The following is a 57,052-nucleotide window of genomic DNA, read 5'->3' on the forward strand; positions in this document are numbered from 1 at the left end:
AGGACCCGTTTTTGTCTTTTTTTCCTTTCCCCCCCCTTCCCCCCCCCCGGCGCCCTTGAAGACCTGCCCGTCGAGGACCTTGTGAAAGCGCGGCGCGCCGCCCATGCCAAGGGCCTTGACTGCGATCGCCGCGCTGTAGCCGCCGCCCGCTGCCGGGACCATTGCCGATACCGCTTCGTGGTGGGGGAATTCTCTACGTGCCATGTTGCTTTCCGAGACAGGAGCGAAGGGCGGCATTCTAACCGTGATCAATCGAAGGTATGCAAGTCGAGACTGCTGACGACCCTGGCCTGGACCAGCTCGCCGAATACCTCCAGCGTCGGCGAGGCGAAATAACCACGCATCGCCTGCTGGTCCTGCCAGCTGCCGCTGAGCAGCCACAGGTCGGCGTCAGCCTGGGAGCGTTGGACGGTGAAGCCCAGGCACCCGGGGGTGCGCAACGAGGGTTCCAGCAGATCCCGCAGGCGTGCCCCGAGTTCCGCCGAGCAGTATTCGACTAGCGCCGCGCATTGCCCAAACCTATGCTGCGTCGGTCAGCAGAGGAAAGCCATCATGACCACCGCCCCGTCCATCGATCCGACCCTGGAGCAGCAGCGCCTGGAGCTTGCCGAGTTGATTGCCCGGCACGCCGGCGAGCCGCATGGCCCGGCCTCGGCCATCGCGGATCTGTACTTGGTGCGCTACACCGAAAACGTGCGTTCGGTGCCGACACTGGCGCAACCGGCGCTGTGCATCCTGGCCCAGGGCAGCAAGAGTCTGTTTCTGGGTGACGAGCAATATGCCTACGATCCTCTGCACTATATGGTGGTGTCGGTGACCCTGCCGCTGAGCGGCGTGCGCCTGGATGCCAGCCCGCAGAATCCCAGTCTTGGCCTGCGCATGGACCTCGACCCTGCCGAGATCAGCCAGTTGATCGCCGAGAGCGGGCCGATGCTGGTACCCAATCGGCCATCGGGTCGTGGCCTGTATGTCGACCGGACCGATGCGGCGTTGCTCGACGCCCTGTTGCGCTTGCTGCGCCTGCTGGACACCCCGCGCGACATCGCCATGCTTGCGCCGTTGTTTCGCCGTGAAATCCTCTACCGTATGCTGCGCGGGCCACAGGGCCATCGGCTGTACGAGATCGCCCTGGCCAATAGTCAGACCCATCGCGTCTGCCAGGCCATCACTTGGCTTAACACCCACTATCAGCAGCCGCTGCGCATCGAGGACCTGGCGCGGGAGGTCAACCTCAGCGCCTCGACCCTGCATCACCGCTTCAAGGCCGTGACGTCGATGAGCCCGTTGCAGTACCAGAAGCAGTTGCGCCTGCAGGAAGCCCGACGCCTGATGCTCAACGATGGCCTGGAGGCAGCGGTGGCGGCCTATCGGGTCGGTTATGAAAGCCCTTCACAGTTCAGCCGCGAATACAGCCGGCTGTACGGCGCACCGCCGATCCGCGACGTCGCCAGGTTGCGCGCTACTGCGGGCTAGTGCCGGCGTTCCATTGCTGCTGATCGATCTGGATCAAGGTCGGCCCGTGGCGCTCCAGCGCCTGGCCCAAGGCTGCCTGCAACTGCGCAACGTCTGCCACAGCCTGGGCTGCAGCGCCAAGGGCGCGGGCCACGCCGATGAAGTCGGGCGTATGGATATCCACGCCGATTGGCGTAACGGCGCGGTTGACCATGTAGCGCTTGATCTCCTCATACCCTTGGTTGTTCCACAACAGTACGATCAGCGGCACCTGCGCCTCCACCGCGCTGGCCAGTTCTGGCAGGGTGAACTGCAAGCCGCCGTCGCCGATCAGGCACACGCAGGGTACACGTTCACTGGCCCGTTCGGCGCTGCCCAACCACGCCCCCATGGCGGCCGGCAAGGCATAGCCCAGAGTGCCGTAGCCGGTCGAGGCATTGAACCAGCGACGCGGCGCCGGCATGTCCAGGGTGAGGTTGCCGGTGTATACAGGCTGCGTCGAATCGCCCACCAGCACGGCATTGGGCAGGCGTTGCAGCAAGGCTTGCAGCAAGCGGGTCTGGCTCAGCATCTGGGGGTCCCAGCTTGCCGCGAGGGTGGCGCGCAAGCGCTGCACGCGGGCGCTGCCCCAGCCTGCTTGGTGGCGCGGCTGCGCCCGCTTGCCCAGCGCCTCGAGCAATGCCTCGGTGCCCAGCCTGGCGTCGGCGACCAGGGCCAGCTGCGGCAGGTAGTTGCGTACGGTCTGGTCCGGGTCGATGTCGATGCGCAACAAGCTGCCGGGGATCTTGAAGCCGCCTTTGAACGTTACGTCGTAGTCGGTTTCAGCCAGTTCGGTGCCGATGGCCAGGACCAGGTCGGCTTCTTCGACCAGCTCACGGGTCGCCGCCAGCGACTGGGTCGAGCCGATCAGCAGCGGATGCCCGGCCGGCAGCAGCCCTTTGCCATTGATGGTCAGCGCCACCGGTGCCTGCAGGTGCTCGGCCAGCTGCGTCAGTGCAGCAGCGGCGCCCAGCGCTCCACCGCCTGCCAGGATCAGGGGCCGGCGTGCCGTGGCCAAGCGCTCGGCCATGCCGGCAATGGCATCCGGCGCAGCGCCGGCGCGGCTGCTGCGCACTGGGCGGCCGGGCAGCAGGTGATCGGCGGGTTCAACCAGCACATCCAGCGGGATCTCGAGGTGTACCGGGCGCGGCCGCGCGCCGTCGAATACCGCAAATGCCCGCGCCAGCAGTTGTGGCAAGTCATCCGCGCTCATCAAGGTCTGGGAAAACGCTGCCACTCCCGCTACCAATGCTGCCTGATTAGGCAACTCGTGCAGCTTGCCACGGCCACCGCCCAGTTGATCACGCGATTGCACACTCGATATCACCAGCATCGGGATCGAGTCGGCGTACGCCTGCCCCATCGCCGTGGTGATGTTGGTCATGCCAGGGCCGGTGATGATGAAGCACACGCCAGGCTTGCCGCGGGTGCGCGCATAACCGTCAGCCATGAAGCCTGCGCCTTGCTCATGGCGCGGCGTGATATGCCGAATGGACGAGTCCGCCAGGCCCCGGTACAGCTCCACCGTGTGCACGCCGGGGATGCCAAAGACATGGTCCACACCATAGCCTTCAAGGAGTTTGACCAGTACCTCACCGCAAGTTGCCATCGCTGTCACCGTCATTCTTCGTGGGGATCAGCCGCTATTGGATCCGCCACAGGGGTATCGTCACAATGCAAATAAACACATACTTGCCATGTCTTCAGCTCATGGCTGCCAGCGATGAAACGCCTCCCGCCCCTGCCCGCTCTGCATACCTTTCTGGTCACCGCCCAGCACTGCAATTTCACCCGCGCCGGGCGGCAACTGCATATCACCCAGGGCGCAGTGAGCCGGCAGATTGCAGCGCTCGAGCAACACCTGGGCTACCCGCTGTTTCAGCGCCAGGCCCGCGGCCTGAGCCTGACCCGCGAAGGTCAGGACTGGCTGCCACGGGTACAGCAGATCTTCGCACTGGTCGAGCAAGGCGTGCGTGAAGTCGGCGCGGGTAAAACGACCTTGCAGCTCAAGGCACCGACCTGTGTCATGCGTTGGTTGCTGCCACGGCTGATGGAGTGGCAAGCGCTGCGCCCCGACGTGCCGGTGGAGCTGACGACCACGGTCCAACACGGCGTGGATTTTCGTCGTGAGGGGTTCGACGCCGCGGTGATCTACGCTGACAAACCCGCTCCCGGGCTGGAAGTGCGCGAGCTGTTCGCTGAACAACTGACGCCGGTCTGCGCCCCCTCGCTACGCGATGGGCCGAACCCGCTGCGCCACGTGCACGACCTGGCCGGACACATGCTGCTGCACCCCTCGCGCGACGAGCATGACTGGCAGTCGTGGCTGCGGGCCGCCGGTGGGGCGCTGGCAGCGCAAGGGCCCAAGCAGCACTTCGAAACCCTGGACATGGCGATGGCCATGGCCTCCCAGGGCACTGGCGTGGCGATCGGCGACTGGGCGTTGATCGGTGACGATTTGCAAGCCGGGCGGCTGTGCATGCCATTCCCGTTGAAGGTGCCGACCGGCAAAGGCTATTACCTGGTGAACCCGAGCAAAGGCCCAGCGCCGGCACTGCTTGAACTGCTTGACTGGCTGCAGCAGTGCGCAACCGCTGAGCAATGATCGTCCGCCAGGACTATGCTCAAGGGTGTCACCTGGCGCGGTAGAGGGAGGTGGGCAGCATGGGCATCCGATCCAGACGAATCACCCTGGCCATGGCATTGATCGCAGTCGCTGCGCTGTATGGCTCGGCGTGCTGGCGCGCCGAGCTGCTGCGCAGTCAACCCAGCGCGGCGCACAGTTGCCTGCAGGCGCACTGCGTGCCACATACCGCCACCTTGAGCGCCGTGCGTTAGCCCGACAGGTGGCTGGTCACTCTTCGACGCTCATGTATTCCTTGGCCCAGCGAATGTAATCCTCGGGCTGGGTGTAGGTGTGCGACAGTTCAGTGGCGCTGAGGTTTTCCGACTTGTTCTGCTGACCGCGTTGCAGGCGCAGGCAGTCGTAGGTGGCCTTGATCGCGGCGAAATAGGCGGCGTGACCATCGACCACGATGCGCACGCCCAAGCGTGCCAGTCGCTCATCATCACGCAGATTGGGGTTGGCGTAGGTCACCAGCATCAGTGGCACGCTCAGGTGTTCGGCGATCTGCTCGAGGTGCTCGAAATCCTTGACCCCGACCATGCAGATACCGTCGGCACCGGCTTTCTGGTAGCTCTGGGTGCGCACGATGATCTCTTCGGTGCTGAGCACGCCCGCATTGGTGCGAGCGATGATCGACAGCGACGAGTCGACGCGTGCTTCCAAGGCTGCGCGAATCTTGCCCACGCCCTCCTCGACCGAAATCAGGTCGGTGGACTTACGCCCGAATTGCGCCGGCAGCAGTGTGTCTTCGATGGTCAGGGCAGCGACGCCCGCGCGTTCGAGCTCGATGACTGTACGCATGACGTTGAGCGCGTTGCCATAGCCGTGGTCGGCGTCGGCCAGCACCGGCAACTGCGCCACGCGGCCAATGCGGGTGGCCTGTTCGACGAACTCGCTCAGGGTAATGAGCGCAAAGTCCGGCGCGGCCAGCACCTGCAAGGACGCCACCGAGCCGCCGAGGATGCCGACTTCGAAGCCGAGGTCGGCTGCGATCCGCGCCGACATGGGGTCGAACACCGACGCTGTGTGATAACAGGAACCAGAAGCGAGCAGCTCGCGGAAGGCAAAACGCAGATCTTGGTGGGAAGCCTTGGGCATGATCACTCCGCTTATGAAATGTAGAAATTGAACGGTTGCTACCGACCCCTGAATCGGGTCTACCTGACCTGTTCCAACCGTCGCCATCTGGGCGGTCATGCTCGACATGCAGGCAGAGGAATAAAAGGTGTGGGAGACAGCGCTGCGAAAAACCTGCGGCAATTTGCTGCACCAGCATGGTGCAGGCCGCGATTTACAACCGCTGTGGCATACCAACGATATCACGCGGCCATGTTGCCATGGATGAATGCGCCAATGCCGATCTTGCATAGGGGATGCAGATAGTACATAGGAAGCTACCTAACTCGGGTTACACTTCGCGTACTTCGCGCGATTGGCTTTGCGCCGACGCAGTGCTCTCTACAAGGTATCGTTCGTGACAGCCGCCCTTCCCCCACCTGCCCTGCGCAGCGTCCTGACCGCCCTGATGCTGGCGATTTTCCTGGGCGCGCTCGACCAGACCATCGTCGCGGTATCGCTGCCGGCCATCTCGGCGCAATTCAACGACGTTGGTCAGCTGGCGTGGGTGATTTCCGGCTATATGGTGGCGATGACGGTAGCGGTGCCTGTCTACGGCAAGCTCGGTGACCTGTACGGGCGCAGGCGCATGATCCTCACCGGCATCGCTGTGTTCACCCTTGCATCGATCGCCTGCGCGCTGGCCCAGGACATGCAGCAGTTGGTGGTTGCGCGGGTCATCCAGGGCATCGGTGCCGGCGGCATGGTGTCAGTGAGCCAGGCGATCATCGGCGACTTCGTGCCACCGCGCGAGCGCGGCCGCTACCAGGGCTATTTCAGCAGCATGTACGCCGTGGCCAGCGTCGCCGGGCCGGTGCTGGGCGGTTGGCTGACCGAGTACCTGTCGTGGCGCTGGGTGTTCTGGATCAACCTGCCCCTGGGCATCCTTGCGCTGTGGGCGATTCGCCGCGCCTTGGCGGGCCTGCCGGTGCAACGTCGCCAGGCGCGGGTCGATTACCTGGGCGCCGTGTTGTTGATCGCAGGGCTTGGCAGTCTGCTGCTGGGCATCACCCTGGTCGGTCAAGGCCAGCAGTGGAATGCAACGCCAGTGCTGACGCTGCTTGGCTGTGCACTGTTCGGCTTGACCATGTTCATCGCCCATGAGCGCCGTTGCGCCGAACCGCTGCTGCCCATGAGCCTGTTCGGCAATCGGGTGGCAGTGCTGTGCTGGGCCGTGATTTTCTTCGCCAGCTTCCAGTCGATCTCGCTGACCATGCTGATGCCGTTACGTTATCAGGGGATCACCGGTGCCGGGGCCGACAGCGCGGCGTTGCACCTGTTGCCGCTGGCCATGGGCTTGCCGCTGGGGGCCTTTAGCGGGGGGCGTCTGACCAGTCGCACCGGTCGCTACAAACCACAGATTCTGGCCGGCGCCGTGCTGATGCCGATGGCCATTGTCGCCATGGCCCTGACCCCACCGCAATCGGCCTGGCTCAGCGGCATGTTCATGCTGCTGACTGGCGTCGCCTGCGGCCTGCAATTTCCCACGACCTTGGTTGGCACCCAAAGCGCGGTCGAGGGCAAGGACATAGGCGTAGCCACCAGTACCACGAATCTGTTTCGCTCCCTGGGCGGCGCGATGGGCGTGGCCTGCATGTCGAGCCTGTTGCTGGCGCTGCTGCAACAAGGTGGCTTCGAGCTGGTGGGCAACCCTTTGCTGGGCAGCCTCAAGGCCGCAGCCCCGGACCCTGCGGTACAACAGGGGCTGCTGGAGACCTTCCGCCATCTTCTGCTCGGCAGCGCCGCCATCGCCGTGCTTGGCCTGGCTGCTGCCCTGCTGCTGCCCGATCGGCAATTGCGCGGGCGTTAGGCTGAGGTCGGTTCAATCGGTTGTTAACGTTACTTGGGCAACACTTCCTCACAATCCTTAACAAAGTGTCATTTGCGCAGCGCAGGGCTCAAGCGCAGCATATCCAGCCCTGCATCGACCCATTTTTCGGCGTCGTGCAACAGATTGAAGCTCTCGGGCAGGAGCAGCCAGCGTCCGATTACTCCATCGACATAAGCGAACATTGTGATGGCCGCGCGCTCTATATCCAGCTGCTCGGGCAATTGTCCGCGACGCACGGCGTTGGCCAAGGCCAGGGTAATGCCCTCGTGGCAATCGAGCACCGCGCCCTGGCGTTGCTGGCGAATCTCACACATGTCGTCGGTGAACTCGCATTTATGATGCAGGATTTCATTGATGCGCCGGGTGCGAGCATCGAGCACCAGCTGGTTGAACACCTGCAGCAAGAGCGTGCGCATGCAACCGAGCGGGTCCAGTTCGTCTTCGCTCTCGCTGGCACGCGCCAGGTGGTCATGGGTTTCGTGCAGGCTGTCGAGCAGTGCCTGCACCAGTTCGGCCTTGTTATTGAAATGCCAGTAGATGGCACCGCGGGTGACGCCCGCCAGTTCGGCGATGTCGGCCAGGGTGGTTCGCGCAACGCCGCGCTTGTAGAACGCCCTTTCCGCCGCCTCGATGATCTGGGCGCGGGTTTCCTGGGCTTCTTCTTTGGTTCGACGGACCATGGCAGTGCAACCTCATCTGAGCCCGCTGCGCTGCGCAAACGGGGAAAATCGCCGGGGCCACCTCTGCAGGGCGCCTCCCGATTGGGCTAATCAATGGCTGAGGCGGTAAACATGTACCACCTGGCGGTATTTACAAACAACCATGAATGTAAGTATATTCGTTAGTAAGCTACTTATCCACCGGATAGTTTTCTTCTGACAAGACTGTTCCATTATTCTTGAGCGTCTCCCTGCTCTTGCGACCCGAGGATCCTCATGCAATTCAAGCCAGCCGTTACCGCTCTGGTTTCCGCCGTCGCCCTGGCAACGCTGCTAGGTGGCTGTAAGAAAGAAGAAGCCCCGCCCGCGGCGCAGGCTCCTCTGGTCGGCGTCGTCACCCTGCAAGCGCAGCCCTTCACCCTGACCTCCGAACTGCCGGGCCGCACCACCGCGTTCCGGGTGGCCGAAGTGCGCCCGCAGGTCAATGGCATCATCCTCAAGCGCCTGTTCAAGGAAGGCAGCGAAGTCAAGGAAGGGCAGCAGCTGTATCAGATCGACCCGGCCGTCTACGAAGCCAACCTGGGCAACGCCCAGGCCAACCTGCAAGCGACTCGCTCGCTGGCCGAGCGCTACAAGCAGCTGGTCAATGAGCAGGCGGTGTCGAAGCAGGAATTCGACGATGCCAATGCCAAACGATTGCAAGCCGAAGCCTCGCTCAAGAGCGCCCAGATCGACCTGCGCTACACCAAGGTCCTGGCGCCGATCAGTGGCCGCATCGGCCGTTCGGCGGTCACCGAAGGCGCGCTGGTCAACAGTGGCCAGACCAACGCCATGGCCACCATCCAGCAGCTCGACCCGATCTACGTCGATGTCACCCAGTCCACCGCCGAGCTGCTCAAGCTGCGCCGTGACCTGGAAAGCGGCCAGTTGCAGAAGGCCGGCGACAACGCCGCCTCGGTGCAACTGGTGCTGGAGGACGGCAGCGTGTTCAAGCAGCAGGGCCGCCTGGAATTCTCGGAAGTCGCAGTGGACGAAACCACCGGCTCGGTCACCTTGCGCGCGATCTTCCCCAACCCCGATCACACCCTGCTGCCGGGCATGTTCGTGCATGCGCGGCTCAAGGCCGGGGTCAACGCCAATGCCATCCTCGCCCCACAGCAGGGCGTGACCCGCGACCTCAAGGGTGCGCCGACGGCGATGGTGGTCAACCAGGACAACAAGGTAGAACTGCGCCAGCTCAAGGCCAGCCGCACGGTCGGCAGCGAGTGGCTGATCGAGGAAGGCTTGAACCCGGGCGACCGCCTGATCACCGAAGGCCTGCAGTACGTACGCCCAGGCGTCGAGGTCAAGGTTGGCGAGGCCAGCAACGTCAAGAAGGCCGGCAGCCCTGATCAGGCCGACGCGGCCAAAGCAGACGCCAAAGCGGAGTAAACCATGTCGAAGTTCTTTATCGATCGCCCGATCTTCGCCTGGGTGATCGCCTTGGTGATCATGCTGGTCGGCGCCCTGTCGATCCTGAAGTTGCCGATCAACCAGTACCCGAGCATCGCGCCACCGGCCATCGCCATCGCTGTGACCTACCCAGGCGCCTCGGCGCAAACCGTGCAGGACACCGTGGTGCAGGTCATCGAGCAGCAGCTCAACGGCATCGACAACCTGCGTTATGTGTCCTCAGAGAGTAACTCCGACGGCAGCATGACCATTACCGCCACCTTCGAGCAGGGGACCAACCCCGATACCGCCCAGGTCCAGGTGCAGAACAAACTGAACCTGGCTACCCCGCTGTTGCCGCAGGAAGTGCAGCAGCAAGGTATCCGCGTCACCAAGGCAGTGAAGAACTTCCTGCTGGTGATCGGCCTGGTGTCCGAAGACGGCAGCATGACCAAGGACGACCTGGCCAACTACATCGTCTCCAACATGCAGGACCCGATCTCGCGGACTGCCGGTGTCGGCGACTTCCAGGTGTTCGGTGCCCAATACGCCATGCGTATCTGGCTCGATCCGGCCAAGCTCAACAAGTTCCAGCTGACCCCGGTCGACGTCAAGACCGCCGTCGCCGCGCAGAACGTGCAGGTGTCCTCCGGCCAGCTCGGCGGCCTGCCCGCCATGCCAGGCACCCAGCTCAACGCCACCATCATCGGCAAGACCCGCCTGCAGACCGCCGAGCAGTTCGAGAAGATTCTGCTCAAGGTCAACAACGACGGCTCCCAGGTACGTCTGGGTGATGTCGCCGAAGTCGGCCTGGGCGGTGAAAACTACGCCGTCAGCGCGCAGTTCAACGGCAAGCCGGCCTCGGGCCTGGCGGTCAAGCTGGCCACTGGCGCCAACGCCCTGGACACTGCCAAGGCCCTGCGCCAGACCATCTCTGACCTTGAGCCGTTCTTCCCGCCAGGGGTCAAGGCGGTGTTCCCGTACGACACCACGCCCGTGGTCACCGAGTCGATCAGTGGGGTGATCCACACCCTGATCGAGGCCGTGGTCCTGGTGTTCCTGGTGATGTACCTGTTCCTGCAGAACTTCCGCGCCACCATCATCACCACCATGACCGTACCGGTGGTGCTGCTGGGTACCTTCGGCATCCTCGCCGCGGCGGGCTTCAGCATCAACACCCTGACCATGTTCGCCATGGTCCTGGCCATCGGCTTGCTGGTGGACGACGCCATCGTCGTGGTGGAAAACGTCGAGCGGGTGATGTCCGAAGAAGGGCTGCCGCCCAAGGAGGCGACCAAACGCTCCATGGAGCAGATCCAGGGCGCCCTGGTCGGTATCGCCCTGGTGCTGTCGGCGGTGCTGCTGCCCATGGCCTTCTTCGGCGGCTCCACCGGGGTGATCTACCGCCAGTTCTCCATCACCATCGTCTCGGCCATGGGCCTGTCGGTGCTGGTGGCGCTGGTGTTCACCCCGGCGCTGTGCGCAACCATGCTCAAACCGCTGAAAAAGGGCGAGCATCACAACGCCAAAGGCGGTTTCTTCGGCTGGTTCAACCGCAACTTCGACCGCAGCGTCAACGGCTACGAGCGCAGCGTGGGCAGCATCCTGCGCAACAAGGTGCCGTTCCTGCTGGCCTATGCCCTGATCGTGGTCGGCATGATCTGGCTGTTCACCCGCATCCCCACCGCGTTCCTGCCTGAGGAAGACCAAGGCGTACTGTTCGCCCAGGTGCAGACGCCGGCTGGCTCCAGTGCCGAGCGAACCCAGGCGGTGGTCGACCAGATGCGCGAATACCTACTCAAGGACGAAGCCGATACCGTGTCGTCGGTGTTCACCGTCAACGGCTTCAACTTCGCCGGCCGTGGGCAGAGCTCGGGTATGGCCTTCATCATGCTCAAGCCCTGGGGTGATCGCTCCAAGGAAAACAGCGTGTTCGCCTTGGCCGAACGGGCCCAGCAACACTTCTTCAGCTTCCGCGATGCGATGGTGTTCGCCTTCGCCCCGCCTGCGGTGCTGGAGCTGGGTAACGCCACCGGCTTCGACGTGTTCCTGCAGGACCGCGGCGGTGTCGGCCATGCCAAGCTGATGGAAGCGCGCAACGAGTTCCTGGCCAAGGCCTCGCAAAGCAAGATCCTCAGTGGCGTACGCCCCAACGGCCTGAACGATGAACCGCAGTATCAGCTGACCATCGATGACGAGCGTGCCAGCGCCTTGGGCGTGACCATCTCCGACATCAACAACACCCTGTCGATTGCCCTGGGTGCCAGCTACGTCAACGACTTCATCGACCGTGGCCGGGTCAAGAAGGTCTACATCCAGGGCGAAGCCAACGCGCGGATGAGCCCTGAAGACCTGCAGAAGTGGTACGTGCGCAACGGCGCAGGCGAGATGGTGCCGTTCTCCTCCTTCGCCAAGGGCGAGTGGACCTACGGCTCGCCCAAGCTGTCGCGCTACAACGGTGTCGAGGCCATGGAAATTCTCGGTGCGCCGGCCCCTGGCTACAGCACCGGCGAGGCCATGGCCGAGGTCGAGCGCATCGCCGGCGAGTTGCCTGACGGTGTCGGCTTCTCCTGGACCGGAATGTCGTACGAGGAAAAACTCTCCGGCTCGCAGATGCCGGCACTGTTCGCCCTCTCGCTGCTATTCGTGTTCCTCTGCCTGGCAGCCCTGTACGAAAGCTGGTCGATCCCGATCGCCGTGGTGCTGGTCGTGCCCCTGGGCATCATCGGTGCGTTGATCGCCACCAGCCTGCGCGGCCTGTCCAACGACGTGTACTTCCTGGTCGGCTTGTTGACCACCATCGGCCTGGCAGCGAAGAACGCCATTCTGATCGTGGAATTTGCCAAGGAACTGCACGAACAGGGCCGCAGCTTGTATGACGCGGCCATCGAGGCGTGCCGCATGCGTCTGCGTCCGATCATCATGACCTCGCTGGCGTTCATCCTCGGCGTGGTACCGTTGACCATCGCCAGCGGCGCGGGTGCCGGCAGCCAGCACGCGATCGGCACCGGCGTGATCGGCGGCATGATCAGTGCGACCGTATTGGCAATCTTCTGGGTACCGCTATTCTTCGTCGCTGTGTCGTCACTGTTCGGCAGTAAAGAGCCGAGCAAGGACGATACCCCTGAAACTCCACGTATTGAGGCTGGGCAATGACCAAGTCTTTGTTGTCCCTGGCGGTCACCGCTTTCATTCTTGGCGGCTGCTCGCTGATTCCCGACTACCAGACCCCGGAAGCGCCGGTGCCTGCGCAGTGGCCGCAAGGCCCTGCGTATTCGCCGGCCCAGGCCGCCGACGTGGCCGCCGCCGAACAGGGCTGGCGGCAGTTCTTCCGCGATCCGGCGCTGCAGCAGCTGATCCAGACCTCGCTGATCAACAACCGCGACCTGCGTATCGCCGCGTTGAACATCGACGCCTACCGCGCGCAATATCGCATCCAGCGCGCCGATCTGTTCCCGGCGGTGTCCGCCACCGCCAGCGGCAGCCGCCAGCGGGTCCCCGGCAACCTGTCGCAGACCGGCGATTCGAGCATCACCAGCCAGTATTCCGCGACCGTGGGCGTAAGTGCCTATGAGCTGGACCTGTTCGGCCGGGTGCGCAGCCTCAGCGAACAGGCGCTGGAAACTTACCTGTCCAGCGAGCAGGCGCGCCGTTCCACGCAGATCGCCCTGGTCGCCAGCGTGGCCAACGCCTACTACACCTGGCAGGCCGACCAGGCGCTGTTCAAGCTGACCGAAGAGACGCTGAAGAACTATCAGGAAAGCTACAACCTGACCCGTCGCAGCAACGAAGTAGGCGTGTCCTCGGCGCTCGACCTGAGCCAGGCGCGTACCGCCGTGGAAGGCGCGCGGGTCAAGTACTCGCAGTACCAGCGCCTGGTCGCCCAGGACGTCAACAGCCTGACCGTGCTGCTGGGCACCGGCATTCCGGCCAACCTCGCACAGCCGCTGGGCCTGGACGCCGACCAGTTGGCCGACGTGCCGGCTGGTCTGCCCTCCGACGTGCTGCAGCGCCGGCCGGACATCCAGGAGGCCGAGCACCTGCTCAAGGCCGCCAACGCCAACATCGGCGCCGCCCGCGCAGCGTTCTTCCCCAGCATCAGCCTGACCGCCAATGCCGGCAGCCTGAGCCCGGACCTGGGCCACCTGTTCAGCGGTGGTCAGGGCACCTGGTTGTTCCAGCCGCAGATCAACCTGCCGATCTTCAATGCCGGCAGCCTGCGTGCCAGCCTGGATTACTCGAAGATCCAGAAGGACATCAACGTCGCCAAGTACGAGAAGACCATCCAGACCGCCTTCCAGGAAGTCTCCGATGGCTTGGCTGCACGCAAGACCTTCGAAGAGCAGTTGCAGGCGCAACGCGACCTGGTCCAGGCCAACCAGGACTACTACCGGCTGGCCGAACGTCGCTACCGCATCGGCATCGACAGCAACCTGACCTTCCTCGACGCCCAGCGCAACCTGTTCAGCGCGCAACAGGCGCTGATCACCGATCGCCTGTCGCAGCTGACCAGCGAGGTCAACCTGTACAAGGCCCTCGGCGGCGGTTGGTACGAAAGAACCGGCCAGGCCAACCAGCAGGCGTCGGTGCAGGCACCGCAAGGCTGATAGCCCCTGCTTGGCAGCAAGCCCACCCTGGCGGTGGGCTTTTTATTGGGCGCTGTTCAGTGGCGAAATACCGAGGGCACATAGCGTTCGGTTACCGCCCAATACCGCTTGCGGCGAATTGCCTCGCCGCGCTGCTACCGCGCACCATCGCCGGGCAACGTTGCACAGTTCATCAAAAGACCCGCGCCTGCAGGCCTGGCCCTGCAGCGCAGCGGCTCGCCCATAAAAACAAGAGATCCATGATCGATGAGCACTATGCAACCCGCACGCCCGCTGCTGCCCGGCCTGTTGGCCGTCGCCTGCGCCCTGCCCGCCTGGGCCGAACAGCCAGGCGGCTTCATCGAAGACGCCAAGGCCAACCTCAACCTGCGCAACTTCTACATCAACCGAAACTTCATCGACCCCGCACACCCTCAGGCCAAGGGCGAAGAGTGGACACAGAGTTTCATCCTCGATGCTCGCTCCGGGTTTACCCAAGGCACCGTGGGCTTAGGCATCGATGTGCTGGGGCTGTACGCGCTGAAGCTCGACGGTGGCAAAGGCACCAGCAACACACATCTGCTGCCGGTGCATGACGATGGCCGCCCAGCGGATGACTTTGGCCGCCTGGGCGTGGCCGTGAAGGCCAGGTTGTCGGCCACCGAGTTGAAGGTAGGCGAATGGATGCCAGTGCTACCTGTACTGCGCGCGGATGACGGCCGCTCGTTGCCGCAGACCTTCCGAGGCGGCCAGCTCACCTCCAGGGAGATCGACGGGCTGACCCTCTACGCCGGCCAGTTCCGGGGCAACAGCCCGCGCAATGACGCCAGCATGGACGACATGTCGCTCAATGGCCGCCCAGCCTTCAGCTCCGACCGCTTCAATTTTGCCGGCGGCGAATACACCTTCAATGACAAGCGCACACTGGTCGGTGCGTGGCACGCGCAGCTCAAGGACATCTACCGCCAGCAGTACCTGAACCTGCAGCACAGCCAAGCACTGGGCGACTGGACCCTGGGCGCCAACCTGGGTTACTTCACCGGCAAGGAAGACGGCGCGCAACGTGCCGGCGCGCTGGATAACCGTACCGCCTCGGCGATGCTGTCGGCGCGCTACAAGGGCAATACATTCTATATCGGCCTGCAGAAAGTCAGTGGTGACGATGCCTGGCTGCGGGTCAACGGCACCAGCGGCGGCACCCTGGCCAACGACAGCTACAACGCCAGCTTCGACAATGCCAGGGAACGCTCCTGGCAACTGCGCCACGACTTCAACTTCGTCAGCGTCGGCATCCCCGGCCTGACCTTGATGAACCGCTACATCAAGGGGGACAACGTCAGCGCAGGCGGGGTGAGCGATGGCAAGGAGTGGGCGCGGGAAAGCGAACTGGCGTACGTGGTGCAGTCAGGCACGTTCAAGGACCTGTCGCTGAAATGGCGCAACTCCACCATGCGCCGGGATTTCAGCAGCAATGCCTTCGACGAGAACCGGTTGATCGTCAGTTACCCGCTGAATCTGTTGTAACGCCATTCGCGGCGCTGATGATGCTGGCAGTTGCCGGCTATGCTGGCTATATCCAATGCTTGCGCCGGCCCGCCACCCGGCAAACCAGGGAGAACAACAATGAAAACCCTCGTCGAACACCTGAGCCAGTACGCCAACTATCACCGCGACCCTCGCAACATCGCCACGCACTTTGTCGGGATTCCGTTGATCGTGGTGGCCGTTACCGTGCTGCTGTCACGTCCCGGCTGGAACGTGGCCGGTATCTGGCTTTCGCCGGCCCTGCTCGCCGCGGCGGCGTCGGTGTGGTTCTACCTGCGCCTGGACCTGCGCCTGGGTCTGGTCATGGGCGCATTGCTCGGCCTGTGCCTGTGGATCGGCCAGGTGCTGGCCGTGCAGTCGACCAGCGTGTGGCTCGGCGCGGGGCTGGGCGCATTCGTGGTGGGTTGGATCATTCAGTTCGTCGGCCATCACTACGAAGGGCGCAAGCCGGCCTTCGTCGACGATATCAGCGGGCTGATCATCGGCCCGCTGTTCGTGGTGGCAGAAGCTGCGTTCATGCTCGGGCTGTGCCCGGCCTTGAAACAGGCCGTGGAAGCCAATGCCGGGCCGGTGGCCTTGCGCGGGGCTTAAGCGCGCGATTCCAGCCCCAGCTCATCCCACACCGACTCAGCCAGATGGAAGGTGGCGTTGGCCGCTGGAATGCCGCAATAGATCGCACTCTGCATCAGCACTTCCTTGATCTCGTCACGGGTCACGCCATTGTTGGCCGCCGCCCGCAGGTGCAGCTTGAGTTCGTCGTTGCGGTTCATGCCGATCAGCATGGCGATGGTGATCAGGCTGCGGGTATGCCGTGGCAGGCCTGGACGGGTCCAGATATCACCCCAGGCATGGCGAGTGATCATTTCCTGAAATTCGCAGTTGAAGCCGTTGAGCTTCTCCAGGCTGCGGTCCACGTGGGCATCGCCCAATACTGCCCGGCGTACCTGCATGCCAGCTTCGTAGCGTTGTTTCTCATCCATCAGCAATCACCTCAGCGAGCCAGCAGGAAATCGAGCACGCGGCGGCTGAATGGCTCGCCGACCTCGACATTGGACAGGTGCGCAGCCGGGAATTCGGCATAGGTCGCACCGACGATGTGACGTTGCAGAAAGCGCCCATGCTCGGGGGTAGTCACCGCGTCTGCGCTGCCGGCGACGATCAGCGTCGGCACCTTGATAAGCCCGAGCTGCTCGCGAAAATCGGCATCGCGCACCGCCGCGCAGTTGGCCGCGTAGCCCTGCGCGCTGGTGTGCGCCAGCATCTGGCAGATCCGCTGTGCCTGTTGCGGCTGCGCGGTGGCGAAGGCCGGCGTGAACCAGCGCGCGATGGAAGCATCGCGCAGGTCAGCCATGGCTTGCTGCCCGCCCTTGAGGACCGTGTCGATACGGCTGTTCCACACCTCGTCATTGGCGATTTTGCCCGCCGTGTTGCACAGCGTCAGGCTGTGCAGGCGCTCGCCGGCATGGATTCCCAGCCATTGGCCAATCAAGCCGCCCATGGACAGGCCAACGAAATGCGCATGGTGAATGTCCAGGGCATCGAGCAGCGCCAGCACATCCTGGCCCAATTGTTCGATGCTGTACGGGCCTGGGGTGACCTGCGAGGCACCGTGCCCGCGCGTGTCATAGCGCAGCACCCGCAGGTGCTCGCTCCACAGCGCGATCTGGCTGTCCCACATGCCAAGGTCGGTGCCCAGCGAGTTGGACAGCACCAGCACCGGCGCATCCGCCGGCCCGTCGAGTCGATAGTTCAGCGCGCCATCGGCCAATTGCAACGTCGCCACAGCGGTCTCCTTCAAGCAGTCAGATGTTGATGTTCGGCCACCGCCCGCGCCACCCAGACGCGGGCCTGGCCAAGGTAATGGGCAGGGTCCAGCAGCCGGTCGAGCTCGTCGGCGCCGAGTTCGGCAGTGACCTGCGGCTCGTCAGCGAGTACCGCACGCAGGTGGCGCTGTTCGGCGACGGCGCGCTGGCAGCACTGCTCGAGCAGGTGGTGGGCGCAGTCGCGGCCAAGGCGCTGGGCCAGCACGCTGCTGACCGCTTCGGCCAGGACCAGGCCCTGGGTCAGCTCGAGGTTGCGGCGCATGCGCAGGGCGTCCACCTCCATGCCTTCGGCAATCAGCTGGGCCTGGCGCAGGGCGCCGGATACCAGGCAGCAGATTTCCGGCAAGGTTTCCCATTCCGCATGCCACAGGCCAAGGCTGCGTTCGTGCTCCTGGGGCATGGCGGTCAATAACGTCGAGACCAGCCCCGGGACCCGCGTGGCGGCGCCGATCAGCACCGCCGCGCCCACCGGGTTGCGCTTGTGCGGCATGGTCGACGAACCACCCTTGCCCGGCGCCGAGGGCTCGAACAGCTCGCCCGCTTCGGTCTGCATCAGCAGGCTGACATCGCGACCGAATTTACCCAGGCTGCCAGCCAGCATGCCCAACACGGCAGCAAACTCCACCAGGCGGTCGCGCTGGGTATGCCAGGGCTGTTCAGGCAGGCTCAGCTGCAGTTGTTCAGCCAGCGCTTCGGCCACCGGCAAGGCCTTGTTGCCCAGCGCCGCGAGGCTGCCCGACGCACCGCCGAACTGCAGCACCAACAGACGCGGACGCAGCTCCTGCAGACGTTGCCGATGGCGCGTCAGCGCCCCGAGCACACCGGCCAACTTCATGCCCAGGGTGACCGGCGTCGCATGTTGCAGCCAGGTGCGTCCAACCAGCGGCGTATCGGCATGCCGCAAGGCCTGCCGCGCCAGGGTATCGGCCAGCCGGCTCAGGTCTTGCTCGATCAGCGCCAATGCCGTGCGCAGTTGCAGGACCAGCCCGGTGTCCATGGCGTCCTGGCTGGTGGCGCCTAGGTGCACGTAACGCTCGGCCTCGGGCACGCCGCTGGCGATGACCTTGCCCAGCGCCTTGACCAGCGGGATGGCGGAATTGCCAGCCGTGGCGATGGCGTTGGCCAAGGCCTGCACATCGTAGCGCTCGGCCTGGCAGGCGGCTTCGATGGCGAGCGCGGCGCTGGGGGGCACCAGGCCGGCAGAGGCCTCGGCGCGCGCCAGCCCCGCTTCGAAGTCCAGCATGCCCTGCAGGCGACCGCGGTCGCAGAAGACTTCGCGCATGGCCGGCGCGGTGAAGTAAGCGTCGAACAGTTGGTTGCTCATGCAACGTCCTTAGTGATCGTGGTGCAGGTACTCGGCCTGTTTGGGCAGACGCAGGCTGAACAGGAAGGCGATCGCCATCATGGCCGTCACGTACCAGTAGAAGGTGTTTTCCATGCCCAGGGTCTTCAAGCCCAGGGCCACGTATTCAGCCGAACCGCCGAACGCCGCGTTGGCCACCGCGTAAGCCAGGCCCACGCCGAGGGCGCGCACCTGCGGCGGGAACATCTCGGCTTTGACCAGGCCGCTGATCGAGGTGTAGAAGCTGACGATGCACAGCGCCAGGCTGATCAGCACGAAGGCCATCAGCGGGCTGGTCACGGTCTTCAGCGCCATCAGCAGCGGCACCGTGCACAGCGTGCCCAGCGCACCGAACAGCAGCATCGAGTTGCGCCGGCCGATGCGGTCGGAGAGCATGCCGAACAACGGCTGCACGACCATGAACAGGAACAGCGCGCCGGTCATCACGAAGCTGGCGCTCTTGGCGCTCATGCCGGCAGTGTTGACCAGGTATTTCTGCATGTAGGTGGTGAAGGTGTAGAAGATCAGCGAGCCACCAGCGGTGTAGCCCAGCACGGTGATGAACGCTGCGGTGTGGTTGCGGAACAACCCCTTGATGGTGCCGGCGTCCTTGTCCTTGCGGGTTTCGGCGCTGCTGGTCTCATGCAGCGAGCGGCGCAGCATCAGCGAGATCAGGGCGGCGATGGCGCCGACCACGAACGGAATGCGCCAGCCCCAGGCGCGCAGCTCGTCTTCGCTGAGCAGCTGTTGCAGGATCACCACCACCAGTACCGCCAGCAACTGGCCGCCAATCAAGGTCACATACTGGAACGAGGCGAAGAAGCCGCGCTGGCCGCGCAGCGCCACCTCGCTCATGTAGGTCGCCGTGGTGCCGTATTCGCCACCGACCGACAGGCCCTGGATCAAGCGTGCCAGCAACAGCAGCGCCGGTGCCCAGGCACCGAGGCTGGCGTAGGTCGGCAGGCAGGCGATCAGCAGCGAGCCGAAGCACATCATCAGCACCGAGATCATCAACGAATTCTTGCGCCCGTGGCGGTCGGCCAGGCGGCCGAAGATCCACCCCCCGATCGGGCGCATGAGAAAGCCTGCAGCGAACACGCCGGCGGTATTGAGCAACTGCACGGTGGGGTCGTCGGACGGGAAGAACGCCGGGGCGAAGTAGATGGCGCAGAAGGCGTAGACGTAGAAGTCGAACCATTCCACCAGATTGCCCGATGAGGCACCGACGATGGCGAAGATGCGCTTGCTACGCTCTTCACCGGTGTAATGCGTTGTGGTCATGGCAGTTGTGCTCCAGGAGGGGTCAAAGGTAAGTCTAGACATACCTAGTAACACACTCGTTCAGCGGGCGGGACTGGCAATTGGCCTAGTGCCGTACAAGTTGGCCCGCGCATGGGCGGGCCGGATCGCGGCGCTGCCGCCCCTCAGGCCGGCGCTGTGCAGTGGGCAGCGCCGAACCGAAGCAGAACAACCCCGCGCCCCGGCCCGCCCACGCGCAGACCGGAACAGCTCAGACGCGCTCGATGGCCAATGCCAGCCCCTGGCCGACACCGACGCACATGGTCGCCAGGCCCTTGCGTCCCCCGTTTCGTTCCAGCTGGTGCAGCGCCGTCAGCACCAGGCGCGCACCGCTCATGCCCAATGGATGGCCGAGGGCGATGGCACCGCCATTGGGATTCACCTGTGGCGCATCGTCGGCCACGCCTAGCTCGCGAAGAACTGCCAGGCCCTGGCTGGCGAAGGCTTCGTTGAGCTCGATGACATCGAAATCGCTAACTGCCAGGCCCAGGCGCTCGGTCAACTTGCGCACCGCCGGCACCGGCCCGATACCCATCACGCGCGGCGCAACGCCGGCGCTGGCCATGCCCAACACCCGCGCCCGCGGGGTCAGGCCGTGGCGCTGCACCGCTGCAGCCGAGGCCAGGATCAACGCTGCAGCACCGTCATTGACGCCCGAGGCATTACCAGCGGTAACGGTCTTGTCCGGGCCATTGACCGGCCTGAGCCGGGCCAGAGCTTCGAGGGTGGTGTCCGGGCGCAGGTGCTCATCCTGCTCGACGACGGTTTCGCCTTTCTTGTGGGCGATGCGCACGGGCACGATTTCTTCGGCGAAGAACCCTGCAGCCTGCGCCGCTGCGGCTTTCTGCTGGCTGCGCACGGCGAAGGCGTCCTGGTCGGCGCGCGACACCTGGAAATCGTCAGCCACGTTATCGGCGGTCTCGGGCATGGAATCGACGCCGTACTGGCTTTTCATCAACGGGTTGACGAAGCGCCAGCCGATAGTCGTGTCTTCGAGCTGCATGCCGCGCGAGTAGGCGCTTTCAGCCTTGCCCATGACGAACGGCGCACGCGACATCGACTCCACGCCGCCCGCGATCGCCAGCTCCATTTCGCCACTGGCGATGGCGCGAAACGCCGTGCCGATCGCATCCATGCCCGAGGCGCACAGGCGGTTGAGGGTCACCCCCGGGATCGTCTCGGGCAGGCCGGCCAGCAGCAGGGCCATGCGCGCGACGTTGCGGTTGTCCTCACCAGCCTGGTTGGCGCAGCCGAAGAACACTTCATCGAGCTGGTCCCACTGCACCGACGGGTTGCGCTCGATCAACGCCTTGAGCGGCACCGCGGCCAGGTCATCGGCGCGCACCGCGGCCAAGGCACCGCCGAAGCGGCCGATCGGGGTGCGGATGGCGTCACAGATGAATACGTCGCGCATCAGGCTTCTCCTGCCACCTGGCCATGGGCCGCGGCGGTTCTGGCTTCAAGGTCGCGCAGCGCGCCCAGCTCGGTTGCAGTGGGCTCGGCGGTGGTCTGCACGTCGTCGGCGAAGCGGATCGACCAGCCGGTGGCGGCAATGATCTGCTCACGGGTCACGCCTGGATGAATGGCGGTCACCACGAATTCGTGGCTGCCGGCTTCCGGCTCCATGATGCACAGGTCGGTGATGATGCCGACCGGCCCGTCGCCCGGCAGCCCGAGGCGCTGGCGCGAATCACCGCCCTCGCCGTGGCCGACCGAAGTGATGAAGTCGAGTTTTTCCACGAAGGCGCGCGGCGACTGCTTGAGAATGATCAACACTTGCTTGGCGGAGCCGGCAATTTCCGGCGCCCCACCGGCACCCGGCAGACGGGTCTTCGGCGCATGATAATCGCCGACCACGGTGGTGTTGATATTGCCGAAGCGGTCGACCTGGGCAGCGCCCAGAAAACCGACGTCGATGCGCCCGCTTTGCAGCCAGTAGCGGAAGATCTCCCCGGTCGGCACCACGGTGTCGGCGGTTTCGGCCAGCTCGCCGTCGCCGATCGACAGCGGCAGCACGCTGGGCTTGGCGCCGATCGGGCCTGATTCGTAGATCAGTACCACATCCGGCGAGGACGTCAGGCGCGCCAGGTTGGCCGCCTTCGACGGCAAGCCGATGCCGACGAAGCAGACGGCGCCATTGCGCAGGCGGCGGGCAGCGGCAACGGTCATCATTTCGGAAGTCGAGTAGCTCATTGTGCAGCCTCCGCGGTGCTGTTCAGCTTGGCCTGGAACGCGTTGAAATCGGCAGTGCCACGGATGTAGGTGTCGATCCAGGCGCTGAACGTCTCGCGATTGCGCGCAATCGGGTCCCAGGCCTGGTAGAAGCGGTTGTCACGCTCGTAGTAACCATGCGCATAGGAGGGGTGTGCGCCACCTGGGACCAGGCACACCGCACTCAGGGCCCAGGTCGGCAACACGCAGGCATTCATCGGCGCCTGCAGGTCGTCGACGATTTCCTCGACGGTGACGATGCAGCGCTTGGCGGCCAGGGCCGCTTCTTTCTGCACGCCCAGGATGCCCCACAGCAGCACATTGCCCTTGCGGTCGGCTTTCTGCGCATGGATCACCGTCACGTCCGGGCGCACCGAGGGCACCGCTGCCAGCACTTCGCCGGTGAAGGGACAGGTTACGCTCTTGATCAGCGGGTTGACCTTGGGCAGGTCGGAGCCTGCGTAGGCCCGCAGCACTGCGAACGGCAGGCCCGAGGCACCGGCGACATAGGCGTTGGCCAGATCGGCGTGGCTGTGCTCTTCGATCTCGATCGGGTGCGGCCACTGCTTTTCCACGGCATCGCGCAGGCGGTGCAGCGAGCCGACCCCCGGATTGCCGCCCCAGGAGAAGATCAGCTTGCGGGCGCAACCGGCACCGATCAACTGGTCGTAGATCAGGTCCGGGGTCATGCGCACCAAGGTCAGGTCGCGTTTACCCTGACGGATGATCTCGTGACCGGCAGCCGTGGGGATCAAGTGGGTGAAGCCTTCGAGGGCGACGCTGTCGCCGTCCTGAATGAACTGCTTCACGGCCTCGTGAAGCGAGATAATTGCAGCCATTGGGAGACTCCTGGTCAGGGCGCTACAGTGGGCTCAGATTAAGCAGACGAGGGACGCCGTACAATCCGATAATCGACTATTCGTGCGATTATCGAACGATTCTGCAGGCCGTCGCCTGGGTCACCAAAGGGCCGCGGCTTCAGGTGGCGTCGGCATGGCTGACCAAGCCTTTGATGATCACCCCAAGCGTGGCCAAGGCTGCCGGGACCAGCAAGGCCGTCAGCACCTGCTCGAAGTTCCAGCCCAGGCCCAACAGGGTGGCGCCGCTCCAGGCACCGAGGATGGCGCCGAATCGGCCGATGCCGAGCATCCAGGATACCCCCGTGGCGCGGGCCTGGGTCGGGTAGAAGCGTGCTGCCAGCGACGGCATCGCCGACTGCGCACCGTTCACGCACATCCCGGCGACCAGCACCAGTGTGGCGAGCACGCTGATGTTGCCCAGGCTCTGGCCGACGGCGTAGGCGAACACTCCGGCCAGCAGGTAGAACAGGCCAATGACCTTGTGTGGATTGAAGCGGTCCATGGCCCACCCGACCGCCACCGCGCTGAGCACCCCGCCAAACTGGAACAGCGCGCCGATGAACGCGGCCTGTTCCATGCTGGCACCACCGTCACGCATCAAGGTCGGCAGCCAGCTGGTCAGCAGATAAACGATCACCAGGCCCATGAAATAGGTCAGCCACAACAGCACGGTGCCCAGTCCAAAGGTGCCAGAGAAGATCACCGCGAATACATTGCGCGCAGCCACGGCCTTCTGTTCCGGCACGCTGAAGCTGGCAGCCTGTGCCACCAGGCTTGGCGCAATTGGCGACAACGTCCTGCGTACCTTGTCCGTGCCACGGTTACGCACCACCAGAAACCGCGCCGACTCGGGTAACCAGCGCATCAGCACCACGGCCAGCAACAGCGGCAGCACGCCGCCAATGACCAACAAACTGTGCCAACCGTAGGCGGGAATCAGCTTGGCGGAAATGAAGCCGCCCCCGGCCATGCCGAGGTTGAAGCCGCAGAACATGCTGGTGACCAGCAGCGATTTGAGCCGCTCGGGGGTGTATTCCGACAGCAACGTGGTGGCATTGGGCATCCCCGCCCCCAGGCCCAAGCCGGTCAGAAAACGCAGCACCAGCAGTTGATCGACATTGCTGGCGTACGCCGAAGCCAGGCTGAAGCCGCCAAAGACCAGCACCGCGCCCACCAGTACGCCTTTGCGCCCGAAACGGTCGGCCAGCGGCCCGGAACCCAGCGCACCGAACACCATACCGATCAGCGCCGCGCTCATCACCGGACCGAGACTGGCGCGGTCGATCCCCCACTCCTGAGACAAGGCCGGAGCGATGAAGCCCATTGCCGCAGTGTCGAGCCCATCAAGAAAGACGATCAGAAAGCAGAGCAGCACCACGCGCCACTGGTAGCGCGACAAAGGTTGCTCGTTGATCAATGCCTGAACGTCGAGATTGCTCCCGACAGCATGTGCTTGGTTCATTGTTGTTATCCAGAAAGAAGGCACGGTTGGGCCACTGCACGTGTATCGACCGTACAGGGCTTTGACAGCAAGACAGTGCGGCCGGAATCAGCCTGGATATAACGGCAGCGCGGACGAATGGGGCCGCGACAGTGGAGTGACAGTGGTCATGGGATGCGCCTCTGATGTTGTTCTTGTATTCGGTCGGCGAGCCGACCGGTGCGAGAGACATTAATCAGCAAGCAGGCGCTGCGCAATTGAGCTCAAACGACACTGTGCGTTTATCGCACGCAATGCGCAGCACCCCGGCGATCGGCGCTCGTTCAGCCGAACAGCTGGTGACACAGGTCGCGACTGGCCGCCAGCAAGATCGGCAGGAAACGCTGTTCCAGTTCGCCGCGACTGACCCGGCCGACGTGGGTACTGACGTTCAGCGCGGCCAGTACCTGGCCGGAGGCGTCGTAGATGGGTACCGCAATCGAGCGCAAGCCTTGCTCCAGTTCCTGGTCGACCACGCACCAACCCTGCGCCCGTACCTGCTGAATACAGGCGAACAGCGAGTCGGCATCGTGCAGGGTACGACTGGTGCGCGCCTTGAGGTCGGCGCGGGCAAGGTATTCACGCAGGCTGGTGTCATCCATCGCCGCCAGCAGAATGCGGCCCATGGAAGTGCAATAAGCCGGCAGCCGCCCACCCACCGAAAGGTCCACCGAAATCAGGCGCTCGACCGTGGCCGAGCGGGCGATATAGAGGATGTCGTCACCTTCGAGAGTGGCCATGTTGGCCGCCTCGTGCAGCTGATCGCTGATGCGGTCCAGATAAGGCTGCGCCGACACGGCAAGCGGCGTGGAGGACAAGTAGGCATGCCCGAGGGTCAGCACCTTGGGCAGCAACGAGTAGGTGCGCCCATCCGTCGTCGCGTAGCCCAGCTTGATCAAGGTATGCAGGCAGCGACGCACGGCAGCCCTGGGGATTTCCGTGCGATGGCTGATCTGGGCGATGGTCAGATGCCGTTTACGTTCCTGGAACGCCTGGATCACTGCCAGGCCTCGCGCCAGCGAGGTCATGAAGTCAGGGTCGCCGGTGAAGGCCTGGATGCGTTTGGCCGGCGATGCCACGATGGGCGGTGCCAATGCCGGTGCGCTCAGGCGAGCTTCCTCGGGATGGGTGGCGTCCTCGGCCATGGTGTCGTCGCTCATCGCTTACCTCAAAATAAATCGCTGGCTCGTGCGATTATCGAACGAACGGCCGATAATCGCAATTGACCGCTGACAAATTTGCTTATACCTTTCCTCTGCCACATGTGGCTTCTTTGGAGAGACTGGTCAGGTACCCACCGTAGAAGTCTCAGGCAACGGCCTCGCCTCGTGCGGGGCCGTTTTATTTATACCGTGCTGCAATTGCATCGAACTCTCGCGCCGCCTGTTCGCTCTTATTTACAAGGCAGTTGTAAATGGACAACTTGTCGTTGGCCGCGAACAAAAGCCTGTTTGAACTATGTCCGCTTGCTATAATCGGTTTCGCTGGCCCGGATCGGCGCTACGCCGCCCCACTCCTAAGGAAACGAAGTGCCAGCACCCGCTCGGCAAACAGAAGTTGCACGCGGGCTCCCATGTTTATCAACTATTCAGGTAACACTGTGACGAAAGAAGAACTGCGCGCTGAACTCGAGCGCCAGGCTGAACGTTACACGGAAGTTTACGGTGGCGAAGTCACCACCTATGCGGCGCAAACGGAACCCGAGCGCAAGCCTTGGCGCAAACGTGCCACTGTCCAGGACCAGGCCTTCAGCCAGGAGCTGGAAAAAATGGAAAAGGAACTGCGCAGCGAGCACCCTTGAACTGCCCGCTGCAACCTTGATGCGATCAGGCTGGGCGACGCGAAGGTGGCGATCTTTACCCAATCGGCGCTGATGAAATGGAATTACACAAATTTCATACAAGCGTTTGAACGGACTCGCCTGCCGCTTTTTCCAGAAAAATTGCTTCCGTTTCCGATTTTTGCTGTCTTTTCGACGAATTTACACGCCCGGATACCTGCTTGAAAAAGGTTGATCCAGCGCACGCAGGGCTGCCATCGGTCAGTGGCGGGTGCATCGATTGCCAAGGTTTTCTGGCATAATCCCGCCCCCCTATGACCGCCAGACAACCTTCATGATCGATTTATTCAGCGGACTGGATGCCTGGGTGTTGGTGAGCTTGCTGCTCGCCTTGACCTTCGTGCTCGCCTTCGAGTTCATCAATGGCTTTCATGACACCGCCAACGCGGTAGCCACCGTCATCTATACCAAAGCCATGCCTCCACACCTGGCTGTGTTCTTCTCCGGGATCTTCAACTTCCTCGGCGTGCTGCTGGGCGGCGTGGGGGTGGCCTACGCCATCGTTCACCTGCTGCCGGTCGAGCTGCTGATCAATGTCAACACCGGTCACGGCCTGGCCATGGTCTTCTCGTTGCTGGCCGCCGCCATCACCTGGAACCTGGGCACCTGGTACTTCGGCATCCCGGCGTCGAGCTCGCACACGTTGATCGGCTCGATCCTCGGTGTAGGTCTGGCCAATGCCCTGATCAACGACATCCCCCTCGGTGACGGCGTCAACTGGCAAAAGGCGATCGACATCGCCATGTCGCTGGTGGTCTCGCCCATGGCTGGCTTCGCCGTTGCAGCACTGGTGTTGATCGGCCTGAAGTGGTGGCGCCCCCTGTCGAAGATGCACAAGACGCCGGAGCAGCGCCGCAAGCTCGACGACAAAAAACATCCACCGTTCTGGAACCGCCTGGTGCTGGTGATCTCGGCGATGGGCGTGAGCTTCGTGCATGGCTCCAACGATGGCCAGAAAGGTATCGGCCTGATCATGCTGGTGCTGATCGGTATCGTGCCCGCCAAGTTCGTGCTCGACCTCAACAGCACCACCTACCAGATCGAGCGTACCCGCGACGCCACTCTGCACATGAGCCAGTTCTACGAGCGCAATGCTGCCACCCTGGGTGAGTTCCTGGCCCTGGGCAAGGCCAAGTCGACCGACCTGCCGGAGCAGTTCAGCTGCAACCCGCAGCAGACCGAGCCGACCATCGCGGCCCTGCAGTCCTCGCTGCAAGGGGTGACCGACTACCACGCACTGGATACTGACAAGCGCGTCGAAGTACGCCGTTACCTGCTGTGCCTGGACGACACCGCGAAGAAAGTCGGCAAGCTGCCAGGCCTGGACGCCCGCGAAAAAGCCGACCTCGAGAAACTGCGCAAGGACTTGACCGCGACCACCGAATACGCGCCGTTCTGGGTCATCGTGGCCGTGGCCCTGGCCTTGGGCCTGGGCACCATGGTGGGCTGGAAGCGGGTGGTACTGACCGTCGGTGAGAAGATCGGCAAGCAGGGCATGACCTATGCCCAGGGCATGTCGGCACAGATCACCGCCGCCTGCGCTATCGGCATGGCCAACGTGTTCGCCCTGCCGGTGTCGACCACGCATGTACTGTCGTCCGGCGTGGCCGGCACCATGGTCGCCAACAAAAGCGGCCTGCAAGGCGGCACCGTGAAGACCATCCTGCTGGCCTGGGTGTTGACCCTGCCCGCCTCCATGGGCTTGGCTGCAGGCCTGTTCTGGCTGGCCTCCAAGGCCCTGGCCTGAGCGGTGACGCTGCGCTGAAAAGTGCGCTGTGGGAGTCGCCCAGCTGGGTCGACCCCCACAGTGAGCAGCACTAGCCCCAGGGCCTTGCGCTCATTTTCGCTTGCCGCCGAGCAACGACCCCAGCATCCCTCGCACCAACTGCCGCCCCAGCTGATTGGCAGCCTGGCGCACGGCAGACTTGATGGCGTGACCGGCTGCACCCTGCAGAAACTCTCCGGCCTTGTCGGCAAAACTTTCCTCTGCCTTGGGCACTGGCGCAGGCTCGACCGGCTCGCCTTTGCGCTGGGTCAACAGCTCATACGCCGACTCCCGGTCGACCGCCTGGTCATAGCGTCCGCGCAACGGCGAGCTCGCAATCAACGCCGCGCGCTCTGCGGCGCTCAACGGTCCGATGCGCGACTGCGGCGCTGCGATCAGCACGCGCTGCACCTGTGCCGGCGTGCCTTTATCCTCCAGCGTGCCGACCAGCGCCTCACCGATGCCTAGCTCAGTCAGCACCGTCAAGCTATCGAATGCAGGGTTGGCGCGCATGCCATCGGCCACGGCCCTGAGCGTTTTCTGCTCCTTCACGGTATAGGCGCGCAGGCCGTGCTGGATGCGCAATCCCAGCTGCGCCAGCACGCTATCAGGCAGGTCGCCCGGTGACTGGGTGACGAAGTACACCCCTACCCCTTTCGAGCGGATCAGTCGCACCACCTGCTCGAGCCGATCCTGCAAGGCCTTGGGCGTGCCGTTGAACAACAGGTGCGCCTCATCGAAAAACAGCGCCAATACCGGTTTGTCGGCATCGCCGCGCTCAGGCAGTTGCTCGAACAGCTCGGCCAACAGCCACAACAGGAAGGTTGCGTAGACTTTGGGCGCCTCATGCACCAGGCGGCTGGCATCGAGCAGGTGAATGCGCCCGCGGCCGTCGCGGTCGGGCTGCAGCATGTCTTCAAGCTGTAGCGCTGGCTCGCCGAACAGCGCCTCGGCGCCTTGCTGCTCCAAGGTCGCCAGCCGGCGCCACAAGGCCTGCGTCGACGCCGTGGTGACCAGCGCACTGTCTTCACCGAGCAATTGCGGACGCTGCTTCAGGTGTGCCAGCAACGCCTTGAGATCTTTCAAGTCGAGCAGCAGCAGGCCTTCACGGTCGGCCACCTTGAACGCCGCATACAACGCGGCCTGCTGGCTGTCGGTCAACTCCAGGAGATTGCCCAGCAGCAGCGGGCCCATTTCGCTCAAGGTGGTGCGCAATGGGTGGCCCGATTGCCCGGCTACGTCCCAGAGGGTCAGCGGATAAGCGCGCGGCGCGTGTCCCAGCCAGGGCATGCCGGCGATACGCTCGGCGACCTTACCCTGGGGTGCGCCGGGCGCACCCAGGCCGCACAGGTCGCCCTTGATGTCGGCGGCAAACACCGCCACACCGGCATCGCTGAACTGTTCGGCCAGGTGTTGCAAGGTCACGGTCTTGCCCGTGCCAGTCGCCCCTGCGATCAAACCATGGCGATTGGCCAGGCGCATCGCCTGCTGTACCGGCTGACCGCTGGGATCGGCGCCTATAACTAAGGTGGAAGTTTCAGCCATCTGGATAATCCCCGCTCAAGCTTTGGCTTAATTCGGCCGATACCTGTGGGTGATATTCGCCTTAACCGACAGGAGCCACCGAAAAGGATATTCGGCAAGTTGCACTGTTGCGTGCCCGCGCGTGCGAACGCCCGATAAAAACCTTAGCGGAACGATTACGCCATGAACAAAAACCTGCGCTTCAGCCACAAGATTCTGTTGGCTGCGTCTCTGATCGTGATACTCGCCTTTAGCCTGTTCACGCTGTACAACGACTACCTTCAGCGTAATGCCATCCGCGAAGACCTGGAAAATTATCTGGCGGAGATGGGCGAATCGACTTCAACCAACATCCGCAACCTGTTCGACGGCCGGATCAAACTGGTGGAAAACCTGGCGCAGAACATCGCCCAGCAACCCGCCAGTGCCGAAACCCTGATGGGTCAGAATGCGCTGATTTCAAGCTTTCTCACCGTCTACCTGGGCAAGGTCGACGGCGGCTTCAGCGTGCGCCCGGATGCCAAGATGCCCGAAGGCTACGACCCGCGCACCCGCCCCTGGTACAAGGATGGCATGAATGCTCAGGGCGCAATCCTCACCGAGCCGTACATCGACCTGACCACCAACAAGATGGTCATCGGCATCCTCAGCAAGGTCGCCGCAAATGTCGGCGTGGTCGGTGGCGACCTGGCGCTCGACGGCCTGGTGCAGATCATCAATTCGCTGAACTTCGGCGGCATGGGCTATGCCTTCCTGGTCAACGACCAGGGCAAGATCCTCGTGCACCCGGAGCAGAACCTGGTGATGAAGTCGCTGTCAGACTTGTTCCCGCAAGGTACCCCCAAGCTGTCCGGTGAGCTGACCGAGGTCGATGCCAATGGCCAGGCCCGGCTGGTGACCTTCACGCCGATCAAGGGCTTGCCTTCGGCCAACTGGTACCTCGGCCTGTCGGTGGACAAGGGCAAGGCGTTCGCCATGCTCAGCACCTTCCGCACCTCGGCGGTGATCGCCACCGTGGTGGCGGTGGTGATCATCATCGGCCTGCTCGGCCTGCTGATTCGCGTGCTGATGCAACCGCTGCACACCATGACCCGGGCCATGGAAGACATCGCCGAAGGCGAAGGCGACTTGACCAAGCGCCTGACCATTCACAGCAACGACGAATTCGGCATCCTCGGCAAGGCCTTCAACCGCTTCGTCGAACGCATTCATGGCTCGATCCGTGAAGTGTCGTCAGCCACCGAGCAGGTCAACGAGGTGGCGCTGCGGGTCATCAGCGCGTCCAACTCGTCGATGAGCAATTCCGACGAGCAGTCCAACCGTACCAACAGTGTGGCCGCTGCCATCAACGAACTGGGCGCCGCTGCCCAGGAGATCGCCGGCAATGCCGCCCAGGCTTCGCAGCACGCCAGTTCCGCACGTCTGCTGGCTGAGGAAGGCCAGCAGGTGGTCGAGCGCAACATCGCCGCGATGAACCGACTATCGGACCTGATCGTCAGCTCCAGTGCGCACATCGAGACGCTCAACAGCAAGACGGTGAACATCGGTCAGATTCTCGAAGTGATCACCAGCATCTCGCAACAGACCAACCTGCTGGCCCTCAATGCCGCCATCGAGGCGGCCCGAGCCGGTGAGGCGGGGCGTGGGTTTGCCGTGGTCGCTGACGAGGTACGCAACCTCGCCCATCGCACCCAGGAGTCGGCGCAGCAAGTGCAGACGATGATCGAAGAGCTGCAAGTCGGCGCGCGCGAGTCGGTGGACACCATGGGCCAGAGCCAGCGTCACAGCCAGGACAGCATGCAGATCGCCAATCAGGCCGGCGAACGTCTGGACAGCGTGACGCTGCGTATCGGTGAAATCGACGGCATGAACCAGTCGGTGGCGACCGCCACCGAAGAGCAGACCGCCGTGGTCGACTCGATCAACATGGACATCAACGAGATCAACATGCTCAACCAGGAAGGCGTGGAAAACCTGCAGGCGACCCTGCGCGCCTGCTCGGACCTGGAACAACAGGCCACCCGCCTCAAGCACCTGGTCGGCACCTTCCGCATCTGAGTGGCAAGCTGCAAGCTGCAAGTAAAAGCAAGACGGCGATCGCCCGTGGCTTTTAGCTTGTAGCTTGCAGCTGCCCTCCCCCAATCCGACCGAACAAACTCCCCTGTCGCAAGGTCAATCTTTAGGCGCGTCACCGCCGGCTCATTGCAGCCGTATGACAGACTCGAAGACGATCCCGGAGGGATGCTGATCGTGCACATCGCTGACATCACCATGTTCTACGCCCCAGCCAGTGGCGGCGTGCGGACTTACCTTGATGCCAAACACCATCGCCTCGATGCCATTGCGGACGTACGCCACAGTTTGCTGATACCCGGCGCCAGCGCCACCCATGCCGATGGTATCTATCACGTCCCGGCACCACCCCTGCCCTTCGGCAAAGGCTACCGATTTCCGGTGCGCCTGGCGCCGTGGTGCAATGTATTGCGCAACCTCAAGCCCGACCTGATCGAGGTCGGTGACCCCTACCTCACCGCCTGGGCGGCGCTCGAAGCACGGCGCCAGCTGGACGTGCCGGTCATCGGCTTCTATCACTCCGATCTACCGCTGTTGGTGAGCAACCGCATGGGCAACTGGTTCACCCCCAATGTCGAAGCCTACGTCAGCAAGTTGTACGGCAACTTCGACCGAGTGCTGGCACCCAGCACCGTGATGGCCGACAAGCTGCGCCGCCTCGGCGTGCGCGAAGTGCACGTGCAGCCCCTGGGCGTCGATCTGGAAACCTTCAACCCCGAGCGGCGCGACCCGCATGTGCGCGCCGAACTGGGCATTGCCGACACCGCGCGCCTACTGATCTATGCCGGGCGTGGCTCACGGGAAAAGAACCTGCCCGTGCTGCTCGACTGCATGCGTCACCTCGGGCGGCCTTACCACCTGTTATTGGTGGGCTCGAACATGCCGGCCAACGTGCCGGACAACGTCACTGTCATCGACCAGTTCAGGCCTCCTCAGGAAGTCGCCCGGCTGATGGCCAGCGCCGACCTGCTGGTACACGCGGGAGATCAGGAAACCTTTGGTTTGGTGATTCTCGAAGCGATGGCCAGCGCCACGCCGGTGGTCGCCGTCAAGGCCGGGGCGTTTGGCGAGATCGTCAATGACAACTGCGGGCGCCTGTGCCGGCCCAATGACGCCCACGCCATGGCCATGGCCGTGCGCGAGGTGTTCGAGGCCGGCGTGCGCAAGCTGGGCGCCCAGGCGCGTCGGCATGTCGAGCAGCACTATTCGTGGGACAGCGTCGTGACCGGCCTGCTGCATCACTACCACGCCGTGGTCGGCCATCAACCACAGGTACGCGCCCATGGCTGATTCACTCACCCACCCAGGCAGCGTCATGCTGGTGCTTCACGACGTCGCCCCGGAAACCTGGCCGGACTACGAGCCTTTCGTGCAGGCGGTGGACGAAATGGGCCATGTACCGATGACCTGGCTGGTGGTTCCGGACTTTCATCACCGCAACCCGCTAGGCCAGTCGCCGTCGTTCTGCCGCCTGCTCGAACGGCGCCTGGCCAAGGGCGATGAGCTCGCCTTGCACGGCTTCTTCCACGCTGACGACGGACCGGCACCGCGCGGCATCAGCGATTTCTTCATGCGACGCATCTATACCCACGAAGGCGAGTTCTATGCCCTCGATCAGGCGCAGGCCATGCAGCGACTGGAACAGGGCCTGGCAGTGTTCGAGCGCCAGGGCTGGCCGGTGGCAGGCTTCGTCGCCCCGGCCTGGCTGATGAGCCAGGGTACACGGCAGGCCCTGAGCCAACTGCCGCTGCGCTACACCAGCACGCCGCAGCACCTGTATCGATTGCCGGATTTCACCGCATACGACGCCCCAGGCTTGGTCTGGAGTGCCCGCAGCGCCTGGCGCCGCGGTCTGTCCAAGGTGCTTTGCGATTGGCAGTGCCAACGCTGGCGCACAGCCGATACCCTGCGCCTGGGCCTGCACCCGGTGGACATGCGCCACCGTTCTTCGCGCGACTATTGGCTCAATACCCTGGATGACCTGCTGCTGCAAGGCCGCGAACCGCTGACCAAATCAACCTGGCTGGAGCGCCAGGTGGCGGCATGAATCGCTGGGGCTGGCTGGGCCTGGCACTGCTTGGGGCCGTGCTGGTACCGGCATGGCTTGGCGGCAGCGAGCTGCTGCCCAGACTCAAGACCTTCGACCCCGAGCTGCTGCTGGGTCTGCTGGGCATGATCGTCCTGTGCTGGGTCATCAACGCCATGCGCTTGCGCTTGCTGCTGGGTCAGCACGGCGCACGATTGGGCGTCCTGCGCAGCGTCGGCGTCATCATGGCCACCGAGTTCGCGATCTGCACTACCCCCGGCGGGAGCGGCGGTCCGGTAACCCTCATGGCCTTGCTGGCACGCAATCACATCGGAGCGGCGCGCAGTGGTGCGGTATTTGCCATGGATCAGCTCAATGACCTGCTGTTCTTCTTCTGCGCGATGCTGGCGATTTCCGGCTATGCGCTGTTCCATAGCCTGGGTCGCAGTCAGGAAAGCATGCTGCTGGGCAGCGCGCTGTTGCTCTGTGCGGCGCTGGCGCTGGTGGTGGTGTTGCTGCGCTATCGACGCGCGGTGTTGCGTTTCAATGGGCGCCTGTTGCGACGCTTGGGTGTGACGCCGCAGCGCCGTCGACGCTGGGCGCGCAAGGTACTTCATTTCATCGATGCGCTGGCGCAGACCTGGCAGTTGCCCAAACGCACGCTGGCGCTGGTCTTCAGCCTTACCTGCGTGCATTGGAGCCTGCGTTTCAGCGTGCTGTACCTGGTGCTGCAGGGACTGGGCGCGCAGCTGTCGTGGATCCCCAGCTTTCTGGTGCAGATGCTGTCGCTCAGTGCCGGGCAATTCAGTCTGCTACCCGGCGGAGCCGGCGCCGCCGAGCTGACCTCGGCGAGCCTGTTATCGCCCCTGGTGGGCAGTTCGACCGCAGCAGCGGCAATCGTGATCTGGCGGGCGATTACCTACTACTTTTATCTGCTGGCGGGCGGACCGGTATTCGTCTGCCTGCTGGCGCGCCCGTTGCTGGAGCGCTGGCGCCGTCAGGCGGGTTGAGCTGGCGCCAGAGTTCGGCGGCACCGGGGAATTCGGTGCCGTCGTCGTCATCCAGGGCATCGGGGTCGTAACGTGCCAGGCAGCCCTCACCCAGGGTGGGCGGCGCCGAGGCGGCAGGGTTGTTGCGCTTAGCCATGATCACCCCCCGAGCACTGAAGCTGCGCTGTCAGTCGAATACCACGGTCTTGTTGCCGTGCACCAGCACCCGATCCTCGAGGTGATAGCGCAAGCCACGGGCCAGCACCATCTTCTCTACGTCACGACCGAAGCGCACCATGTCTTCGATGCTGTCGGCATGATTCACCCGCACCACATCCTGCTCGATGATCGGCCCGGCATCGAGCTCTTCGGTCACGTAGTGGCAGGTCGCGCCGATCAGCTTCACCCCGCGCAGGGCCGCCTGGTGATAGGGCTTGGCGCCAACGAACGACGGCAGGAAGCTGTGGTGGATATTGATGACCTTCTCGGCGTAGTCCTGGCACAACTGCGGCGGCAGGATCTGCATGTAGCGCGCAAGCACCACGACATCTGCAGCATGCTCCTGGACCAGGCGCGACACTTCGGCGAAGGCAGGCGCCTTGTCCTTGGGGTCGACCGGCACATGGAAGAACGGAATGCCATGCCACTCGACCATGCTGCGCAGATCGTTGTGGTTGGAAATCACGCAGGGAATGTCGCAATCGAGCTCGTCGGTATGCCAGCGGTGCAGCAGGTCGGCCAGGCAGTGCGATTCGCGGCTGGCCATCAGCACGACGCGTTTTTTCTGCGCCGAGTCGGTGATGCGCCAGGTCATGGAGAATTCTTCGGCGATCGGCGCGAAGGCTTCACGGAAAGCCTCGATACCGAACGGCAGCGATTCGGCACGGATTTCATGGCGCATGAAGAACCAACCGCTCTGCTGATCGGAGTGGTGGCTGGCTTCGGTGATCCAGCCATTGTACAAGGCCAGGAAATTACTGACTTTCGCCACGATGCCGACACGGTCGGGGCAAGCGATCACCAGACGATAGGTGCGCATGAATTAAGACTCCAGAACTTCGCAAAGGCGCACATTCTAGCGGCACGTCCAGAAAAACGCAGTAAGCAATGCGCCGGCCGCCGGCGTCTGGGTAGGTCCCGGTGGCGCTGGCGGCTGGTCGCAGGGGCGTCGAGGCGAGCATTAACTAATCGCGACTATGTAAAAATTTCTTAATCTAGAGATATTTTGTCACAGGGTTAATGACAAGTAAGCGAGGATTATTATGTTTACTTGCGAGTATCGCCTGTCTATTATTGGACCACACATTTCTGAACACGCATTAAGGAACACTTCATGTCCCTGATCAACGAGTACCGCGCTACCGAAGAAGCCATCAAGGAACTTCAAGCTCGCCTGGCCAACCTGTCCCAGGATGACAAGCTGAAGAAAGAACTGGAGTTCGAAGGCAAACTGCGCGCACTGATGGGCGAATACTCCAAATCGCTGCGCGACGTGATCGCCCTGCTCGACCCAGAAGCGAAAATGAGCAAGGCACCCCGCGGTGCGGTGAAACCAACCGCCACCAAGCGTGCACGCAAGGTCAAGCAATACAAGAATCCGCACAACGGTGAAGTGATCGAAACCAAAGGCGGCAACCACAAGACCCTGAAAGAATGGAAAGCCAAGTGGGGCGGTGATGTGGTTGAAAGCTGGGCCAGCCTGCTGGACTGATCGTCCACACACCGGCGCGGTATATTCAAACAAGAACGCCAGCATTCGCTGGCGTTTTTTGTGGACGATCAACAGGTGATAGCAAAGTGCTGTTGAAGATGGCGGGCATGCACTTGCCACGCCTGCAACACCTTGCGCCCGGCCTCGTCTGCCGTGGCCCAGGCGCTCAGGCATGCCTGCTCGAAGTCGCCCAGGGTATTCGGCGCACCCCACTGTGGATCGCTCAGGCGCCGTTGGCAGAAGCTGTACCAACGCAGGCTTTCCTCGCTGTCGAGGGTATCGGGAAAGTTGCGGGCACGGTAACGGAACAATAATTCAGGCAAGCGTGGATCATCGAACATCCAATGGCCATGCCCCAACTGTGCCGGATCCAGGCTACGGACTTGTTCGCACAGGCGCCGGTCGCGCTCGCCAATGAAGCCTTCATACAACTGCTGTTCAGGGTCCTCGTTCGTGGCGAAATCTTCCTTGCCATAGATATGTTCGAGCTTGTCCTGCCAGACCGCTTGTTGAGTGCCAAGTGCTTCAGCGCGGGTTTGCAACGAGGCTAGATCAATGCCCAGGCGTTGCTGATCGATCGGGCGCACTACCGACAAAGGCGCGACCACCGGGCAGCGATTGATGTGTACCAACTTCAGGGGCACCGGTAGTTGTCCATCAGACAAATCTTCACGCCGAGTGTACAAGCGCTGACGCAGATCCTCAGCACTTTCCCGCAATAACGGTAGGGTTTCCTGATGCAAATCACAGACTATCAGGGCATTGCGATTGTGTGGGTGCCATGCCAATGGCAAGACTACGCCCAAGTAATTGCGCGCTGCTGAAAAGCGCCCAGATATATGCACCAGTGGCTGCAACAGACGGATCTGCTCCATCACCTTGTGCTTGCTGCGCAGCTGAAATAACCAGTCGAACAACTTTGGCTGTTTCTGCTTGATCAGGCGCGCCAGGGCAATGGTCGCCCGTACGTCGGATAACGCCTCGTGGGCATGCCCGTGGTCGAGGCCATTGGCTTTGCTGAGCAGCTCCAGGCGCAGGCTGGTGCGACCGTCCTGTTGCGGCCAGACGATTCCTTCAGGGCGCAGCGCATAGGCCGTGCGTACCACGTCAATCAGATCCCAACGGCTGTTACCGCCCTGCCATTCACGGCCGTAGGGGTCGAAGAAGTTGCGGTACAAGCTATAGCGCGTCACTTCATCATCGAAGCGCAGGGTGTTGTAGCCGGCACCACAGGTGCCGGGGCGTGCCAGCTGTTCGTGAATGCGGGTCATGAACTCTGCTTCGCCCAAGCCTTCACTGGCCAGTTGCTCGGGGGTGATACCGGTGACCAGGCAGGCGGCAGGATGCGGCAGAATGTCGTCGGAGGGGCGGCAATAGAGATTGATCGGCGCCTCGACTTCATTGAGCTCATGGTCGGTGCGCACACCGGCGACCTGCAGCGGTCGATCGCAGCGTGGGTTGATGCCGGTGGTTTCGTAGTCGTGCCAGAAAATGCTGGAAGTCACGGGGTCGTCCTGTTGCAAGATCGACCCGATTCTAACGGAGCCTGGCTCAGGCGGAAGCGTTGGCCGGGCGGAAACTGAAATAGTCGCGCAGGTTGCGCACGAATTCATCGTACTCAGGCGGCGCCTGGAGCAGCATGAACCCGGAATCGTAATGCCCGGGTGTCTGGTCTTCGCGACACCACAGGCAACTGGCGGTCAGGTTGATGAACTGAAGACCGCCGCCGGCCAACGGCACGCGCAGTTGCAGCTCGAAGTCCGGCCCAACCAGCACCGGCAGTGAGCTGATCAGCATCATGCCGTCTTCGGAGGCATTGCCGAGCTGCCCGATCAACTGATCGGTGAAGCGGTTGTAGACCTTGAGTACACAAGGCAACTGATGACGTTCGATGTGGCGCTGAGTGAACATAATGACAAGACAGTCCTGGTACCAGGAATGCAAGGTACTGGCGGTGAGTGTTACAACTGATTTACAGATTAGCCCAGCACGCTGGGCAAATCCCGTGAATTTAGCGATACCTTGGTGTTAACGCCAAGGGGCAGTGCTGATCGGCTTGGCCACGGCCGCCTCGGTGCTGCGGTAATGACCGAGTCGCTCCAAGGTTTGCAGGCGCGCCTTGGCCCGGTAGGCATACTCATTGCCCGGATAATTGAGGATCATGTACTCATAGGTCTGCGCGGCATCGACATAGAGTTTCTCTCGCTCCAGGCACTGGCCCCGCAGCAGGGACACCTCCGGATGAATGAACGGCCGCGCTCGGCTGGTACGGTCGACCTGCGACAGTTCGAGCATGACGCGCTGGCAATCGCCCCGGTCATAGGCACGGTAGGCATTGTTCAGGTGGTGGTCCATGGACCAGCGGGTGCAGCCGCCAGCGCTGAGCGCGAGGGCAATGATGATCAAGGCACGCATGGGTATCTCCTTTGCTAGCCAGTCTATCGGCCGCTGGCGCCAAGACTGAAGCTGCTGGCTGCAAGCTGCAAGCTGCGAGCTGCAAGAAAAAGCCCGCAAGGCCACTGCCGTTGCTCGCTTGTGCTTTTTGCCTTTGCTTGTGCTCGCAGCTTGCAGCCGCCGCCCAAGGGGGCCCCGCCGCGGTAGTGCAACGGAACAATGACTACAGGCCAATTGAGGAGTAGCCTTTCGCTGCGCTTCACTATAGGAGTCTGTGCATGAGCATCCGCCGTACCAAAATCGTCGCCACCCTTGGCCCCGCCAGCAACTCGCCGGAAGTGATCGAACAGCTGATCCTCGCTGGCCTGGACGTGGCACGCCTGAACTTCTCCCACGGCACGCCGGACGAGCACAAAGCCCGTGCCCGCCTGATCCGTGACATCGCCGCCAAGAACGGCCGCCATGTCGCGCTGCTGGGCGACCTGCAGGGTCCGAAGATCCGCATCGCCAAGTTCGCCAACAAGCGCATCGAATTGAAAATCGGCGACAAGTTCACCTTCTCCACCGCGCATCCGCTGACCGAAGGCAACCAGGATATCGTCGGTATCGACTATCCAGACCTGGTCAAGGACTGCGGCGTGGGTGACGAACTGCTGCTCGACGACGGGCGTGTCGTCATGCGCGTCGAAACCGCCACCGCCGATGCCCTGCATTGCGTGGTGATCATCGGCGGTCCGCTGTCGGACCACAAAGGCATCAACCGCAAAGGCGGTGGCCTGACTGCGCCGGCGCTGACCGAAAAAGACAAGGCCGACATCAAGCTGGCCGCAGAGATGGACCTGGACTACCTGGCCGTGTCCTTCCCGCGGGACGCCAGCGACATGGAATACGCGCGCAAACTGCGTGACGAATCGGGCGGCAACGCCTGGCTGGTGGCCAAGATCGAACGTGCCGAGGCCGTTGCCGACGACGAAACCCTGGACAAGCTGATCGCCGCCTCCGACGCTGTGATGGTTGCCCGTGGTGACCTGGGTGTAGAAATCGGCGACGCCGAGCTGATCGCCATCCAGAAGAAAATCATCCAGCATGCGCGCCGCAACAACAAGGCGGTGATCGTCGCGACGCAGATGATGGAGTCGATGATCCAGAACCCGATGCCGACCCGCGCCGAGGTGTCCGACGTGGCCAACGCCGTGCTGGACAACACCGATGCGGTGATGCTCTCGGCCGAGAGTGCTGCCGGTTCCTACCCGATCGAAGCGGTCCAGGCCATGGCCCGCATCTGCCTGGGCGCCGAGAAGCACCCGACCAGCCAGAAGTCCAGCCACCGCCTGCACACCACGTTCGAGCGCTGCGACGAGAGCATTGCCCTGGCGGCGATCTACACCGCCAACCACTTCCCCGGCGTCAAGGCGATCATCGCGCTGACCGAGAGTGGCTATACCCCGCTGATCATGTCGCGCCTGCGCTCGCACGTGCCGATCTTCGCGCTGTCGCCACACCGCGCGACCCAGGCACGCGCCAACATGTTCCGCGGCGTTTACCCCATCGCCTTCGACCCGGCATCCAAGCCTGCCGACAAAGTCAGTCAGGCGGCGGTAGACGAGCTGCTGCAGCGCGGTCTGGTGCAACAAGGTGACTGGGTGATCCTGACCAAAGGTGACAGCTACCACACCATCGGCGGCACCAACGGCATGAAGATCCTGCACGTCGGCGATCCGCTGGTCGGCTGATCTGCTGTCGCGGTGACAGCCCGCGTCTACAGCGTAGGCGCGGGCTTGCCGGTTCAAGCGTGTTCGACGAACACGTCCGCAAACACCTGCCCTCGCGGCAGGCCCGCCATGAACAAGCGCCGGGCGAAGCGCTCGACGGTTGCCGGTGCCCCGCACAGCAACGCCACCGTTTGCCGCGATGACGGGCGCAACCGTGCCAACGCCTGTTCCAGCTGCGCGGCTGGCACCAGTTCGACCTCCACCCCTTCCAGCTCCCGCAACGCCTGGGCCAGGTAATGCCCAGCGTCGTCCGCCGCGACATGCACCAGCCGGATTGCACCTTCATGCCCCTGCCGCAATGCTTCGCGCACGATGCCCCACAACGGTGCCAGGCCCGTGCCCGCTGCCAGCAACCACAGCGGCCGCGCCTGCCACTGCGGGTCGTAGTGCAGCGCGCCGCCGCGGAGCTCGCCCAAGCGTAGTTCGTCGCCAATTCGCAGCCTGCGAACCAGGGTACAAAAGGCGCCGGGCCGCCGGCAGTCGATATGAAACTCCAACCACTCATCCTCGCCCGGCAGGCTGGCCAGGGAATAAGGGCGGGCCACGCTGCCTGACCACAGCACCACATGTTGCCCAGCTTGATAGCGCAGCAGTCGCCCAGGCGCCAGCCGCATACGCAGCACCTCACCCAGCCACTCCAGCACGACGACCCGCGCCGGTATCCCATCCTGCTGCGGGTCGAACACTGCAACCTGCAGGTCTTCGACCACTCGGCACTGGCACGCCAGGCGCCAGCCCAGGGCGTGCTTGTCCAGCGCCAAAGCCTCAGGCAGCGCGTCGACAGGCTGCCCGCTCAGGCACTGCACCAGGCACGCATGGCAACTGCCGGCACGGCAACTGTAGGGCACGTGGTGCCCAGCCTCGTTCAGGGCATCGAGCAAATTGCGGCCGGTCGGCACCGTCCAGCGCCGCTCGCCCACGGTGATATCAGGCATCAACCCTCCTCTGCATGGCGGGGTATCGGATTCGATGGGGCGCAGGGCCTCAATTATTCACCGACAGCCCCAGCCTGCGCATCCTTTAAATAGCGGGCTTTCTTGCAAGAGGCATGCGCATGAGCAGCTCACAACCGTATCTGTGGCTTCGACGCTTGCGGGTCGATGTCACCTCGCCCTCCAACCGCGTTTTCGCCAATGGCCAGCAACAGGTCGAAGTGACCGTGACGGTCGAGCCGCGCGAAGGCCACAGCCTTAGCCAACAACAGCTGGATTCGATCAGCCTGGTGCAGTTTGACGACAACGGGCAGTTGCAGCCGCTGGACTTTGCCCTGTTCGCCGACGACCAGCGCGATACGCGCTTCGATTACCAGCCGGCCAGCCATCACCCGCCCAGTACCTTGCCAGGCATTACCGATGCCACGCGCAGGCGGCGCTTCTATATAAGCTCGACACGTCCAGGTGGCAGCATCGACACCGTTTACGCCAGCATCTGGCTGCCGGACGGCAGCCGCGCGGTCAGCAACGAAGGCTTTTTCAGGTCATCGGTGAGCGTCGAATCGCTCTCGCCGCTGCGCCTGGGCAAGGAGCATTTCCAATTGCAACGCGACGATGTGGCAGCCGAGCCACTGGAGGGTGGGCACTTCGACCTCGACTTGTACACCCTGGGCTTCAAGGATCCGAATCAGCGGATCATCGAAAGCCGCTGCTACGGCACCGCCAGCGGCGTCGAGTACTACGAAGGTTACGTCGACAGCCGCCCGGCCCTGCAATTCGGCGGCCCCTACAGAGCGGACAGTTTCTTCCACTACGCCTTTGCCGTGGGCCCAGCGTTCGTCTGGCAGGCCTACGGGGAAAAGGTTGGCATCAATCAGACGGCGGGCACGATGAATGTCGTGCGCGTGCAAAACGTCGATTACGACAAACCCGGCTACCCCCAGATACGCCGCCCTAGCCGCTGGGGTCTGGTGGACCAACAGGGTAACGAACACCTCATCGAGCTGTTGCCCGCCGCCAATGGCAACCTCATCGATTTTCGCATCGGCCACTGACCTGCATGGCCAGCGCGATGCGTCGCTGGCCAACGCCTACCGACTACCGCGAGCGACCCTATGCCCACTGCCCCGCTGCACACCCAAGCGGTCAATTTTCCCGAGCGGTTCAACACCGCAGTCGATCCGCGCACTGGCCAGTTCACCCTGTCACTGACCCTGCCCCTGGCCCCCGGCAACCAACTGCGCGGGCCGACGCTGTCGCCGTGCCTGTCGTTCAGCACCCTGGACTCGCTGGTCGATCACGGCTTTGGCCATGGCTGGAACCTGAACCTGTCGCACGTCGATTTGGACCCCGAACATGCCGTGCTGCGTCTGACCAGCGGTGAGCAGTTCGCCCTCGACCCGACGGCCAGCGACCTCGACGGCCAAATGCCGTGGCAGCTGCGCGATCACAAGCTCGACAACCTGCGCCTGCAGCGCCAGGCCGACGGTCGCCTGCGCCTGGACTACAAGAGCGGAGAATGCGAGCTGCTGCGCCAGCACGCCGGCACTGCCCGCTACCTGTTGGACGAGGTGCATTCGCCCCTGGGCGACAGGCTGTTCCTGGACTGGATCGCCCTGGCCGACGGCCCGCCACAACTTGCCGCAGTACGTGACGAACAGCGCACCCTGCTCGCCCTGCAACGCCGCGCCGGTGAACTCGAGCTGATGCTCAACCCAGGCACCTCGCAGGCCAGCGACGTCACCCTGCGCCTGAGCAACGAGCGCCTGACCGAGCTGCAGTTACCCGGCGCCGCCAGGCCGGTGCGCATCGAATACGATGAAGTCCCGCTCGCCGATGGACGCTGCCTGCTGCTGCCCAGCCACTGCACCAGCCCACTGGGGGCACGCGACACCGTCCACTGGGCCGAAGGCGTGCACGGGCATCAACTGCCGCCAGGCGCGCCCCTGGCTACCCTGCCGCGTGTCAGCGGCTGGACCCATTCGTGCGGCGTGCCCGGGGCCGACCGCCACCACCAATACGATTGGCTGGGCCAGCGCAATTTCCTCGGCTACGCCAGCGGCCAGGTCGTCGAATGGCAGCCGGGCCGCGACAACCTTTACCAGGCCCCGGGCGATTATCGCTACCAGGTCACTGAAACCATCAGTGACGATCGCGGCGAGCCGTTGGCCTGCATCACCCGCGTGTGGAACCGCTTTCACCTGCTGGTCGAGCAACGTTGCCGCCAAGGCAGCTGCGAAGTGCGCGAGCGAACCGTCTACGGCGACGATCCGAGTGCCAGTTGGGAGAAGCAGCCGTCAGACTGCCAGTTACCCAAAGAGCACGTGACCCAGTTCATCGAGCATGCCGCAACCGTGCGTGAACGCAGCGAACGCACCTGCTATGGCTATGATGCAGCGGGCAACCTGCTGCAGGTCGATTACCCCAGCGGCCTGCAGGTGCGTCACACCTATCATCCAGCACACGGCAACGCCGACTGCCCGGCCGATCCGTTGGGCTGGGTGCGCCATCGGGCGTCATCGACCGTGATTCCAGCACCGTCTGCGCATCCGGCCCCTGTGCTGCGCGAACAATACCGTTATCAACGCCTGGAATCGTCGCTCGCAGGCGCGCCAGCCCATGTCCTGCTGACCTGCCAGGAGACCTTCGACGACAGCGTCGGCAGCCTGCTCAAGCGCATCGATACCACCTACGAGCAAACCCCCGGAGCGTTCTACGGCCGGCAACAGCGCCAGGTTTTCAGTATCGGCGCAAAAGCTACTACCCACCTTCACACCTACCGCAACGAAGACGCGACGCTGGTCAGCGAAACGGCAGTGATCGGCTTCGAGAACGACGCCGTCAACCGCACCGTCTCCCGTGTCGCCCACTGCCAGATCACCGGTCTGCTGGCCTGGGAGCGCAGCGTCAACGGCGCCTGCACGCAGTTTTTTCACGACCCGGCAGGCCGCCTGATCCGCACCGTGATGGCCGCCGGCAGCAGCCAGCAGCATGAACACCAGGTGCGCTACCACCTGGGCGACCCTGCCGCACGTGCTGCTGCCCGCGCCGGCAGCTGGCTGGTCAACCTGGTGGAACAGGTCGATGTCAGTGGCCGCCGGCAACGCCAATGGCTCGATGGCGACGGGCGCACGCTGCAGGTGGAGCTCGAAGACATCGACCACGGCCCTGGGGTGTTTCGTGAAGTCGCCGTGAATCGGTTCGATGCGCTGGGCCGGCCAATCAGCCAGACCCAGCTCGACTGGTTCGCGCACGCAGACGCCGCGGCGTCGTTGCGCCTGCACAGCACCCTGGCGTACGACGGCTGGGGCAACGTCTGCCGGCAGACCAGCCCTGAAGGGATCGACAGCCATATCCGTCACGACCCGATTGCACGACGCCGCGAGCAGTGGCGGTCGGTGGGCGACCTGACCGGGCCGCTGCAGGTCGAGCGGGTCGACGCCGCAGCGAGCGTGATCGAGCGGCACTGGCTCGACAGCAACAGGCGCCTGGTGCGCACCGTGCAGCTCGAACGCGATGGCCTGGGGCGCATCATTACCCAGCGCCTGCTATGCGCGGGCACTGAGCACAGCGCGTTGCAGCTGCGCCACGATGCCTTTTCGCGCCTGGTCGAGCAGCACTTGAGCGACGGCACTCGCCTGCACTGGCGTTATGCAACGCACAGCGATGGCCACCATCCTGAAAGCCTGCGCCTGCGCGCAGCCGGCGCGGCGGCTGCCGTCAGCCTGGGCAGCCAAGTGTTCGACGGCCTGGGCCGTCAGCGCGCGGTCACGGTGGCCGGCCAGACCACCCAATACCTCTATCGGCCAGGCCTGCTGCCACCGGCTGCGAACATCCTGGCCAACGGCAAGCGCGTGGACTACCGCTATGACCCGGACCTGGACAACGCCCTGATCGGCGTAGCCGCCGACGACGAGCCGCTGCAGCAACTGACCTATCATCCGACCTTCGGCGTGCCTGTCCAGGTCAGCACCGGCCATGGGCAGCAACGCTGGCAGTTCAGCCAGAGCGGCCTGCTCCAGGGCGAAACCTGGGCGGTAGAGGACCAGACCCACAGCAGCCACTGGACGCATTCCCTCAGAGGCCTGCCGCTGAGCCTGCGCGACGCCGCCGGGGTGCAGCACATACGCAGTTACGATGCCTGTGGGCGCCTGAGCAGCGTCCAGGTCGGCGACGTGCACACCGCGCTGACCTATGACGCCTTTGGCCGACTGGCTACCCAGACCACGCTGGAGCGTGCCAGCGCACGCCAGTTGGTCTGTGAGCATGAATACGATGCGATGGGGCGCCCGCAGCAGCTGCGCTTCGTGTTCACGCAGGTTGACGAGCGCAGCGAAGCCACCCAGACCCTGCGCTACAACGACCTCGACCAACTGGTCTGGCGGCGCTGGCAAAGCCAGGAAAGTACCGGCGAAGAGCGCTTTGACTACGATCTGCGCGGGCGTCTGGTCCACTACAGCGCCGATGCCGAGGTCGCGCCCCTCGATGCCAAGGGCAACGCTATCGTCGAGCAGCGCTCCGTGTTCAATCCGCTCAATGGCTTCGAACGGGTCACCAGCCGCTTTGTCGATGCCAGCGAAGACATCGCCACCTTCGACTACGCACCCGACAATCCGGCCCAGCTCGTGCGCATCTGCCATACCCACGCCAGCTGGCCGACAAGCATCGACCTGCGCTACGACGCCTGCGGCCGGTTGATCGCCGATAGCCTCGGTCGCCGCCTGGATTGGGATGCCCACGGCCGTCTGGAGCGTGTCGAGAAAGACGGCGCAGCTTGCCTGTACCGCTACCATGCCAACGGCCAAGTGTATGCGCGGACCTTTGCCGGCGGCGTGATACGCAGTTTCTACGCGGGTGGCCAGCTGACCCATGAACGGCACGGCGAGCAGGTAATGAGCGTTGCCAGCGATGGCCGGGCGCTGCACGCGCTGACTGCGCTGGACAGACCTGACAGCCACGCGGCCCTGCTCGGCCAGGACCACCAAGGCAGCCTACGCTTGCACGCTGCCCAAGCGCTGCAGCAGCTGCGCTATTGCCCCCACGGCAGCAACGCCGATGAGCCGCGCCCGGCCTGGGGCTTCAGCGGCAACCGCCGTGAGCCGCCATTCGATTGGTACCTGCCCGGTGGATATCGGCCGTACGATCCGCTGCTGATGATGTTTCTGAGTCCAGACAGCGAAAGCCCCTTCGGCGCAGGCGGCATCAACCCTTACGCTTACTGCGCCGGTGACCCGATCAACCGCGTCGATCCCGATGGTCATAACTGGGTAGCCTGGACCGTGGCCGGCCTGGGCCTGGCCATGGGCGCCCTGGCGACATTGGCCAGCGCCGGCACAGCTGCCCCGGCGCTGTGGGGCGTGCTAAGCGCAGGCCTGGGGACACTCACCAGCAGTGGCATGCTCGCGATCGGCAGCGCCTCGCTGGCAGCCCTGTCGCTGGGCACAGGCATCGCCAGCATGGCCCTGCAAGGCCCGCGCTGCGATACCCGGGCAGCCGAGGTGCTGGGTTGGGTAGCGCTGGGTAGCGGGCTGGCCGGCTCGGCCTTGAGCCTGGCGCCGCTGCTGGGCCAACTGCTGCCAAGAGTCTCGGCCAGGGCACTGCGGGTCGCGCCGAGCAGCCACCAACCGTCACCGGTCAAGTTCGTGCGCGGCTATGCCGATGTGCTGTACGGCGAAGGCCTCGAGAATGACGTGGCATTTCATCGCAATGTCTGGGGCCAGGGCTACACCGCCTTCGAAACCCACGGTTCAGCCTCAGGCAAGCTGATGAACGCCCAGGGCCAGATGGAAAATGCCAGGCGCATCGCCCTGCGTGAGATCGCCCCTCGGCAACTCCAGCTCGGCACTCCGGCCAACCAACCCATGGTCCTGCTGGCCTGCTTCGGCGGGCGCAGTGGCGCCGCGCAGCAGCTGGCCGATGTGCTGCAGCGCCCAGTGTATGGGTATGACAACGTCATCTACGTGGTGCGCGCCAGCTTCATGCGTAACCTGGACAGCGCCGGCGGCTTCAATATTCCGCTGCAGCGCGTGCCCTGGTGGCGCCGCGCCAACGCTGGTCCAGACCCGAACCCGAGCATGCCGGGCTTCGAAATCGCCTCAGGTCGCACCTACTACCCGCAATAACCCGGCCATCGCCCCTGCGCGTTTTCGACCATGGTCCAGACCACGCGCAGGTGTTTCGCGCACGGAGGCGCGCTATACTGCCGCGCCCTTTTGCGCCGGCCAGCCTGCCGGCGCGCCTTGCAAGGCGTTTCGACACGCTGGTCGGCACCGTCGAGCGTCTTTTTGAATGTTCCCGTCTTTAAGAGGAGCGCGCTGCATGACCGTGATCAAGCAAGACGACCTGATTCAGAGCGTCGCCGATGCCCTGCAATTCATCTCGTACTACCACCCCGTCGATTTCATCCAGGCCATGCACGAGGCCTACCTGCGTGAAGAATCGCCGGCTGCCCGCGACTCGATTGCCCAGATTCTGATCAACTCGCGCATGTGCGCCACTGGCCATCGTCCGATCTGCCAGGATACCGGCATCGTCACCGTGTTCATCCGCGTGGGCATGGACGTGCGCTGGGACGGCGCGACCATGAGCGTCGACGACATGATCAACGAAGGTGTGCGTCGCGCCTACAACCTGCCTGAAAACGTCCTGCGCGCCTCGATCCTCGCCGACCCGGCCGGTGCTCGCAAGAACACCAAAGACAATACCCCAGCGGTCATCCACTACTCCATCGTGCCGGGCGACAAGGTCGAAGTCGACGTCGCGGCCAAAGGCGGCGGTTCGGAGAACAAGTCGAAGATGGCCATGCTCAACCCATCCGACTCGATCGTCGACTGGGTACTCAAGACCGTGCCGACCATGGGCGCCGGCTGGTGCCCGCCAGGTATGCTCGGCATCGGCATTGGCGGCACCGCCGAAAAGGCTGCGGTGATGGCCAAAGAGGTGTTGATGGAGTCCATCGACATCCATGAGCTCAAGGCCCGTGGCCCGCAGAACCGGCTCGAGGAAATTCGCCTGGAGCTGTTCGACAAGGTCAACCAGCTGGGCATCGGTGCCCAGGGCCTGGGTGGCCTGACCACCGTGCTCGACGTCAAGATCATGGACTACCCGACCCACGCCGCCTCCTTGCCGGTGTGCATGATCCCCAACTGCGCCGCCACCCGTCACGCCCACTTCGTGCTCGACGGCAACGGCCCGGCCGAGCTCGAAGCACCGTCGCTGGACGCCTACCCGGAGATCGTCTGGGAAGCCGGCCCAAGCGCGCGCCGCGTCAATCTCGACGATATCACCCCGGAAGAGGTCGCGAGCTGGAAGCCGGGCGAAACCATCCTGCTCAACGGCAAGATGCTCACCGGCCGCGATGCTGCGCACAAGCGCATGGTGGAGATGCTCAACCGTGGCGAAGCGCTGCCGGTCGACCTCAAAGGCCGCTTCATTTACTACGTCGGCCCGGTCGATCCGGTCGGTGACGAAGTGGTAGGCCCAGCTGGCCCGACCACGGCCACGCGCATGGACAAGTTCACCCGCCAGATCCTCGAACAGACCGGCCTGCTGGGCATGATCGGTAAATCCGAGCGTGGCCCGACCGCGATCGAAGCGATCAAGGACAACAAGGCGGTGTACCTGATGGCCGTCGGCGGCGCCGCCTACCTGGTGGCCCAGGCCATTCGCAAGTCCAAGGTCCTGGCGTTCGCCGAACTGGGCATGGAAGCGATCTACGAGTTCGAGGTCAAGGACATGCCGGTCACCGTTGCCGTGGACAGCAACGGCGAGTCGGTGCACATCACCGGTCCCGCCCTGTGGCAGAACAAGATTGCCCAGAGCCTGGCCGTTGAAGTGAAGTGACCCTGAAGTAGCGCCGCGGGCTGTTCACGAGCAACTCGATTGCCCGTGAACAGCCCGCGGCGTTTTCATTTCAGTCTGTCGAACTGTTCTGGCCAGTCCCTGCGGGTGAACACCTGCCCTTCGCGTCTCACACGCACCAGCGCTTCAAGATCCAGCTCACACCTCAGCCATTGGCTGCCCATCGGGCTCAACGCCTCGCTTGAAGCCACTACGCCATCACCGGGCATGCCGTGATCGGGCGGCACGAACAACCCAGCCCGGCCGATATTCTCATCCAGCGCCGGCGACCATGGCGCCACGCCCACCGTCGGGCTCTGCAACACGGCAATCTGGTTTTCCAAAGCCCTGGCCTGGGCCCCGATGCGCACCCGGTGGTAGCCCGCTTCGGTGTCGGTGCAACTGGGCGCGAGGATCAGGTCCACACCTTGCTCGGCAAGCGTGCGGGCCAGCAGTGGAAACTCGTTGTCGTAGCAGATCAGGATCCCCAGCTTGCCTAACGCCGTGTCGAATACCTGCAGCCCTTGCCCTGCGCTGATGTGCCATTGCTCGCGCTCGAAGCGCGTCATCATCAGTTTGTCCTGCCGGCCAATCACACCCTGAGGCCCGAACAGCCAGGCACGATTGCGGTAGCGGCCATCGTCGTCGAGCACCGGCAGGGTGCCCGGTTGCAGGTAGATGCCCCAGCGCCTGGCGATGCCCTCGCACAATGCCAACCAAGGCTCGACAAGCGGCTGGATACCCTTGATCGAAGCCTCGAGATCACCGCGCTGCTCGCTCGGCAACTGGCCACTGAGCACCAGCCCGGCATACTCGGGCAGCAGCAACAGCTGGGCGCCGGCTTCAGCCGCCTCGGCGCACAAGCCTTGCAGATGGTCGGCGTAAGCCTCCCAGGTTTCGTGCAGCTCAATGGCGTACTGACAGGCCGCAAGGCGGATCAAATGGGCAGTTCCTTGGTCCAGAACGACATGATCTTGTCCGAGCTTTGCTCCTCGTCCAGATCGCGCCAGGCGTAGCTGGTCCGCAAGGACGGATCGTGCAGAAAGCCGCGGTTGCGCCAGAAGCCGTGCAGGGGTTTGTAGTCGGCAGGGCGGCGTGGGTGCACGCCGGGGCGCTCCACGGCGCAAAACGCGCAGAAGTCGAACTCGGCAAGCTTGTGGGCGTAGGACTCGCGCTCGATGAAAAAGCGCACCCCCAGGCCCTGCCCCCGGTATTCGGGCAGCACCAGCGATTCACCGAAGTAATAGATGCCGGCCGGGTCGCGTCCCTGGGCCAGGAACGGCTGCTGAAATTGCCCTGCGACGTCTATCAGTGGCAGGCCGGTGGCGGCGCCGATCACCTGGCCCTGGTCCACCGCGATCACTACCAGGCTGCGTCCGGAGCGGCTGTAGTTGGCAAGGTAGTCGGCTTCGTACTCAGGGCTGCCGTCGTAGAGATAGGGGTACTCGCGAAACACTGACAAGCGCAGGCGAGCGAGGTCATCGATGTAAGGCGCGATAGCGGCGCCGTGCAACAGGCGTATTTCCATGCTTGGCGGTCGTTTTGTCGATGTGGATGACGCGCTCGGCTAAGCCGGGCTTGAGGGGAAACCCTATCATCCGAGCCAACGCACCGCCTTTTCCCTACACGACAGGTATTGTTCCATGACCGCTACCGACCTGGTAAATGCTTACTACGCCGCTTTCAATGCCGGTGACATGCCAGCCTTCCTGGCCTTGCTCAGCGAAGACGTGATCCACGACGTCAATCAGGGCGAGCGGCAGATGGGCAAGGCCAAGTTCGCCGCCTTCATGGAGAAGATGAACCGCTGCTACCGTGAGCGCCTGGCCGACATCGTGGTCATGCACAACGCCGATGGCAGCCGGGCAGCGGCCGAGTTCACCGTGCACGGCCAATACCTGGCCGATGACCAAGGGCTGCCGCCTGCCAATGGGCAGACCTATGTACTCCCAGCAGGCGCGTTCTTCTACATCCACTGCGGCAAGATCGCCCGCGTGACCAACTACTACAACCTCAACGACTGGCTCGAGCAGGTCGCCTGAGCCTGCAGCGCGCTATGGCCTCAGCCGCCTCAGCCGATGCGGGTGCCGAGCACCTTGAGCAAGGCCGCCAGCCAGGCCGGATGCGCCGGCCAGGCTGGCGCGGTCACCAGGTTGCCATCGACGTGGGCCTGGTCCACGGCGATGTCGATGAATGTGCCACCGGCCAGCCGCACTTCGGGGGCACAGGCCGGATAGGCGCTGCATTCGCGGCCTTCCAAAACCCCTGCAGCGGCCAGTAGCTGGGCACCGTGGCAGACCGCAGCGATCGGTTTACCGGCTTGGTCGAAGGCGCGCACCAGCTCCAGCACCCGTTCGTCCAGGCGCAGGTACTCCGGCGCACGCCCGCCTGGGATCAACAGCGCGTCGTAGCCTTCGGGGCGGGCACGCACGAAGTCGTAGTTCAAGGCGAACTGGTGCCCGGGCTTCTCGCTGTAGGTCTGCTCGCCTTCGAAATCGTGGATCGCCGTGCGCACCGTTTGCCCCGCCAGCTTGTCCGGGCACACCGCATGCACGGTGTGGCCAACCATGCTCAGGGCCTGGAACGGCACCATGGCTTCGTAATCTTCCACATAGTCGCCTACCAGCATGAGAATCTTCTTTGCGGTCATCGCAGCTAACCCTCGGTTGCCTGGACACAGTTACTGCACGATAGCCGCTCTCAGTCGCGCCGGTCGAGCAGGTTGACCACCAGGCGGTCAAGCCAGCCCCATATGCGCTGCTTCACCCGTCGCCACAGCGGCCGTGCCTGCCAATGATCGAGGTCGACCACTTCGCTCAAGGCGAAATCGCGCTCGAAGCTGGCCTGCACCGCAGCGGTCAGGGGTGGATCGAGTGCCTCGATGTTGGCTTCGAGATTGAAGCGCAGGTTCCAGTGGTCGAAGTTACAGGACCCGACGCTGACCCAGTCGTCGATCAGCACCATCTTCAGGTGCAGAAAACACGGCTGGTACTCGTAGATGCGCACCCCGGCGCGCAGCAGGCGCGGGTAATAACGGTGGCCGGCATAGCGCACCGAAGGGTGATCGGTGCGCGGCCCGGTCAGCAGCAGGCGCACGTCGACTCCTTTGCCAGCGGCCCGGCGCAATGACCGGCGCACGCTCCAGGTCGGCAGGAAGTATGGCGTCGCCAGCCACACCCGGCGCTTGCCGCTGTTGATCGCGCGCACCAGCGCATGCAGGATGTCCTGATGCTGCCGGGCGTCGGCATAGGCCACCCGGCCCAAACCCTGCCCTTGCGCGGGGATCTTCGGCACGCGGGGCAGGCCGAAAACCTCGGCGGGACGCCAGGCGGTGCGGCGATTGTTGGCATGCCACTGACGGTCGAACAGCAGCTGCCAGTCGCCTACCACCGGCCCCTGCATCTGTACCATAACCTCGTGCCACTCGCTGCTGGCCTCGCCGGGCTTCCAGAATTCATCGGTGACCCCAGTGCCGCCGACCACGGCCCAGCGCTCGTCGACCAGCAACAGCTTGCGGTGGTCGCGGTACAGGTTGCGCACGCCGCGCTTCCAGTGCAGGCGGTTGTACCAGCGCAGGTACACCCCAGCATCGAGCAACCGCTGGCGCAGCGCCGTGGTGAATGCCAGCGAGCCGTAATCATCGAACAGGCAACGCACGCGCACGCCACGCCGGGCCGCCTGCTCCAGCACCTGGACCACTGCCTGCGCGCAGGCGCCTGCCTCGACCAGATACAACTCCAGATCGACCTGGGATCGAGCCTCGCCAATGGCATGCAGCATGCGCGGGAAGAACTGCGGGCCGTCGATCAGCAGTTCGAATTGGTTACCGTCACGCCAGGGAAATACCGGGCCCGGCATGTCAACGGGCAGTGAAGATCAGCACCGCATTGACCGGCACCGTAGGGTTGATGGAATTGAGCTTGGCGAACGTGCGCAGCTTTTCCAGGCCAGGCAGCAATCCGAAATCGGCGGCATGCAGCACCAGCGGTTCGAGGGTCACCACCTGGAAACGCCGCTCGTCCAGGCGCGTGGCCAACAACAGGGCGTTGTAGCGATGGGACTGACCATGCAGGCTGACGGTCAAGGGCAGGCGCAATTCAATCTGCGCGCCGTTGGCCAGATCGGTGATCGGCTCCAGGTCGAGTTGCGCCTGGACACTGGCTTCGGCGAAACGCTGCACGTCGAACAGGGTGTCGCGCATCTGCTCGTCACGCAGGGGAATGCCACTGCTGACCGAATCCATCTCGATGCGCAGCGCCGCAGCGCCCTTGCGATCGACGCTGCCGTGCAGCACCAGGAAGCGATGGACCTCGGCAATCTCGCCGTTCTTGCCGGTGATGAACGACAGCCGTGAGGATTCGCCATCCAGGTGCCAGTTGGCGTGGGCAGGCAGGCACAGGGCCAGGAGCAAGGCAGGCAGCAGACGGGACAGTTTAGGCATGACAGGTCTCATCGAAGATGACCGCCAACATTACCCGCCCGCCTGCAGCTCAGCAAGCCGACTGCTGGGCCTCGGCAGGGTTCACGCCAAGCCGGCTGCCGACCAGGCCTTGGCCAGACGCGTTTCGCGCGCCGCGTTGGCCAGCGCCAGCACGCCCTGGTCGCGCTGCCACAGCTGCGCCCAGTGCGCAGGGCCTTGTTGCAGGGCCTGGTCGAGCGCCCCACGCAGTTCCTGAAATTGCGCAAACAGGCCGGCGAGCAACAGGTGGCAGCCTGCGCTGTCGGCGCTTTGTCGACTGCCTTCGGCACACCCAGCCAACAGCCCCAGCAGGCGCAGGCGCAGCGCCTGCGGCCATTGGCAGTGCTGGCCGACGCCATACAGCCATGCCGTCAGCGCGGCGAGCACGTAGAGGTCTTCCAGCGAGCGGAACGGTTTCACATAAGTGTCCCAGCCATCCCCGGCCAGCAGTTCGCAGGCGGCATCGTGCAGCTGCAAGCGGGCATGCCCGACCTCGGGCATCAGCGGCAAGGTCGGCAACGCTTCCAGGGTCACCCCCGGCTCGCCGGGGTACACCACTGCCAGTTGCAGCTGCGCCGGCTGCCCGGCGCCTTCGCTACGCGCGGCAACCAGCAGCCACTCGGCCTCAAGGCCCGCGGTGACGAAGTCCTTGCTGCCGCTCAGGCGCAACCCGGCAAGGCGGGTGTGCATATCGGCCGGTCGCACGCTGCGCCGCTCGGTGGCGCACAGCGCGCCCAGGCTATCGGGGGCGCTGGGCCAAAGCACGCGCAAGGCCGCCTGGTAGCCGATCAGAAACGCCAGGCCCGGCGTGGCCATGGCACGCCCACCCAGCACCGCCAGCTCGAACGGCGTCACCGCACCCAGGCGCTCGCGTTGGGCGGCGTAGATCTCGCCCAGGCTACCGGCCAGTGGCTGGCAAACAGGGTCGTTGATTCGTTGCAACCAGGCCATCGCGTGCTCCTTGAAGGGCTGTTGGGTGTGTCATGCAAGCATCACCAAACATTCACGGGCGTGACACTGCATCTACCTAGGCTGACTTTGCCCAACAAAGCCGACCGGCCGCAACCCTTCTTGGCTGGCTCATGGAGACGCGTATGACTCGGATCGCTCACGCTGGCGCCGCCAGCACTGCACGCCGCCTGCAAGCCGAACGCCTGGTGGGCGCCGCGCCGCTGCAGGAGGCCCAGGCCTTGCGCTACCAGGTGTTCAGCGCAGAATTCAAGGCCAAGCTCAAAGGCGCCGAGCAGGGCCTGGACAGCGATGAGTTCGACGCCCACTGCCGGCACATCGGCGTGCGCGACCTGGCCACCGGCCAACTGGTCGCCACCACCCGCCTGCTCGACCATCGGGCTGCCAGCAGCCTGGGGCGCTTCTACAGCGAAGAGGAATTCAGCCTGCACGGTCTGTTGCAACTGCAAGGGCCGATCCTCGAGCTGGGCCGCACCTGCGTAGCGCCTGACTATCGCAACGGTGGCACCATCGCCGTGCTCTGGGGCGAACTGGCCGAGGTGCTCAATGAAGGCGGCTACAGCTACCTGATGGGCTGCGCCAGCATCCCCATGCAAGACGGTGGTATCCAAGCCCACGCGATCATGCAGCGCCTGCGCGAGCGCTACCTGTGCAACCAGCACCTGCGCGCCGTGCCCAAGCACCCGCTCCCCAGCCTGGACCTGCCCGGCAACGTCATCGCCGAGCTGCCGCCCCTGCTCAAGGCCTACATGCGCCTGGGCGCAAAGATCTGCGGCGAACCGTGCTGGGACCCAGACTTCCAGGTCGCCGACGTGTTCATCCTGCTCAAGCGTGCCGACCTCTGCCCACGTTATGCCCGTCACTTCAAGGCTGCGGTGTGATGGCGCAGTTGCGGGTGCTTGCCCGGCTGGCCAGGCTGTCGATGGTGCTGCTGTTGGGGCTGGGCATGGCCAGCCTCATCGCCGTCGGCGAACGCCTTAGCTGCGCGGCGTCGCTTGCGCTGCGCCAGCGCTGGGCCTGCTGGTTCATGCAGCGGCTGGCCGCCGCGTTACCGTTCGAGGTGCGGGTGCTCGGCGAACTGCCGCGCCAGCCGATGTTGTGGGTCAGCAATCACGTGTCGTGGACCGACATCCCGCTGCTCGGCATGTTGCTGCCGTTGTCATTCCTGTCCAAGGCCGAGGTGCGCCAGTGGCCAGTGGCCGGCTGGCTGGCACAGAAGGCCGGCACGCTGTTCATCCGCCGCGGCGGTGGCGATGCTCAGCGCCTGCGCGAGCAGATCGCCGGACAACTGAGCGAGGCTCGGCCGTTGCTGATTTTCCCCGAGGGCACCACCACGGACGGCCGGCAAGTGCGCACCTTTCACGGCCGGCTGCTGGCCGGCGCCATCGATCGCGGTGTAGCGGTGCAGCCGGTGGCCATCGAGTATCTGCGCGATGATGGGCCAGATCCATTGGCGCCCTTCATCGGCGACGATGACCTGGTCTCGCACCTGCTGCGCTTGTTCGCGCAGCCCAAGGCCCAGGTATGCATCCATCTGTTGACGCCGATTGCCAGCGCTGGCCTGGAACGGGCGGCGTTGGCCCATCAGGCGCAGCAGGCGATTCATGGGGCATTGTTCGGGGTCGCAGAGAGCCTGCGGGTGCAGGCTGCATGAGGCTCAGCCCTCAGCCACGCGCGGCGCTGGCGAACGCCTGCAACTGCGGGTAGAACGCGCGGAAATCTGCCAACAGCGGCTCATACAAGTGCTCGAGCTCGGTCATTACGCCGGTCAGCCCCTGCGGGCGCGACAGGCGCCGGGCGATACCGTTGAACACCTGTTCCAGCGTGGCGAAGTCGCCATAGGCGCCCAACCAGTCATCGGCCGCCATGAACGGCGCGATCCGCGCGAGCCGGCCCGGCAGCTGCGGCTCGGCCAGCAGGACGCGGTAGAAGCCTGAGGTGAATTGTGCCAGCGGCTGCTCGGCGTAATCGCACCAATGCCGCGCCAGGCAGTGGTCGAAGAACACGTCCAGGACGATGCCGGCGAAGCGCCGACGCTGCTGCGGAAAACGTCCCAACGCCTGCATCACCAGTGGGTGCTGATCGGTATAGCTGTCAATGCGCCGATGCAGGCGAATCGCCGCCTCGAGCGCGGGAGGAAAACGCCCTTCCAGGGCGCCTTTGACGAAGTCGCCATACAAGCTGCCGAGCATCTGTTGCGGCGCCGGGCCACCCAGGTGCAAATGTGCGAGGTAGTTCATCGGCGCAGTCTAGCATTGCCGCGCGGTATATCGTCATGGGCCGATATACCGATTGGCGCTGGACACCGAACCTTTTCATATTTGTATATCGCGAAATACCGATGTACGGTTCGTTCTATCACGATATGCGCCCCTGCGAGCCTCCCCATGCCACCGGATCTGGACGACATCATCAAAGCACTGGCCCATCCGCTTCGGCGCGAAATTCTCGCTTGGCTC

General features: G+C 63.9%; 49 protein-coding genes and 3 pseudogenes (1 of these 52 cut by a window edge). 25 read left to right on the forward strand and 27 right to left on the reverse strand.

Features of this window, described 5'->3' with window-relative positions; genetic code table 11:
• Positions 1-237 (reverse strand): hypothetical protein (locus tag ACLEJW_RS15470; protein ID WP_440777851.1); only part of this gene is annotated, 237 nt, incomplete at its 3' end.
• A gap of 11 nt (positions 238-248) precedes the next feature.
• A pseudogene (locus ACLEJW_RS15475) lies at positions 249-485 on the reverse strand (putative quinol monooxygenase); the annotation flags it as partial.
• 67 nt (positions 486-552) lie between these two features.
• On the opposite strand from ACLEJW_RS15475, the gene ACLEJW_RS15480 reads away from it, so the two are divergent.
• The gene (locus tag ACLEJW_RS15480) at positions 553-1,473 is read left to right on the forward strand and encodes an AraC family transcriptional regulator (protein WP_145188041.1); all 921 of its coding nucleotides are present in this window, start codon (positions 553-555) and stop codon (positions 1,471-1,473) included.
• Here the strand turns inward: ACLEJW_RS15480 and ACLEJW_RS15485 are convergent.
• Positions 1,460-3,100, reverse strand: coding sequence for a 5-guanidino-2-oxopentanoate decarboxylase (locus ACLEJW_RS15485; RefSeq protein WP_440777852.1), 1,641 nt, complete (start codon positions 3,098-3,100; stop codon positions 1,460-1,462). The two genes, ACLEJW_RS15480 and ACLEJW_RS15485, sit on opposite strands and share 14 nt — an antisense overlap.
• A gap of 114 nt (positions 3,101-3,214) precedes the next feature.
• Between ACLEJW_RS15485 and ACLEJW_RS15490 the strand changes: the two genes are divergently transcribed.
• Both ACLEJW_RS15490 and ACLEJW_RS15495 read left to right on the forward strand, forming a co-directional pair.
• Complete coding sequence (locus tag ACLEJW_RS15490; RefSeq protein WP_440777853.1) at positions 3,215-4,096, forward strand: LysR substrate-binding domain-containing protein; 882 nt, start codon at positions 3,215-3,217, stop codon at positions 4,094-4,096.
• A 59-nt stretch (positions 4,097-4,155) separates the two neighbouring features.
• The gene (locus ACLEJW_RS15495; protein ID WP_178108330.1) at positions 4,156-4,329 is read left to right on the forward strand and encodes a hypothetical protein; all 174 of its coding nucleotides are present in this window, start codon (positions 4,156-4,158) and stop codon (positions 4,327-4,329) included.
• 16 nt (positions 4,330-4,345) lie between these two features.
• On the opposite strand, the gene ACLEJW_RS15500 is transcribed toward ACLEJW_RS15495, so the two are convergent.
• Complete coding sequence (locus ACLEJW_RS15500) at positions 4,346-5,215, reverse strand: isocitrate lyase/PEP mutase family protein (RefSeq protein ID WP_145188051.1); 870 nt, start codon at positions 5,213-5,215, stop codon at positions 4,346-4,348.
• A 376-nt stretch (positions 5,216-5,591) separates the two neighbouring features.
• Between ACLEJW_RS15500 and ACLEJW_RS15505 the strand changes: the two genes are divergently transcribed.
• On the forward strand, positions 5,592-7,043 hold the full coding sequence (locus ACLEJW_RS15505) for an MDR family MFS transporter (RefSeq protein WP_440777854.1): 1,452 nt from the start codon (positions 5,592-5,594) through the stop codon (positions 7,041-7,043).
• Positions 7,044-7,111: 68 nt separating this feature from the next.
• Here ACLEJW_RS15505 and ACLEJW_RS15510 read toward each other — a convergent pair whose 3' ends face one another.
• A complete protein-coding gene (locus ACLEJW_RS15510; RefSeq protein ID WP_145188057.1) occupies positions 7,112-7,744 on the reverse strand; it encodes a TetR family transcriptional regulator in 633 nt (210 codons plus the stop codon).
• Between the two features lie 255 nt (positions 7,745-7,999).
• On the opposite strand from ACLEJW_RS15510, the gene ACLEJW_RS15515 reads away from it, so the two are divergent.
• The 5 genes from ACLEJW_RS15515 (at position 8,000) to ACLEJW_RS15535 (ending at position 15,876) form a co-directional block, all read left to right on the forward strand.
• Positions 8,000-9,154 (forward strand): efflux RND transporter periplasmic adaptor subunit, encoded by a 1,155-nt coding sequence (locus ACLEJW_RS15515; RefSeq protein WP_145188060.1) that lies wholly within the window; start codon positions 8,000-8,002, stop codon positions 9,152-9,154.
• Between the two features lie 3 nt (positions 9,155-9,157).
• Positions 9,158-12,310, forward strand: coding sequence for a multidrug efflux RND transporter permease subunit TtgB (ttgB, locus tag ACLEJW_RS15520; protein WP_145188062.1), 3,153 nt, complete (start codon positions 9,158-9,160; stop codon positions 12,308-12,310).
• The gene (locus ACLEJW_RS15525; protein ID WP_145188065.1) at positions 12,307-13,761 is read left to right on the forward strand and encodes an AdeC/AdeK/OprM family multidrug efflux complex outer membrane factor; all 1,455 of its coding nucleotides are present in this window, start codon (positions 12,307-12,309) and stop codon (positions 13,759-13,761) included. The genes ttgB and ACLEJW_RS15525 overlap by 4 nt, the downstream gene beginning before the upstream one ends.
• A gap of 246 nt (positions 13,762-14,007) precedes the next feature.
• Positions 14,008-15,264: an OprD family porin gene (locus ACLEJW_RS15530; protein ID WP_440777855.1), complete on the forward strand. Its 1,257-nt coding sequence runs from the start codon at positions 14,008-14,010 to the stop codon at positions 15,262-15,264.
• A gap of 99 nt (positions 15,265-15,363) precedes the next feature.
• The gene (locus ACLEJW_RS15535; protein WP_145188071.1) at positions 15,364-15,876 is read left to right on the forward strand and encodes an Mpo1 family 2-hydroxy fatty acid dioxygenase; all 513 of its coding nucleotides are present in this window, start codon (positions 15,364-15,366) and stop codon (positions 15,874-15,876) included.
• Here the strand turns inward: ACLEJW_RS15535 and pcaC are convergent.
• The 9 genes from pcaC to pcaR all read right to left on the reverse strand — a co-directional run bounded on the left by pcaC (position 15,873) and on the right by pcaR (position 25,445).
• On the reverse strand, positions 15,873-16,265 hold the full coding sequence (gene pcaC / locus ACLEJW_RS15540; RefSeq protein WP_145188072.1) for a 4-carboxymuconolactone decarboxylase: 393 nt from the start codon (positions 16,263-16,265) through the stop codon (positions 15,873-15,875). The two genes, ACLEJW_RS15535 and pcaC, sit on opposite strands and share 4 nt — an antisense overlap.
• Positions 16,266-16,276: 11 nt before the next feature.
• A complete protein-coding gene (gene pcaD, locus ACLEJW_RS15545) occupies positions 16,277-17,068 on the reverse strand; it encodes a 3-oxoadipate enol-lactonase (RefSeq protein ID WP_145188074.1) in 792 nt (263 codons plus the stop codon).
• 11 nt (positions 17,069-17,079) lie between these two features.
• Entirely contained in the window at positions 17,080-18,432 is a 1,353-nt protein-coding gene (locus ACLEJW_RS15550) for a 3-carboxy-cis,cis-muconate cycloisomerase (RefSeq protein ID WP_440777856.1), read from the reverse strand.
• 9 nt (positions 18,433-18,441) lie between these two features.
• The gene (locus ACLEJW_RS15555; RefSeq protein WP_145188081.1) at positions 18,442-19,731 is read right to left on the reverse strand and encodes an MFS family transporter; all 1,290 of its coding nucleotides are present in this window, start codon (positions 19,729-19,731) and stop codon (positions 18,442-18,444) included.
• A gap of 229 nt (positions 19,732-19,960) precedes the next feature.
• On the reverse strand, positions 19,961-21,166 hold the full coding sequence (pcaF, locus tag ACLEJW_RS15560; RefSeq protein WP_178108338.1) for a 3-oxoadipyl-CoA thiolase: 1,206 nt from the start codon (positions 21,164-21,166) through the stop codon (positions 19,961-19,963).
• Positions 21,163-21,942, reverse strand: coding sequence for a CoA-transferase subunit beta (locus ACLEJW_RS15565; protein ID WP_440777857.1), 780 nt, complete (start codon positions 21,940-21,942; stop codon positions 21,163-21,165). Before ACLEJW_RS15565 ends, pcaF begins: the two co-directional genes overlap by 4 nt.
• The gene (locus ACLEJW_RS15570; RefSeq protein ID WP_313456966.1) at positions 21,939-22,799 is read right to left on the reverse strand and encodes a CoA transferase subunit A; all 861 of its coding nucleotides are present in this window, start codon (positions 22,797-22,799) and stop codon (positions 21,939-21,941) included. The genes ACLEJW_RS15565 and ACLEJW_RS15570 overlap by 4 nt, the downstream gene beginning before the upstream one ends.
• A gap of 139 nt (positions 22,800-22,938) precedes the next feature.
• Positions 22,939-24,282, reverse strand: a complete 1,344-nt coding sequence (locus ACLEJW_RS15575) for an MFS transporter (RefSeq protein WP_440777858.1) — start codon at positions 24,280-24,282, stop codon at positions 22,939-22,941.
• Between the two features lie 302 nt (positions 24,283-24,584).
• Positions 24,585-25,445, reverse strand: coding sequence for a pca regulon transcriptional regulator PcaR (gene pcaR / locus ACLEJW_RS15580; RefSeq protein ID WP_145188712.1), 861 nt, complete (start codon positions 25,443-25,445; stop codon positions 24,585-24,587).
• A gap of 455 nt (positions 25,446-25,900) precedes the next feature.
• Here pcaR and ACLEJW_RS15585 point away from each other — a divergent pair, with 455 nt between their 5' ends.
• Both ACLEJW_RS15585 and ACLEJW_RS15590 read left to right on the forward strand, forming a co-directional pair.
• Positions 25,901-26,101 carry a hypothetical protein gene (locus tag ACLEJW_RS15585; protein WP_145188098.1) on the forward strand — a complete coding sequence of 67 codons (201 nt, stop codon included), beginning with the start codon at positions 25,901-25,903 and terminating at the stop codon, positions 26,099-26,101.
• 313 nt (positions 26,102-26,414) lie between these two features.
• Complete coding sequence (locus tag ACLEJW_RS15590; RefSeq protein WP_145188101.1) at positions 26,415-27,887, forward strand: inorganic phosphate transporter; 1,473 nt, start codon at positions 26,415-26,417, stop codon at positions 27,885-27,887.
• Positions 27,888-27,977: 90 nt separating this feature from the next.
• Here ACLEJW_RS15590 and ACLEJW_RS15595 read toward each other — a convergent pair whose 3' ends face one another.
• Positions 27,978-29,450 carry a helicase HerA-like domain-containing protein gene (locus ACLEJW_RS15595; RefSeq protein WP_440777859.1) on the reverse strand — a complete coding sequence of 491 codons (1,473 nt, stop codon included), beginning with the start codon at positions 29,448-29,450 and terminating at the stop codon, positions 27,978-27,980.
• 306 nt (positions 29,451-29,756) lie between these two features.
• Between ACLEJW_RS15595 and ACLEJW_RS15600 the strand changes: the two are divergent.
• The 5 genes and pseudogenes from ACLEJW_RS15600 to ACLEJW_RS15620 all read left to right on the forward strand — a co-directional run.
• A pseudogene (locus ACLEJW_RS15600) lies at positions 29,757-30,629 on the forward strand (HAMP domain-containing protein); the annotation flags it as partial.
• A 261-nt stretch (positions 30,630-30,890) separates the two neighbouring features.
• Positions 30,891-31,487: pseudogene (locus tag ACLEJW_RS15605) on the forward strand (methyl-accepting chemotaxis protein); the annotation flags it as partial.
• Between the two features lie 183 nt (positions 31,488-31,670).
• Positions 31,671-32,792, forward strand: coding sequence for a glycosyltransferase family 4 protein (locus ACLEJW_RS15610; protein ID WP_145188109.1), 1,122 nt, complete (start codon positions 31,671-31,673; stop codon positions 32,790-32,792).
• Positions 32,785-33,549: a DUF2334 domain-containing protein gene (locus ACLEJW_RS15615; RefSeq protein ID WP_145188112.1), complete on the forward strand. Its 765-nt coding sequence runs from the start codon at positions 32,785-32,787 to the stop codon at positions 33,547-33,549. The genes ACLEJW_RS15610 and ACLEJW_RS15615 overlap by 8 nt, the downstream gene beginning before the upstream one ends.
• Positions 33,546-34,538: a lysylphosphatidylglycerol synthase transmembrane domain-containing protein gene (locus ACLEJW_RS15620; RefSeq protein WP_313646673.1), complete on the forward strand. Its 993-nt coding sequence runs from the start codon at positions 33,546-33,548 to the stop codon at positions 34,536-34,538. The genes ACLEJW_RS15615 and ACLEJW_RS15620 overlap by 4 nt, the downstream gene beginning before the upstream one ends.
• Positions 34,539-34,704: 166 nt before the next feature.
• Here the strand turns inward: ACLEJW_RS15620 and purU are convergent, their stop codons facing one another.
• A complete protein-coding gene (gene purU, locus ACLEJW_RS15625; RefSeq protein WP_145188121.1) occupies positions 34,705-35,556 on the reverse strand; it encodes a formyltetrahydrofolate deformylase in 852 nt (283 codons plus the stop codon).
• 294 nt (positions 35,557-35,850) lie between these two features.
• On the opposite strand from purU, the gene mvaT reads away from it, so the two are divergent.
• On the forward strand, positions 35,851-36,228 hold the full coding sequence (gene mvaT, locus ACLEJW_RS15630) for a histone-like nucleoid-structuring protein MvaT (protein ID WP_145188124.1): 378 nt from the start codon (positions 35,851-35,853) through the stop codon (positions 36,226-36,228).
• A 68-nt stretch (positions 36,229-36,296) separates the two neighbouring features.
• Here mvaT and sbcB read toward each other — a convergent pair whose 3' ends face one another.
• The 3 genes from sbcB to ACLEJW_RS15645 all read right to left on the reverse strand — a co-directional run bounded on the left by sbcB (position 36,297) and on the right by ACLEJW_RS15645 (position 38,643).
• The gene (gene sbcB, locus ACLEJW_RS15635) at positions 36,297-37,733 is read right to left on the reverse strand and encodes an exodeoxyribonuclease I (protein ID WP_440777860.1); all 1,437 of its coding nucleotides are present in this window, start codon (positions 37,731-37,733) and stop codon (positions 36,297-36,299) included.
• Positions 37,734-37,779: 46 nt separating this feature from the next.
• Positions 37,780-38,139, reverse strand: coding sequence for a PilZ domain-containing protein (locus ACLEJW_RS15640; RefSeq protein ID WP_440777861.1), 360 nt, complete (start codon positions 38,137-38,139; stop codon positions 37,780-37,782).
• Positions 38,140-38,256: 117 nt separating this feature from the next.
• Positions 38,257-38,643, reverse strand: a complete 387-nt coding sequence (locus ACLEJW_RS15645; RefSeq protein ID WP_145188135.1) for a tetratricopeptide repeat protein — start codon at positions 38,641-38,643, stop codon at positions 38,257-38,259.
• 257 nt (positions 38,644-38,900) lie between these two features.
• On the opposite strand from ACLEJW_RS15645, the gene pyk reads away from it, so the two are divergent.
• The gene (pyk, locus tag ACLEJW_RS15650; protein WP_145188138.1) at positions 38,901-40,355 is read left to right on the forward strand and encodes a pyruvate kinase; all 1,455 of its coding nucleotides are present in this window, start codon (positions 38,901-38,903) and stop codon (positions 40,353-40,355) included.
• Between the two features lie 53 nt (positions 40,356-40,408).
• Here pyk and ACLEJW_RS15655 read toward each other — a convergent pair whose 3' ends face one another.
• Positions 40,409-41,329 (reverse strand): iron-sulfur-binding ferredoxin reductase, encoded by a 921-nt coding sequence (locus ACLEJW_RS15655; protein WP_440777862.1) that lies wholly within the window; start codon positions 41,327-41,329, stop codon positions 40,409-40,411.
• A gap of 119 nt (positions 41,330-41,448) precedes the next feature.
• On the opposite strand from ACLEJW_RS15655, the gene ACLEJW_RS15660 reads away from it, so the two are divergent.
• The 3 genes from ACLEJW_RS15660 (at position 41,449) to ACLEJW_RS15670 (ending at position 49,168) form a co-directional block, all read left to right on the forward strand.
• Positions 41,449-42,381 (forward strand): hypothetical protein, encoded by a 933-nt coding sequence (locus ACLEJW_RS15660; protein WP_313295012.1) that lies wholly within the window; start codon positions 41,449-41,451, stop codon positions 42,379-42,381.
• 60 nt (positions 42,382-42,441) lie between these two features.
• The gene (locus ACLEJW_RS15665) at positions 42,442-47,448 is read left to right on the forward strand and encodes an RHS repeat-associated core domain-containing protein (RefSeq protein ID WP_440777863.1); all 5,007 of its coding nucleotides are present in this window, start codon (positions 42,442-42,444) and stop codon (positions 47,446-47,448) included.
• A gap of 196 nt (positions 47,449-47,644) precedes the next feature.
• Complete coding sequence (locus tag ACLEJW_RS15670) at positions 47,645-49,168, forward strand: fumarate hydratase (protein WP_145188150.1); 1,524 nt, start codon at positions 47,645-47,647, stop codon at positions 49,166-49,168.
• Between the two features lie 65 nt (positions 49,169-49,233).
• On the opposite strand, the gene ACLEJW_RS15675 is transcribed toward ACLEJW_RS15670, so the two are convergent.
• A complete protein-coding gene (locus ACLEJW_RS15675) occupies positions 49,234-50,106 on the reverse strand; it encodes a carbon-nitrogen hydrolase family protein (RefSeq protein WP_145188153.1) in 873 nt (290 codons plus the stop codon).
• Entirely contained in the window at positions 50,103-50,693 is a 591-nt protein-coding gene (locus ACLEJW_RS15680) for a GNAT family N-acetyltransferase (RefSeq protein WP_145188156.1), read from the reverse strand. Before ACLEJW_RS15680 ends, ACLEJW_RS15675 begins: the two co-directional genes overlap by 4 nt.
• Before the next feature lie 115 nt (positions 50,694-50,808).
• Here ACLEJW_RS15680 and ACLEJW_RS15685 point away from each other — a divergent pair, with 115 nt between their 5' ends.
• Positions 50,809-51,207: a nuclear transport factor 2 family protein gene (locus tag ACLEJW_RS15685; RefSeq protein ID WP_145188159.1), complete on the forward strand. Its 399-nt coding sequence runs from the start codon at positions 50,809-50,811 to the stop codon at positions 51,205-51,207.
• A gap of 29 nt (positions 51,208-51,236) precedes the next feature.
• Here the strand turns inward: ACLEJW_RS15685 and ACLEJW_RS15690 are convergent, their stop codons facing one another.
• The 4 genes from ACLEJW_RS15690 to ACLEJW_RS15705 all read right to left on the reverse strand — a co-directional run bounded on the left by ACLEJW_RS15690 (position 51,237) and on the right by ACLEJW_RS15705 (position 54,575).
• Positions 51,237-51,815, reverse strand: a complete 579-nt coding sequence (locus tag ACLEJW_RS15690; RefSeq protein ID WP_313295017.1) for a DJ-1/PfpI family protein — start codon at positions 51,813-51,815, stop codon at positions 51,237-51,239.
• A 50-nt stretch (positions 51,816-51,865) separates the two neighbouring features.
• Positions 51,866-53,023, reverse strand: coding sequence for a phospholipase D-like domain-containing protein (locus ACLEJW_RS15695; protein WP_440777864.1), 1,158 nt, complete (start codon positions 53,021-53,023; stop codon positions 51,866-51,868).
• A gap of 1 nt (position 53,024) precedes the next feature.
• Positions 53,025-53,606 (reverse strand): YceI family protein, encoded by a 582-nt coding sequence (locus ACLEJW_RS15700; protein WP_440777865.1) that lies wholly within the window; start codon positions 53,604-53,606, stop codon positions 53,025-53,027.
• Between the two features lie 81 nt (positions 53,607-53,687).
• Positions 53,688-54,575, reverse strand: coding sequence for an acyl-CoA dehydrogenase (locus ACLEJW_RS15705; RefSeq protein WP_440777866.1), 888 nt, complete (start codon positions 54,573-54,575; stop codon positions 53,688-53,690).
• A gap of 143 nt (positions 54,576-54,718) precedes the next feature.
• Between ACLEJW_RS15705 and olsB the strand changes: the two genes are divergently transcribed.
• Both olsB and ACLEJW_RS15715 read left to right on the forward strand, forming a co-directional pair.
• Positions 54,719-55,474 carry an L-ornithine N(alpha)-acyltransferase gene (olsB, locus tag ACLEJW_RS15710; protein ID WP_145188175.1) on the forward strand — a complete coding sequence of 252 codons (756 nt, stop codon included), beginning with the start codon at positions 54,719-54,721 and terminating at the stop codon, positions 55,472-55,474.
• Positions 55,474-56,247, forward strand: a complete 774-nt coding sequence (locus tag ACLEJW_RS15715) for a lysophospholipid acyltransferase family protein (protein ID WP_440777867.1) — start codon at positions 55,474-55,476, stop codon at positions 56,245-56,247. The genes olsB and ACLEJW_RS15715 overlap by 1 nt, the downstream gene beginning before the upstream one ends.
• 10 nt (positions 56,248-56,257) lie before the next feature.
• Here the strand turns inward: ACLEJW_RS15715 and ACLEJW_RS15720 are convergent, their stop codons facing one another.
• Positions 56,258-56,833: an ACP phosphodiesterase gene (locus tag ACLEJW_RS15720; RefSeq protein ID WP_313295021.1), complete on the reverse strand. Its 576-nt coding sequence runs from the start codon at positions 56,831-56,833 to the stop codon at positions 56,258-56,260.
• A 147-nt stretch (positions 56,834-56,980) separates the two neighbouring features.
• Between ACLEJW_RS15720 and ACLEJW_RS15725 the strand changes: the two genes are divergently transcribed.
• Positions 56,981-57,052 carry the 5' end (the start) of an ArsR/SmtB family transcription factor gene (locus ACLEJW_RS15725; RefSeq protein ID WP_145188184.1) on the forward strand. 231 nt of this gene lie beyond the right edge of the window, so only the first 72 of its 303 coding nucleotides appear in the window; its start codon is at positions 56,981-56,983; the stop codon falls past the right edge of the window.

Source organism: Pseudomonas sp. SMSB3 (genome assembly GCF_052041965.1).
Taxonomy (GTDB): Bacteria; Pseudomonadota; Gammaproteobacteria; order Pseudomonadales; family Pseudomonadaceae; genus Aquipseudomonas.

Coding starts and splice junctions, on each gene's coding strand:
- ACLEJW_RS15485 (WP_440777852.1), bottom strand. CDS start 3,100: ATGGCAACTTGCGGTGAGGTACTGGTCAAACTCCTTGAAGGCTATGGT.
- ACLEJW_RS15660 (WP_313295012.1), top strand. CDS start 41,449: ATGAGCAGCTCACAACCGTATCTGTGGCTTCGACGCTTGCGGGTCGAT.
- ACLEJW_RS15715 (WP_440777867.1), top strand. CDS start 55,474: ATGGCGCAGTTGCGGGTGCTTGCCCGGCTGGCCAGGCTGTCGATGGTG.
- ACLEJW_RS15680 (WP_145188156.1), bottom strand. CDS start 50,693: ATGGAAATACGCCTGTTGCACGGCGCCGCTATCGCGCCTTACATCGAT.
- ACLEJW_RS15530 (WP_440777855.1), top strand. CDS start 14,008: ATGAGCACTATGCAACCCGCACGCCCGCTGCTGCCCGGCCTGTTGGCC.
- ttgB (WP_145188062.1), top strand. CDS start 9,158: ATGTCGAAGTTCTTTATCGATCGCCCGATCTTCGCCTGGGTGATCGCC.
- ACLEJW_RS15550 (WP_440777856.1), bottom strand. CDS start 18,432: ATGAGCAACCAACTGTTCGACGCTTACTTCACCGCGCCGGCCATGCGC.
- pcaR (WP_145188712.1), bottom strand. CDS start 25,445: ATGGCCGAGGACGCCACCCATCCCGAGGAAGCTCGCCTGAGCGCACCG.
- olsB (WP_145188175.1), top strand. CDS start 54,719: ATGACTCGGATCGCTCACGCTGGCGCCGCCAGCACTGCACGCCGCCTG.
- ACLEJW_RS15480 (WP_145188041.1), top strand. CDS start 553: ATGACCACCGCCCCGTCCATCGATCCGACCCTGGAGCAGCAGCGCCTG.
- ACLEJW_RS15695 (WP_440777864.1), bottom strand. CDS start 53,023: ATGCCGGGCCCGGTATTTCCCTGGCGTGACGGTAACCAATTCGAACTG.
- ACLEJW_RS15555 (WP_145188081.1), bottom strand. CDS start 19,731: ATGACCACAACGCATTACACCGGTGAAGAGCGTAGCAAGCGCATCTTC.
- ACLEJW_RS15490 (WP_440777853.1), top strand. CDS start 3,215: ATGAAACGCCTCCCGCCCCTGCCCGCTCTGCATACCTTTCTGGTCACC.
- ACLEJW_RS15525 (WP_145188065.1), top strand. CDS start 12,307: ATGACCAAGTCTTTGTTGTCCCTGGCGGTCACCGCTTTCATTCTTGGC.
- ACLEJW_RS15590 (WP_145188101.1), top strand. CDS start 26,415: ATGATCGATTTATTCAGCGGACTGGATGCCTGGGTGTTGGTGAGCTTG.
- ACLEJW_RS15690 (WP_313295017.1), bottom strand. CDS start 51,815: ATGACCGCAAAGAAGATTCTCATGCTGGTAGGCGACTATGTGGAAGAT.
- ACLEJW_RS15510 (WP_145188057.1), bottom strand. CDS start 7,744: ATGGTCCGTCGAACCAAAGAAGAAGCCCAGGAAACCCGCGCCCAGATC.
- purU (WP_145188121.1), bottom strand. CDS start 35,556: ATGCGCACCTATCGTCTGGTGATCGCTTGCCCCGACCGTGTCGGCATC.
- ACLEJW_RS15670 (WP_145188150.1), top strand. CDS start 47,645: ATGACCGTGATCAAGCAAGACGACCTGATTCAGAGCGTCGCCGATGCC.
- ACLEJW_RS15610 (WP_145188109.1), top strand. CDS start 31,671: ATGCTGATCGTGCACATCGCTGACATCACCATGTTCTACGCCCCAGCC.
- ACLEJW_RS15685 (WP_145188159.1), top strand. CDS start 50,809: ATGACCGCTACCGACCTGGTAAATGCTTACTACGCCGCTTTCAATGCC.
- ACLEJW_RS15615 (WP_145188112.1), top strand. CDS start 32,785: ATGGCTGATTCACTCACCCACCCAGGCAGCGTCATGCTGGTGCTTCAC.
- pcaC (WP_145188072.1), bottom strand. CDS start 16,265: ATGGATGAGAAACAACGCTACGAAGCTGGCATGCAGGTACGCCGGGCA.
- ACLEJW_RS15495 (WP_178108330.1), top strand. CDS start 4,156: ATGGGCATCCGATCCAGACGAATCACCCTGGCCATGGCATTGATCGCA.
- ACLEJW_RS15500 (WP_145188051.1), bottom strand. CDS start 5,215: ATGCCCAAGGCTTCCCACCAAGATCTGCGTTTTGCCTTCCGCGAGCTG.
- ACLEJW_RS15570 (WP_313456966.1), bottom strand. CDS start 22,799: ATGGCTGCAATTATCTCGCTTCACGAGGCCGTGAAGCAGTTCATTCAG.
- ACLEJW_RS15665 (WP_440777863.1), top strand. CDS start 42,442: ATGCCCACTGCCCCGCTGCACACCCAAGCGGTCAATTTTCCCGAGCGG.
- ACLEJW_RS15705 (WP_440777866.1), bottom strand. CDS start 54,575: ATGGCCTGGTTGCAACGAATCAACGACCCTGTTTGCCAGCCACTGGCC.
- ACLEJW_RS15655 (WP_440777862.1), bottom strand. CDS start 41,329: ATGCCTGATATCACCGTGGGCGAGCGGCGCTGGACGGTGCCGACCGGC.
- ACLEJW_RS15720 (WP_313295021.1), bottom strand. CDS start 56,833: ATGAACTACCTCGCACATTTGCACCTGGGTGGCCCGGCGCCGCAACAG.
- mvaT (WP_145188124.1), top strand. CDS start 35,851: ATGTCCCTGATCAACGAGTACCGCGCTACCGAAGAAGCCATCAAGGAA.
- ACLEJW_RS15595 (WP_440777859.1), bottom strand. CDS start 29,450: ATGGCTGAAACTTCCACCTTAGTTATAGGCGCCGATCCCAGCGGTCAG.
- ACLEJW_RS15575 (WP_440777858.1), bottom strand. CDS start 24,282: ATGAACCAAGCACATGCTGTCGGGAGCAATCTCGACGTTCAGGCATTG.
- ACLEJW_RS15640 (WP_440777861.1), bottom strand. CDS start 38,139: ATGTTCACTCAGCGCCACATCGAACGTCATCAGTTGCCTTGTGTACTC.
- ACLEJW_RS15515 (WP_145188060.1), top strand. CDS start 8,000: ATGCAATTCAAGCCAGCCGTTACCGCTCTGGTTTCCGCCGTCGCCCTG.
- ACLEJW_RS15700 (WP_440777865.1), bottom strand. CDS start 53,606: ATGCCTAAACTGTCCCGTCTGCTGCCTGCCTTGCTCCTGGCCCTGTGC.
- ACLEJW_RS15565 (WP_440777857.1), bottom strand. CDS start 21,942: ATGAGCTACTCGACTTCCGAAATGATGACCGTTGCCGCTGCCCGCCGC.
- pyk (WP_145188138.1), top strand. CDS start 38,901: ATGAGCATCCGCCGTACCAAAATCGTCGCCACCCTTGGCCCCGCCAGC.
- ACLEJW_RS15620 (WP_313646673.1), top strand. CDS start 33,546: ATGAATCGCTGGGGCTGGCTGGGCCTGGCACTGCTTGGGGCCGTGCTG.
- ACLEJW_RS15535 (WP_145188071.1), top strand. CDS start 15,364: ATGAAAACCCTCGTCGAACACCTGAGCCAGTACGCCAACTATCACCGC.
- ACLEJW_RS15645 (WP_145188135.1), bottom strand. CDS start 38,643: ATGCGTGCCTTGATCATCATTGCCCTCGCGCTCAGCGCTGGCGGCTGC.